This window comes from Paenibacillus sp. ov031, assembly GCF_900143165.1.
Taxonomy (GTDB): Bacteria; Bacillota; Bacilli; order Paenibacillales; family Paenibacillaceae; genus Paenibacillus; species Paenibacillus marchantiae.
This window is the reverse complement of sequence record NZ_FRDO01000006.1, coordinates 57672-115342: the sequence shown is the minus strand read 5'-3', so window position 1 is coordinate 115342 and position 57671 is coordinate 57672. Positions and strand designations below refer to the sequence as shown.

At 44.6% G+C, this 57671-nt stretch carries 46 protein-coding genes (2 of these 46 cut by a window edge); 17 read left to right on the top strand and 29 right to left on the bottom strand.

Translation table 11 applies throughout. The features are described from left to right. The 4 genes in view from BUA17_RS22680 to BUA17_RS22665 are tightly spaced (at most 3 nt apart) and all read left to right on the top strand, a layout consistent with a single transcriptional unit that may run on beyond the window. A protein-coding gene (locus BUA17_RS22680; protein WP_072735095.1) for a type I restriction-modification system subunit M crosses the window boundary here: on the top strand, positions 1-78 show its 3' end. 1950 nt of this gene lie to the left of the window's left edge; only the last 78 of its 2028 coding nucleotides appear in the window; its start codon lies beyond the left edge, outside the window; its stop codon occupies positions 76-78. Continuing rightward, positions 75-1400 carry a restriction endonuclease subunit S gene (locus BUA17_RS22675; RefSeq protein WP_072735094.1) on the top strand — a complete coding sequence of 442 codons (1326 nt, stop codon included), beginning with the start codon at positions 75-77 and terminating at the stop codon, positions 1398-1400. The genes BUA17_RS22680 and BUA17_RS22675 overlap by 4 nt, the downstream gene beginning before the upstream one ends. 3 nt (positions 1401-1403) lie before the next feature. After that, entirely contained in the window at positions 1404-4646 is a 3243-nt protein-coding gene (locus BUA17_RS22670; RefSeq protein WP_072735093.1) for a type I restriction endonuclease subunit R, read from the top strand. Between the two features lie 3 nt (positions 4647-4649). Beyond that, positions 4650-5912 (top strand): ISL3 family transposase, encoded by a 1263-nt coding sequence (locus tag BUA17_RS22665; protein ID WP_072735092.1) that lies wholly within the window; start codon positions 4650-4652, stop codon positions 5910-5912. Between the two features lie 393 nt (positions 5913-6305). On the opposite strand, the gene BUA17_RS31325 is transcribed toward BUA17_RS22665, so the two are convergent. Together BUA17_RS31325 and BUA17_RS22660 are read right to left on the bottom strand one after the other, a co-directional pair. After that, complete coding sequence (locus BUA17_RS31325) at positions 6306-6449, bottom strand: hypothetical protein (RefSeq protein WP_170867915.1); 144 nt, start codon at positions 6447-6449, stop codon at positions 6306-6308. A gap of 78 nt (positions 6450-6527) precedes the next feature. Then, a complete protein-coding gene (locus tag BUA17_RS22660) occupies positions 6528-7028 on the bottom strand; it encodes a hypothetical protein (RefSeq protein ID WP_083584825.1) in 501 nt (166 codons plus the stop codon). Between the two features lie 143 nt (positions 7029-7171). On the opposite strand from BUA17_RS22660, the gene BUA17_RS22655 reads away from it, so the two are divergent. Next, complete coding sequence (locus BUA17_RS22655; protein ID WP_072735091.1) at positions 7172-7525, top strand: helix-turn-helix domain-containing protein; 354 nt, start codon at positions 7172-7174, stop codon at positions 7523-7525. Positions 7526-7588: 63 nt separating this feature from the next. Here BUA17_RS22655 and BUA17_RS22650 read toward each other — a convergent pair whose 3' ends face one another. The 11 genes from BUA17_RS22650 to BUA17_RS30675 all read right to left on the bottom strand — a co-directional run bounded on the left by BUA17_RS22650 (position 7589) and on the right by BUA17_RS30675 (position 19615). Then, entirely contained in the window at positions 7589-8323 is a 735-nt protein-coding gene (locus BUA17_RS22650) for a restriction endonuclease (protein ID WP_072735090.1), read from the bottom strand. A gap of 11 nt (positions 8324-8334) precedes the next feature. Beyond that, positions 8335-8805, bottom strand: a complete 471-nt coding sequence (locus BUA17_RS22645) for a hypothetical protein (RefSeq protein WP_072735089.1) — start codon at positions 8803-8805, stop codon at positions 8335-8337. Positions 8806-8825: 20 nt separating this feature from the next. Further along, complete coding sequence (locus BUA17_RS22640) at positions 8826-11393, bottom strand: hypothetical protein (protein ID WP_072735088.1); 2568 nt, start codon at positions 11391-11393, stop codon at positions 8826-8828. 160 nt (positions 11394-11553) lie between these two features. Next, positions 11554-14691, bottom strand: coding sequence for a DUF3427 domain-containing protein (locus BUA17_RS22635; RefSeq protein WP_072735087.1), 3138 nt, complete (start codon positions 14689-14691; stop codon positions 11554-11556). A gap of 181 nt (positions 14692-14872) precedes the next feature. After that, positions 14873-15535 (bottom strand): hypothetical protein, encoded by a 663-nt coding sequence (locus BUA17_RS22630; protein ID WP_072735086.1) that lies wholly within the window; start codon positions 15533-15535, stop codon positions 14873-14875. Between the two features lie 105 nt (positions 15536-15640). Further along, positions 15641-16114, bottom strand: coding sequence for a hypothetical protein (locus BUA17_RS22625; protein ID WP_072735085.1), 474 nt, complete (start codon positions 16112-16114; stop codon positions 15641-15643). Between the two features lie 61 nt (positions 16115-16175). After that, entirely contained in the window at positions 16176-16643 is a 468-nt protein-coding gene (locus BUA17_RS22620) for a SitI3 family protein (protein WP_072735084.1), read from the bottom strand. A gap of 87 nt (positions 16644-16730) precedes the next feature. Then, positions 16731-17219 carry a hypothetical protein gene (locus tag BUA17_RS22615; protein ID WP_072735083.1) on the bottom strand — a complete coding sequence of 163 codons (489 nt, stop codon included), beginning with the start codon at positions 17217-17219 and terminating at the stop codon, positions 16731-16733. A gap of 313 nt (positions 17220-17532) precedes the next feature. After that, on the bottom strand, positions 17533-17964 hold the full coding sequence (locus BUA17_RS22610) for a hypothetical protein (protein ID WP_072735082.1): 432 nt from the start codon (positions 17962-17964) through the stop codon (positions 17533-17535). A 24-nt stretch (positions 17965-17988) separates the two neighbouring features. Then, positions 17989-18429 carry a hypothetical protein gene (locus tag BUA17_RS22605; protein ID WP_072735215.1) on the bottom strand — a complete coding sequence of 147 codons (441 nt, stop codon included), beginning with the start codon at positions 18427-18429 and terminating at the stop codon, positions 17989-17991. Positions 18430-18478: 49 nt separating this feature from the next. After that, complete coding sequence (locus tag BUA17_RS30675; protein WP_211754054.1) at positions 18479-19615, bottom strand: EndoU domain-containing protein; 1137 nt, start codon at positions 19613-19615, stop codon at positions 18479-18481. Positions 19616-19840: 225 nt separating this feature from the next. Here BUA17_RS30675 and BUA17_RS31905 point away from each other — a divergent pair, with 225 nt between their 5' ends. After that, entirely contained in the window at positions 19841-19975 is a 135-nt protein-coding gene (locus BUA17_RS31905; RefSeq protein ID WP_256716861.1) for a hypothetical protein, read from the top strand. Between the two features lie 59 nt (positions 19976-20034). Then, positions 20035-20421, top strand: a complete 387-nt coding sequence (locus BUA17_RS22590; RefSeq protein WP_072735081.1) for a VOC family protein — start codon at positions 20035-20037, stop codon at positions 20419-20421. 128 nt (positions 20422-20549) lie between these two features. Here BUA17_RS22590 and BUA17_RS22585 read toward each other — a convergent pair whose 3' ends face one another. After that, a complete protein-coding gene (locus BUA17_RS22585; protein WP_072735080.1) occupies positions 20550-21020 on the bottom strand; it encodes a DUF4362 domain-containing protein in 471 nt (156 codons plus the stop codon). A 198-nt stretch (positions 21021-21218) separates the two neighbouring features. On the opposite strand from BUA17_RS22585, the gene BUA17_RS22580 reads away from it, so the two are divergent. After that, positions 21219-22781 carry a stalk domain-containing protein gene (locus tag BUA17_RS22580; RefSeq protein ID WP_072735079.1) on the top strand — a complete coding sequence of 521 codons (1563 nt, stop codon included), beginning with the start codon at positions 21219-21221 and terminating at the stop codon, positions 22779-22781. Between the two features lie 131 nt (positions 22782-22912). Here BUA17_RS22580 and BUA17_RS22575 read toward each other — a convergent pair whose 3' ends face one another. Together BUA17_RS22575 and BUA17_RS22570 are read right to left on the bottom strand one after the other, a co-directional pair. Next, the gene (locus tag BUA17_RS22575) at positions 22913-26392 is read right to left on the bottom strand and encodes a glycoside hydrolase family 2 TIM barrel-domain containing protein (protein WP_072735078.1); all 3480 of its coding nucleotides are present in this window, start codon (positions 26390-26392) and stop codon (positions 22913-22915) included. 267 nt (positions 26393-26659) lie between these two features. Then, a complete protein-coding gene (locus tag BUA17_RS22570) occupies positions 26660-28744 on the bottom strand; it encodes a pectate lyase family protein (RefSeq protein WP_072735077.1) in 2085 nt (694 codons plus the stop codon). Between the two features lie 386 nt (positions 28745-29130). Between BUA17_RS22570 and BUA17_RS22565 the strand changes: the two genes are divergently transcribed. After that, the gene (locus BUA17_RS22565) at positions 29131-29709 is read left to right on the top strand and encodes a hypothetical protein (RefSeq protein WP_072735076.1); all 579 of its coding nucleotides are present in this window, start codon (positions 29131-29133) and stop codon (positions 29707-29709) included. Positions 29710-29964: 255 nt separating this feature from the next. Beyond that, on the top strand, positions 29965-31734 hold the full coding sequence (locus BUA17_RS22560; protein ID WP_072735075.1) for an alpha-glycosidase: 1770 nt from the start codon (positions 29965-29967) through the stop codon (positions 31732-31734). 194 nt (positions 31735-31928) lie between these two features. On the opposite strand, the gene BUA17_RS22555 is transcribed toward BUA17_RS22560, so the two are convergent. From BUA17_RS22555 to BUA17_RS22545, 3 genes are read right to left on the bottom strand one after another with little or no spacing between them, the layout of a single operon-like run. Further along, a complete protein-coding gene (locus tag BUA17_RS22555; RefSeq protein WP_072735074.1) occupies positions 31929-33341 on the bottom strand; it encodes an ANL family adenylate-forming protein in 1413 nt (470 codons plus the stop codon). After that, entirely contained in the window at positions 33338-34759 is a 1422-nt protein-coding gene (locus BUA17_RS22550; RefSeq protein ID WP_072735073.1) for a cysteine peptidase family C39 domain-containing protein, read from the bottom strand. The genes BUA17_RS22555 and BUA17_RS22550 overlap by 4 nt, the downstream gene beginning before the upstream one ends. Positions 34760-34761: 2 nt before the next feature. Next, complete coding sequence (locus tag BUA17_RS22545) at positions 34762-36135, bottom strand: alpha/beta hydrolase (protein ID WP_072735072.1); 1374 nt, start codon at positions 36133-36135, stop codon at positions 34762-34764. A 713-nt stretch (positions 36136-36848) separates the two neighbouring features. Between BUA17_RS22545 and BUA17_RS22540 the strand changes: the two genes are divergently transcribed. Continuing rightward, positions 36849-39008: an alpha-amylase family glycosyl hydrolase gene (locus BUA17_RS22540; RefSeq protein WP_072735071.1), complete on the top strand. Its 2160-nt coding sequence runs from the start codon at positions 36849-36851 to the stop codon at positions 39006-39008. Between the two features lie 99 nt (positions 39009-39107). Here the strand turns inward: BUA17_RS22540 and BUA17_RS22535 are convergent, their stop codons facing one another. From BUA17_RS22535 to BUA17_RS22520, 4 genes are all read right to left on the bottom strand, one after another. Beyond that, complete coding sequence (locus tag BUA17_RS22535) at positions 39108-40394, bottom strand: MFS transporter (protein ID WP_072735070.1); 1287 nt, start codon at positions 40392-40394, stop codon at positions 39108-39110. Positions 40395-40553: 159 nt separating this feature from the next. Continuing rightward, the gene (locus BUA17_RS22530; protein ID WP_024628944.1) at positions 40554-41390 is read right to left on the bottom strand and encodes a sugar ABC transporter permease; all 837 of its coding nucleotides are present in this window, start codon (positions 41388-41390) and stop codon (positions 40554-40556) included. Next, positions 41387-42742, bottom strand: a complete 1356-nt coding sequence (locus tag BUA17_RS22525) for a carbohydrate ABC transporter permease (protein WP_063566014.1) — start codon at positions 42740-42742, stop codon at positions 41387-41389. Before BUA17_RS22525 ends, BUA17_RS22530 begins: the two co-directional genes overlap by 4 nt. A 94-nt stretch (positions 42743-42836) precedes the next feature. Further along, the gene (locus BUA17_RS22520; protein WP_063566015.1) at positions 42837-44123 is read right to left on the bottom strand and encodes a sugar ABC transporter substrate-binding protein; all 1287 of its coding nucleotides are present in this window, start codon (positions 44121-44123) and stop codon (positions 42837-42839) included. Positions 44124-44580: 457 nt separating this feature from the next. On the opposite strand from BUA17_RS22520, the gene BUA17_RS22515 reads away from it, so the two are divergent. Continuing rightward, positions 44581-45609, top strand: coding sequence for a LacI family DNA-binding transcriptional regulator (locus tag BUA17_RS22515; RefSeq protein ID WP_072735069.1), 1029 nt, complete (start codon positions 44581-44583; stop codon positions 45607-45609). 125 nt (positions 45610-45734) lie between these two features. Here BUA17_RS22515 and BUA17_RS22510 read toward each other — a convergent pair whose 3' ends face one another. Further along, positions 45735-46493 carry an SDR family oxidoreductase gene (locus tag BUA17_RS22510; RefSeq protein ID WP_064640518.1) on the bottom strand — a complete coding sequence of 253 codons (759 nt, stop codon included), beginning with the start codon at positions 46491-46493 and terminating at the stop codon, positions 45735-45737. Positions 46494-46683: 190 nt separating this feature from the next. Here BUA17_RS22510 and BUA17_RS22505 point away from each other — a divergent pair, with 190 nt between their 5' ends. From BUA17_RS22505 to BUA17_RS22495, 3 genes are all read left to right on the top strand, one after another. Continuing rightward, positions 46684-47292 carry a TetR/AcrR family transcriptional regulator gene (locus tag BUA17_RS22505; RefSeq protein WP_072735068.1) on the top strand — a complete coding sequence of 203 codons (609 nt, stop codon included), beginning with the start codon at positions 46684-46686 and terminating at the stop codon, positions 47290-47292. Positions 47293-47456: 164 nt separating this feature from the next. After that, positions 47457-48500: a cupin domain-containing protein gene (locus BUA17_RS22500; protein ID WP_244552212.1), complete on the top strand. Its 1044-nt coding sequence runs from the start codon at positions 47457-47459 to the stop codon at positions 48498-48500. 102 nt (positions 48501-48602) lie between these two features. Next, entirely contained in the window at positions 48603-49310 is a 708-nt protein-coding gene (locus BUA17_RS22495; protein WP_170867913.1) for a YoaK family protein, read from the top strand. Positions 49311-49417: 107 nt separating this feature from the next. Here the strand turns inward: BUA17_RS22495 and BUA17_RS22490 are convergent, their stop codons facing one another. The 5 genes from BUA17_RS22490 to BUA17_RS22470 all read right to left on the bottom strand — a co-directional run bounded on the left by BUA17_RS22490 (position 49418) and on the right by BUA17_RS22470 (position 56402). Next, on the bottom strand, positions 49418-50557 hold the full coding sequence (locus BUA17_RS22490) for a toxic anion resistance protein (RefSeq protein ID WP_072735066.1): 1140 nt from the start codon (positions 50555-50557) through the stop codon (positions 49418-49420). A gap of 81 nt (positions 50558-50638) precedes the next feature. Next, entirely contained in the window at positions 50639-52327 is a 1689-nt protein-coding gene (locus tag BUA17_RS22485; RefSeq protein WP_072735065.1) for a vWA domain-containing protein, read from the bottom strand. Between the two features lie 12 nt (positions 52328-52339). Continuing rightward, on the bottom strand, positions 52340-53071 hold the full coding sequence (locus tag BUA17_RS22480; RefSeq protein ID WP_063566066.1) for a hypothetical protein: 732 nt from the start codon (positions 53069-53071) through the stop codon (positions 52340-52342). Positions 53072-53431: 360 nt separating this feature from the next. Beyond that, positions 53432-53998 carry a Uma2 family endonuclease gene (locus BUA17_RS22475; protein ID WP_072735064.1) on the bottom strand — a complete coding sequence of 189 codons (567 nt, stop codon included), beginning with the start codon at positions 53996-53998 and terminating at the stop codon, positions 53432-53434. Positions 53999-54080: 82 nt separating this feature from the next. After that, positions 54081-56402, bottom strand: coding sequence for a beta-L-arabinofuranosidase domain-containing protein (locus BUA17_RS22470; protein WP_072735063.1), 2322 nt, complete (start codon positions 56400-56402; stop codon positions 54081-54083). 194 nt (positions 56403-56596) lie between these two features. Here BUA17_RS22470 and BUA17_RS22465 point away from each other — a divergent pair, with 194 nt between their 5' ends. Further along, entirely contained in the window at positions 56597-57364 is a 768-nt protein-coding gene (locus BUA17_RS22465) for a helix-turn-helix transcriptional regulator (protein WP_139295719.1), read from the top strand. A 167-nt stretch (positions 57365-57531) separates the two neighbouring features. Continuing rightward, a protein-coding gene (locus tag BUA17_RS22460) for a GNAT family N-acetyltransferase (protein WP_072735062.1) crosses the window boundary here: on the top strand, positions 57532-57671 show its 5' portion. Its footprint extends 370 nt past the window's final position; only the first 140 of its 510 coding nucleotides appear in the window; it begins with the start codon at positions 57532-57534; the stop codon falls past the right edge of the window.

Genomic DNA, 57671 nt, shown 5'->3' with positions numbered 1-57671 from the left:
CTGAATAACATTGATTTTGAATTGAAAGAGGTTGAAGGTGAGATCGCCGCACTATTGGCAGAGGTGGAAATGAAATGAATCAATATAAACCTTATCCAAAATATAAAGATTCGGGTATCGTATGGATTGAGAGTGTACCAGAGCATTGGAAAGTATCGAGACTCAAATTTCTTATTTCTCAATGCCAAAATGGTGTTTGGGGAGATGACCCACTAGAAGATGGCACAGACACTCTTTGTATTAGAGTTGCAGACTTTGACAGGGAAAATCTTAAAGTTATTGATAGACCATCAACATATCGTCAAATCAACTCTGAACATCGAGAAAGTAGATTAGTTTCTAAAGGCGATATTTTGCTTGAAAAATCAGGTGGCGGTGAAAAAACGCTGGTTGGTGCCAATGTTCAATATCTTGGTAATGAAAACGCAGTCTGCTCAAACTTTGTCGCAGTAATTAAACCATCGGAAAAAGTGAATGCTTCATGGTTGAATTATCTTATGTCTGCAATGTATTCCCGAAAAATTAACTTAAAATCAATAAAGCAGGCTACTGGGATTCAGAATCTAGACTCAGAGCAATACTTAGATGAAGCGATTGCATATCCACCTAAAGAAGAGCAAAACAAAATTTCAGATGCAATAAGTCGCGAAATCTCTCGTATAGACACATTAATAACCAAGAAAACCCATTTTATTGACTTGCTCAAAGAAAAGCGACAGGCACTAATTACTCATGCTGTCACCAAAGGGCTAAACTCTAAGGTGAAAATGAAAGATTCTGGTGTTGAGTGGATTGGGGAAGTACCGGAACACTGGGAAATCATTTCTGGGAATCGGTTATTTAGCGAAAGCAAGCAACTCGCTTTTGAAAATGATCAACATCTTTCAGCTACACAAAAGTATGGAGTAATTCCTCTTGAAGAGTTCCAAGAGCTTGAGGGCAGAAGGGTAACTCAGGCAGTGAAAAATCTGGAAAAGAGAAAACATGCAAGGATTAACGATTTTGTTATTAGCATGAGAAGCTTTCAAGGGGGAATTGAACGAGTCAAAGCGAACGGTTGTGTTCGTTCGTCATATGTTGTCTTAAAACCAACCCCTGCTTCACATGTTGGTTATTTCACTTATTTATTCAAATCAATAACCTACATTCAAGGCCTACAGGCAACTTCTATGTTTATTAGAGACGGGCAAGACCTAAGCTATAACAACTTTCGTCAAGTAAAAGTACCATGTCCGAGTGTGTCAGAACAAACGCAGATTGCGGATTTTTTGGACAAAGCCATTAAATCTATTGATATGCTCATTACAAAAACACAAAAAAGCATAGATTTGCTCAAAGAACGCCGTTCAGCATTTATCACAGCGGCTGTGACAGGACAAATAGACTTGCGAGGAGAATAAAGGATGAATTCATCTGCGCATCAGGAAAAGCACTTCCAAACTTACATCATTGACCGGTTGATAGAGCAAGGTTGGAAGCTGGGTGACCCCAAACGTTACGATACTGAACGTGCGCTGTTCTCAGAGGACCTTGAAAGTTGGATTAAGAACAGTGGACAGAAGGATAAATGGGATAGGTTGGAACGATTAAATGGCTCAAAAACTCTTGAAGTTGTTATGGAGCGGTTGACAAAAGTGCTGGAGCAGCAAGGCACAGTACAAGTATTGCGTCAGGGCTTCTCGATTGCCGGTTGCGGTCTGATTGAAATGACAGAAACCGAACCTGAAGATAAGCGTAACGAATCAGTGATTGAGCGCTACAAAGCGAATATTTTGCGTGTTGTCCCCGAGTTGAAGTATCACCCTGCTCGTGACTTTGCAATTGACCTAGTGTTCTTTATCAATGGTTTACCTGTGGCTACTGTTGAGCTAAAGACAGATTTCACACAATCAGCAGAGGCAGCGATGGAGCAATACCGCCAAGATCGTTTGCCATTTGATCCAAAAACCAAACGTAAAGAGCCTCTATTGACCTTCAAGCGTGGTGCAGTCGTTCATTTTGCCATGTCCGATTCTGAAATCATGATGTCAACCAAACTGGATGGCATGAGTACCTTCTTCTTGCCGTTCAATAAGGGGAATGATGGGCGCGCCGGCAATCCACCGGGTGAGAAAAAAACCGATGGCAACATTGAATACCCTGTGGCCTACTTCTGGGAGGATGTGTGTCAACCGGATGCGTGGCTACGCATATTCCACAGCTTCGTTTATGTTGAGAAAAAGAATGTCGTTGATATTCAAGGTAATTGGTCGAAGAAAGAGACACTGATATTTCCACGTTTCCATCAATGGACAGCAGTCAATGCCTTGCTTACTGATGCTCGCAATAATGGCGCAGGAATGACCTACCTGGCTGACCATAGTGCGGGTTCCGGCAAAACCAGCACCATTTCCTGGACTGCTCATAATTTGGTGAAACTTCGTAAAGAAAATGGTAAATCCGTTTTTAACAGCGTCATCATTGTGACTGACCGCAATGTACTTGATGGACAGCTTCAAGACGCAGTTAAACAAATTGACCATCAATTTGGTGTTATTGCCGCGATTGAACGCCATAAGTCTTCTAAGTCCAAAAGCAAGCAGTTGGCTGAAGCGCTGTTGGCTGGAACCCCTATTATTGTTGTGACTATCCAGACGTTTCCTTATGCAATGGAGGCGATTATTACTGATAATAACCTCAAGGGGAGAAACTTTGCAGTTATTATTGATGAAGCACACAACTCTCAGACAGGTTCTACGGCGGCCAAATTACAAACCGCATTAGGTATCAGTGGTCAGGATACAATGTCCACTATGACGGTAGATGAGCTATTAGAACAACTGCAAAAGTCTCGAGTTCGCCCTGACAACATCAGCTATTTTGCATTCACGGGTACGCCTAAACATTCAACTTTGATGTTGTTTGGCCGCCCTGACGATATGACAAAGCCACCATCCAAAGAGAACCCACCGAGAGCCTTCCATAGATACACTATGCGCCAGGCCATCGAAGAAGGCTTTATTCTAGACGTACTTAAAGGCTATGTGCCTTATCAAACCGCTTTTAATCTTTCCAAACAGCTTGAAGACAGTAAACGAGTGAGTGGAAAAGCAGCAAAACGCGCTTTAGCCCAGTGGATGGCACTGCATCCTACAAATGTGACTCAAAAGGTGGAATTCATTATTGAACACTTCTCGAGAAACGTAGCTCATCGTCTAGATAGCAAAGCAAAGGCTATGGTTGTCACCAGTTCTCGTGCTGCTGCAATTCGTTATAAAAAAGCTTTTGACCGTTATATAGAGCAACATAGTGAATACAGCTTTATTCATTCACTGGTCGCTTTCTCAGGTAAGATGATTGGAAAGCAGGTCATGCACAATGATGATGAGGCATTCAAAAATGATGTGTTTATTGTCGACGAAAATGAGGAGTTTACAGAACAAAGCATGAACCCTGAGTTGCAAGATCAGGATTTACGTTTTGCTTTTGACCGTCCAGAATACCGCGTGATGCTGGTTGCGGACAAGTTCCAAACGGGATTTGACCAACCGAAACTGGTCGCCATGTATGTGGACAAAAAAATAGCAAACCACGTTGAAATTGTGCAAACCTTTTCGCGCTTGAATCGTATGACCCTAGGTAAGGATGAAGTGTTCATCATCGACTTTGTGAATGACCCTGCTAACGTTCGTTACGCTTTTTCACTATATGACGATGGAGCACATATCGACGATGTGCAAGACTTGAATGTGGTTTATGAAATTAAAGAACGCTTAGATGAGCATGGGCTTTATACCGAAAAAGATTTAGCCACCTTTAAAGATGCACGGTTCAAAACTATTCGCGATATTGCTCACGCGCAAGCACCACAACACAAAGAACTGTATGCAGCGACGGAAGGCGCTACCCGTCTTTACAACGAGAAGATGAAGATGCATCGTGATGCAATGGCAACTTGGGAATTGGCATTTGAAAAGGCTTATGCAAAAGGTGATGAGGCAGGTATGAAGTCTGCCGATCATCATCAAAATGAATACGCAGAGCAAATTAAGTCGTTGCTAGGCTTTAAATCAGACTTGGTCCGTTTTTGCAGCACCTACGCTTATGTTGCTCAACTCATTGATTTTGCTGATCCAGAGCTTGAGAACTTCGCCGCCTTTGCCAAGCTATTGCAAAAGCGCCTTCACAATGAACCGCCAGAAACTGTAGATCTGCAAGGGTTAGTGCTCACAGGCTTTGATATTAAAAGTCGTACTGAAGAGTTGTCAGAAGAGGATGGAACCCCCGTCTTACAACCTACAGGCTCAGGCAGTGGCGGTGGCGCAGGTGATAAGCCGAAGTTCGTAAAAGAAATCATTGAAAAGCTTAATAGCCTGTTTGGTGAAGCAACACCGATTCAGGATCAGGTTGCCTTTGTTAATCAGATCAAATCGATTGCCGGAGAAAGTGATGTGGTCATGGCGCAAATCGAGAGCAACACCCGCGAACAAGCAATGAAAGGAAACCTGCCTAGTGCTGTGCAAAATGCCGTTGTGCGGGCGCTCTCAAGCCATCAAAAGCTTGCCACGCAGATTCTTAAATCCGATCGTCAGGGTATGTCAGCGCTGGTTAATGTAATTTATGAAATGCTTCGCGATGGCAAGACTATAGACCTGGATTTGGACTAGCCCATGTTTGATTTATTGAATTTGCCGGGCATCAAACTCGTTGATATGTATAAAGAAAGCGGGGCTCTCATCTTTGTTGCGGTGGCGGGTAATTCTGAGAAGTTCATTTGTCCTAATTGCAAAATCCCAATGCACAGGCATGGGACTCGGAAGAACAAGTTTTCTGATATTCCGCTGTACATAGAACCCGTTCGTCTTGAAGTGCAAAGGCCGCGTTTCCGCTGTGAAATATGCAAAAAAATAACAATTCCTGAGCTAAGCTTCTTAGACCATAAGCGCCGAGCAACTAAGCGCTTGGTTGATGTCATTCGACAGAAATGCCTTACCACTACATTGCGCTCCTTGGCAGACCAAACAGGCGTTTCCGTTAATACAGTGAAAAATATCACCCATGACTTGATACAAGATCTTAAGCAAACCGTTCGTTATGAAACGCCAATCATCATGGGAATTGATGAAGTAAGTTTAGCCGGTGGTTATCGTTGCGTCATTACTAATCTAGCTACCAACAACTTGTTTGAAGTTCTGGAGGAGTGCACGCAAAACCATCTGAAGCCATACTTTAAGGAACTGCCCGACCGTGAAAAAGTTGAGTGGGTTTGTACCGGCATATCGCCGCCTATAAAACGCTGCTTTGCTGAGTTTTTTCCTAATGCAAAGATGGTTATTGATAAGTTTCATGTTGTCAAAATAGCATCGGAAGCACTGAAAGAAGAACAGATGAAATATCAGGTACAACTTAGCAAAGACTATCAAATTAACGTCAAAAAATCCATTCGATGGATGACGCTTAAACGACCTGAAAACCTGACACCTGCCGAGCATAAAGCCATCGTTCGTCAACAAATCCCAGAATTGGCCTTCGCTTATGAGTGTAAGGAAAGCTTCTTTGCAATTTATAACGAACCAGACAAGCAGCATGCTCAGATTGCTTTTGAAGCATGGAAAAAGAGTTTACCAGATGAAGGCATGGAACCGTTCAAAAGGTTGGTCAAAACGGTTAACAATCACTATGACGACATCTTTGCATATTGGGATGCCCCATTCCCAATTACCAATACCCAAACGGAAGGTTTGAATGTATTGATCAAAATATTAAATCGTTTAGGGCGCGGGTACAGCTATGAAATTGTTCGCGCAAAAACGTTATATTCAGCAGAGGCACGTAAGGTTGGTAGTGGTATTCGGTCAGGGAATCGAAAGGTTGAGTATGGACCGCATATTCCAACGCTACTGAAGCAAGCTGAGATTAGAAACTTGAATTAAGGATCAAAAATCTAATAAGTTTCTAGGAAAATAGCAGGAATTTAATTAATGAGATATTTTTTTAGGTATACGATCTAAGGTTAGAAATGGATATTTCCATCCAAAAATACAAATACCGTTTAAAAATTATTAAAGCTGCCAGGGAATCATGTCATATGAGTTCACTGGCAGTTGTTTTGTTTGTACTATTTTCTGTCCTCTGCTCAAAATGTACTTTTAATCATACATACAATTCTCCTTCGTCCAACGGTATAATAGTGGCCGTTCCTTTGCATCCTGTATCTATACAGCCCATCCTCAAAACTCGTATACTAACTTCGCCTTACTTCACTTAGAAAAGGGCAAATCAATAATCAATTTATATACTCTAGCTAATGTCTTCTCGTTCCACGCTCAGAGCGCAAGCTTGTCTTCATCCGAAAAGTGTTTCTTTTTCCAGTACTCCTTCTCAGTTGAATACGTTTGGTGAATCTTATGTTTTCCATCGATGGGGACCAGGTCCATATACAGCTCCAACAGTCCTTCCGGCAAGTTCATTCATATTGTTTCCAGTTACAGCCTGCCCTGCTCTTACATACGCATTGAATCACTAGATTATTTTATCTCCGATGTTTCTTACTCCAACCGGTTCTCTAACTCCTTCAATATTTCTTCTGTTCGTTGAAGCAGATTCTTGATGTTGTTTGGCTTTATAGTCCTATCCTGGTTAATCCCCTCTATGGTGGACATATGTTGAATCATACCGATGAACAAAGCCCTGTCCAATCCAGGTACAGTATCCGTATGCACTAAAGGCAAAATCTCATTCATGGTAAGCTCCTTCGGTGGATGTACTGCATGATACTTTTGGATATATAATGCTTTGATCATGGAAGCTAGTGCCCAGTCGCAGAGTATGAGGCAAGCTTGAAACTGATTGTGATTATGCATGATGGTGGCAAGTTTGATGTGATATTTCGAATGCTGGTGATAGCCCATAATTGTATTACGCAGTGCATATTCATCTGGAGTATGGCTACAAACGGGTTGTATGGAATTATAACTTTCTTGAAAACGTGGAATAAAATCTACTTGGTGATTATAATGCTCTTCGGTAATGGACCAATTTCTTGCCATTGTCATCCCTCCAATGAGTTATTACCAGTATTATATAATAAATAAATACTCAAAGATATAATTTATTTAAATTATACTATTCAAATACTCATGTTTAGCACCCAACATCTTGTCTACACTTTTACATATAGGGGGTGCATAGTGTGGAAGATAGAAAAATTTTAAAATTAGTCGGTGCACGAATTAAAGTTTTAAGGAAAGATAAGGGACTATCACAGGAGGCACTTGGAGAAAAAGGTGGATTCCATTTTACATACATTGGACAAGTTGAACGTGGAGAGAAAAACGTTTCTTTAATTAATCTTGGTAAAATTGCAGAAGCGTTGGATGTAAATGTTTCTCAACTTTTTGCTTATGTGAATGATGAATTTGAATTAACCGAGACGGATATTATGATTCAAGAAATAGTGGACATGCTGAGAGATGCATCTTTAGATAATATTCAATTATCTAGGAACATTCTAAAAGAGATACTAAAGAGTTACAGAACAAATTAGAAATAAGGCAAAGCAACTGTTTAACTGGTCGCTTTGCCTTTGTTTTCCGTCAGTTTGACTTACTCAGATAGCTTTCGTTTTTCTACAAGTAGGGTAGCTGCTACATCCCCAAAATTCCGCCCCATTTTTATTCTTACGTTTAACCATTGCAGCACCACAACTGCATTTGATATTAGATACGGTTTTAGATAAAGATTGCTCTTTCTTGGTCGTAGTAGTTTTTACTTTTCTATTGGAAGGCGTCCATTTCCCCCAACTGCGCAGCTTGCTGTCTACTAAACCACCGTGCCAATAATCCACTTTGAATTGATCGGCTTCTTTTCTTGCTGGACCCGTAAGATCAGATGTAGTCACGATTAGAGACAAAATACAGTCATGATTCCTTTTCGCACCTACCAGCTCACGAACAGTCATTACTTGCACCTTATTATGATCGGCATAACATTTGGCTTGGACTGCTGTTTTTTCACCACGCTTATCCGTAATAACCAGATCTACTCCTCCATCTTTACCCCCAACGCCTACTTCTTTTACAGTGTAACCAATGTCTTTAAAATAGAGGGTAAGTAAACGTTCGAACTCTGCTCCGGTCATTTTATCTAGTGGTAAAGTTAGAATCACTTCGTCTGCTCTGCACGTAGAGGAGGCACGGTTGAATCCAGTATTCGCAGATTTCTTAATAGCTGGATTCTTAGTTGTTTTAGATCTTCTAGTTTTTTTCTTTTTAGAAGGTTGTAATAACCCTGCAATAACTGCTAGACAGAATATTCCTACAATAAATAATATTATTGAATTCATGTATATTGTTTCTACTCCTTCTGGAATAACTGTAGTGTATCACCTATTACAAATTCTATTCCATAATCTAACCATAACGCTGTGCAGGTTTTTTCGTTTTGCTGTATCCTTTGGTACATCAAATTGTCTTTAATTTCATTTCTAAATCTCTCATGTCCAAGTTTTTTTAAACGCTCCAGCCTAACTGGCAAATTTTTTAATTCCTTGAAGTTTTCAAATAAAATTATAGGTATGAAATCATTATAATCAGTAATGCTAATATTTGTAATATTACCGCTATTGTTCTCTAAAATAATTATATTTGCATCATGAAATACATAACTATAATAAGTATCATATTTAAAGATTTCAAACTCAGGGTTATACAAACTTAAAATATTTCTCTTCAGATCATTCATAAAAATATCAACATAAGAGCTGACTGCACTATTTTCAACTGTATTTAATGATTCGGAAGATTCGGAGTAACTCCTATTAAACATAAGCTCCTCCCTCACAATCCTTAGATATCTAGAATTTCCTCTTTAACTAAATCCGTTGATAAAACATCAATTTCAGCTTGTTCTGGTCTTACTATCTTCTTAAAACTTTTGTTTATATCATTTATCGTTATAAGACAATTATCAGAAGTAAATAGTTTAAACAGATTTGCTTTAAAAACATTAGGAGAATTACGTATTACTTCAAAGTTTTCTAAATACAGTTTATATATGTGTACAAAAGTTTCTGAATCTAAAAAGATAGGTCTTGTATCATAGTCATCTCCAAGCATTTTATAAAAATGCTCTTGCATCGTATTAAAGTTATTTGCGTCAAATCTATTCGAAATAAAAATATGAGATGATAACTGATTCTTTCTACTAAAACGATTAACAAACATATTTCTATTTAAATCTACAACATAATCTAGAGCTTTTCTTTGCTCATCCTTCCCTAAATCGTAGCCCTTCTCTTTTTTAGTTAGTTTACAATCGTAGGAGAAAACATAACTTTCAACATCAGTATTATTACCATTCTTTTTCGTCCAGGACATTGCAAAAATCCCTTCCGGAACCGCCTTTCCACTCATCTCTTTTCCCCATTTTTCACAGTTTGAGAACATATCTTTAAGGATAGCAAATACATCATCTTCAAACTCTTTATCCTTATACTTTTTGTCGATATCAACTGTTCCTGCTGTCTTCACAATAGATTCAAGGGCTTTATTTGCAGCATCAGATAGAAAAGTCTTTGTTCTACGATCTAACGAGATATGAATTTCATTAACTAAAAAAGAGAACTCATGTTCCTGTTTTATATATATATTACCAAATGTTACTGGATAAATGCAATTAGTATTATAATTTTCGATATTTTTTTCTTGTTCCCCTATAAAAATAATCATAGTAGGAGTAAGCATTTTTTCGATTCTACGAATGACCCGACTAGGTACACTATTTTCTGCAACAATCACTTGGAGCTTCTTATCACTCGTTTGATTAGAAAGGTTTATAAACTTATATTTTTCGTCATAAAGACTGAGTTCACTATCTTGAAGTACACTCCAATCAGTTAAAGATTTCAAAGTCCTCTTTATATAACTGTAGACCTCTTTCTTATTGACATAATAGTTCTCTAACATTTTTTCTCTCAAGGCAGTGCCACAATCATCAGGACATTCTGTTGGGATACTGCTCGATTGTTCAAAAACCTCTTTATACCCACAAGTCCCACATGAAATCTCTCTTATGTTGACTGAATTTAAAATGTTTTCTTCTATGAGCAGCCTGTATAACTGTTTTGTTTCATCGGTATAAAAATCATCTGTACTAATCTTACTCATGATTAAATCAACTTTATCTACTTTCCCATCGTCAAACTTCTCATTAGAGATTATCGTATTAAGTGGAAAGCCAAATCTATTCTTAAATTCTGAATCAATTGACAATTTTGTATGCTTAGCAATTCCGCTATCATCCATTAGAAAAATGATATTTCCATCATCTTTCATTACGGTTCTAATCGTTCTATTAACATCACCATACGTTAGATGCAGAGAAGAAATGTCTTTCAAGCTCTCCATCTCAATTATTCCTTTTTCATAAGCATGCTGTACAGAAGGCCATATTTCGATATTTTTTAAACCTAACGTCAAATTCGGAGAATTTTTTAATTGACTCCCTCTAAAACTTATTTTATGAATCTTTATGATAGAATCTGCATCAGAAACAGAAGTACCGTGAATTATTGCTTCCTTAATCTTCTCAGGGCTATACTCAGTGAATATCTCACTGGAAACTAATGTAAGTTTACAATTAAAAGCATCTGACACAAACTCTTTTATTGCTTCCTTTTCCAACCTAGTACTTGATTTAACCTGAATAGTCCCATCTGAAATATTAATTGTAAACAGAACTGGTGCCACTTCTTTGTTCCGAATAGCTTCCTCAAAATCTGGTCTTGGTGCATCATTTATTTGCCTATACAGAACTACTAACAAATTTTCATTTCGTAGCGTTGCGTAAGAATGTACCTTGTAATTATTTTTCCGACCAGTTTTCTTATACAGTGAATCAACTAATTTATCATTCCCCTCTCTAGGTACCTTGAGAGCTTGCTCCATTGTTATCTTTTCACTCATTGTAAATTGTTCATCTGATCCTTTGTTGTCCCATAAATGCCATGCTAAAACTTCAATAAGATTAGTCTGACTCTCATTAAAAAGATGAATAACTTGAGAAATTGTATGAATGAATTTAGTTTCTGACTTATGAAACCTATCATCATAAAAGTTTCTTAATGTTTTCTTTTTTCTCAACTGAAAATCTCGGCATAATAATATTTGCAACTTCTGTTCTTTAGTAAGAGATTTAAAAGAATCTTGAATTTCACCCTTTCCATTTAATTCTTTATCTATTTTGAAAAGCGTACCAAGCTCAATTAAAGCCTCTAAACTTAACGTGCTCAGAATCACTAATAATTCGTTATCTAATCTAGCATCAGTCAGCTCATTAAAAGCATCAAATTTGACTCCAATCTCACGCCAAAATTTTGAATCTGTCTTATCTATATACTCCCTATTTAACGTCATAAGGTCACTCCTTCTAAAATAAGTAGTTCAAATTGATTATTTTACATTATAAAAATAGGCTTATAGAAGCATTATCCAATAAAAAACCACTTAATTCCACAATTAAATACATAATTAAACAAAAAAACCTGCTTTACATAGTAGGTCCAATGATTTCAATCTAAACAATACACTTATTCGCCACCGCCACCATCTTCGCAGGCACCTCTTCCCGCAGTCGCCATACAAAGCTCATCGGTTTGTTCCCCTCATGACTCACATAATCCGCTTCGCCTAAGAAGACAAATGGAGATGTATAGCCCTGCTCTTCCTTATACTCCCGCACGAATAGCGCGATCCGATTGCCTGTCTCTCGATGATGAATATAACGCTGCGAGGTAGCCGTATGCTCTGACACCCGGCTCTGTGTCTGCCAGTGGAATAAACGCTCGTTGATCGTATAGTCCTCATAAAGCGTAGATGGAGAGAAATCTTTGTCCGATTTGTTCAGTGTAATGAAGAAAATATCCGTCTGCTCATTGGCAAAATACTTCACGCCTTCACGGAAGGCGGGTGATTGCTCAGCATTCCAGTAACCAAAGGCGGCAAGCACTTGGTCGATCGAGTACATACAGTGGATATCCAGTGGACAAGTGTACGGGAACGAATTACTTTTATCCACAAATCGCAGATGAGCCAGATTATATTTGAAAATATCCACAAGTTCTTCTCGAAAAGCCTCACAAGACAGCACGCGCTGCACACCCTCTTCAATGCTGCTCAGTCCTAGTTTCTCGGGCGCAGCCCGGTGGAAGGTGTAATAGAACATGATCAACATGCGCCGTTCATCGGCGGTGGTTGCTTCTTTGCCTTTTTCAATAAAGTCGATCAGGAACGTCAGCCAGCTTCGGGAGTTGATCGTCAGCACAGATGGCAGTCTGCGGATATACTCATCCTGCTCACTCTCGATTGGCTCTGTCAGTCCAGCTTCGGCTAACATACCGCGGAAATACCTTCTCCCCGTACGTCCACCATAGAATTCATAGAGTGTCATCCCGTGATGCTCTACAAAATGAGCCAAGGTCAGCGGCAGTCCGGTGTCTTGCTGGAACGTTTGCAGCTTCTGGATCAACGCTCTGCGATTACGACTCATCTGCTTGAGGTTGCGCATGACGTATTCCTTCGCTTGTTTTTCCAATTGAATGAACGTGCCGCGAGGTAGATTTGAAAAGCCGTTCTCGACGTAGTGCGAGATAGAATGTTTGGTAGCGCCGATCAGGGCTCGGAATTTATCCTGGAACCTGTATTCCTGATGAGCTTGTCCGATGAAGTCGAGCACGGTCAGACACTCTTTGCCCTCCGCCATCCGTAGTCCACGTCCCAACTGTTGCAGGAACACGGTCAGACTCTCGGTAGGACGCAGGAACAGGATGGTGTTCACCTCAGGGATATCCACGCCCTCATTATACAGATCCACGACAAAGATCATGCGCAGTTCCCCGTTTACCAGTTGTCCTTTCGCAGCATGACGTTCTTGTTCGCTCGCCCCGCCATGCAGGGCCATGGATGGAATGCCGGCTTCGTTAAATATTTTTGCCATATACATCGCATGATCCACCCCTACGCAGAACCCAAGCCCCTTCACATCGTCCAGATCGGTTACATATTTGTTCAGACTTTGGATGATTTGGTTGGCACGGATTTTGTTATGAGTGTAGAGCTTCTCCAGTTCGTTCAGATCGTAGCCTTTACGAGACCACTTCACCTGAGATAGATCGACAGTATCGGTGACGCCAAAATATTGAAACGGGCTCAGCAACTTCCGGTCAATCGCTTCGGTCAGACGGATCTCAGCAGCAATGGTGTGATCGAAGTAGGCGGTAATGTCTTTGCCATCCATCCGTTCAGGCGTGGCAGTAAGTCCTAGCAAAATCTTAGGTTCGTAGTGGGACAACAGCTTCTGGTACGAAGGCGCAGCGGCGTGATGGAATTCATCCACAATGATGTACTCGTAATAATCTGGGCTGGTGATCTCCGTCAGCTTCATAGCGTTAAGGCTCTGAATGCTAACAAACAGGTGATCCAGCGCCTCCGCTCGGTGATTCCCGACATGCAGCTCACCAAAGTTCATATCCTTCAGGATATACCGGAAAGTGTCCCGACTTTGCTTCAAGATTTCTTCCCGATGAGCGACAAAAAGCAGCTTTGCTCCCGCATGGCTTGCCCTGAAGCGCTTGTAGTCAAAGGCAGAGATGACCGTTTTGCCAACGCCTGTGGCGGCGACGATCAGATTGCGGTTTCGTCCGTACAGCGTACGCTCAGCGTGAAGCTGTTCCAGCACTTCCTTTTGATAATCGTAAGGCTGAATGTCGAGGTGAAAGTGGTTGGACTGATCTTTTTTACGATTCAGAGCCGCCTTCAACTGTGCCTCATGCACTTCATCCTCAGCTACATATCGCGTAAATTCACGGTCATTCCAGTAACTCTCAAAGGTCGCTTCAATCTTGCGCAGCACGTCGAGTGAGTCCTTCTCCGTCACCTTGAGGTTCCACTCCATCCCACTGGTCAGCGCCGGGTTGGATAGGTTAGAGGAGCCGACATAAGCTGTGGTGAATCCAGTATCACGGTGGAAAATGTACGTTTTGGCGTGCAGCCGAGTCACTTTGGTATCATACGAAATCTGGATCTCTGTGTTAGGTAATTTGCTGAGTTCAGTAATGGCCTTGAGGTCGGTTGCTTCCATATAAGTGGTCGTGATGATCCGCAGTTTCCCGCCGCCTGCTGTAAATTGCTGAAGCTGTTCCAGAAGCAGGCGAAGCCCGCTGAATTTGATAAATGACACCAACCAGTCGATCCGATCGGCGGTCACGATCTCCTTTTGCAGCTCCAGTAACATACTCGGTTCGGACTTCGCGCCTGTGAATAATGAACTTTGGGAGATTGGCGTATCAGGACGAACGATTTTGCTATCCCGGACCGCTCGAATGCTGTTCAGCTTGGAATACACATGGGTCAGTACTTCCCCCTGCTCATCCAGTTGCAATTCATTGCACTCTTCTTCCCCAAGGGTGCCTTTCAGGGTAGCAATAATCTCATTACACGTTCGGATCTGTGCCAACACTGCTGTCTTATCTTCTGTCTGTTCCCGTACAATCTTGAGCGCTCGCCGGGTCACGGCCGCCAAATATGTAGACAGCAGCTTACGTGCTTCCTCTGCATCCAGCTTCTCGGTCCCAATGTTATACACATCCGGGTCCAGCGCCGAAATCTCCTGTCTGGTAATTGTGTTGATAAGCTGTTCATATATACCTTGTTTCATGAATGTACCTCGTGAGAGTTAGGATGGTTGTGGATATGTAAGTGATATCATTAGATGCTTGTTATTAGTAAATATGGTCTCTACTCTATTATCGTCCAGCATGGGAGAAAATTCATTAGTTGTTTGTATATAAAAAAGAGCACTCTCTATTGCCTATGAACGGCAGGAGCACTCTTGTTCATCATTTATACCTTGGATTCAAAGCATCTCTCCAAACGTCATCATCCACGAAATCAAGCTTTTTTTCACGGAAATAAGCTTGGGTCTCTTGCTCCAGATCATTCAAGATTTGGGGCCAATCCTTCTCGTTAGTTTCCTTGGATTCAAAATCCCCAACAATGTTTAGCCATCGCTGATTTAACTGCTGATACTCCTCGATCCTGGTTTTAAGTTCAAGTGTTACAGGATAACTGGTTATGTCCAGTCTCTCGAACGTCATTCGCATGCGGTAAAGTGTAGGTGGCATTACATCATCTTGACCTAGATCGTTTGTAAATATAGCTGCGGGTTTTACCAGCCAGTTAGCTTCTTCACTGAAACTTAGATTCATCAAGTTATACTTATCTATAATCTGCGTCATATTTGTAAAGTTGTAATAGAGCTGGCTGGCTTGTTCTCCATCCTCAACCATCTCGTTTGTTATTTTCTCATTCTTAAGTATGCGGTCAAACAAAATATCATTATTTATAATTGCACTTTTCATATCAACCATATCTTGTCGTACATTCATCGTTAGATACTGTTCATACATTCTTTTTTCTTTATAAAAGCTATAGGTTAGAACAAGTAAAAATACAAAACCAATGCAGCATCCAATCATTACAAATCGTTTCTTTAAAATCATAGCAATTTGTTCTCCTAGGTATTTAATAGTAAGAAGCACCTCTACGTTTGTCTGGTAGAAGTGCTTTTGAGTAGTATCATTATTTCATTTACCTGCTGCTTTTTTTTAACTTGATAACTCCTTTTCAATATAAGGACGGTCAATTAAAAGAAGAAGGCTTGGAGTTAGGTATCTAGTTTGATATTCATCCAACTGATTATTAACCGCCAACAGACCATTCTCCATTCTAAGTAGTTGAGTAGAACCATCTTCTAGGAATAAAAGATTTCCACTAGTATTTCCTATAAGGTTTCCTATGATTTTAAATAAATGCTCAAGTCCTTCATAAAATGTATTATCAAATAACTGAACCCTAATGCACACATTAACATCTAAGTTGTAATGATTTCTAACAAAAGCTATGTCAGAAATATCTTCAATTTCAAGAGTCAAAGAGAAAAAATTAGATCCAATTACTATTTCTTCATCGTTACTATTAAATGAAACTGATCCGTTAACAAATTCAATGGTATATCTTTCTAACAGCTTCCCTAAAGAATTAAGATCTAAATTAGATCGTAGAAATAATTCGTAATCCATGTACTGATCCTCCTCTATTCGATGAGTAGAATCCTGTTGAATTGATCTCACTAAAAATCTTCTACATATCTTTATATTCTCTGGTTTCAATAAACCTTCTGTACTCTACTCGATCCCAAAAACTGTCTTCGTTATTAATTCTTAGAATCCCATCAATTCTATAAACACATTCATTATCATTAAGAAGAAACAAAAGGTTACTTTCCGTCGAATCGATTATTTCAAAGACAAGTACAAGAATGCGGATAATTTCCTCTATACTATCCCAGTCATTATCTATTCGGAAATTTAAACTCTGATTATATTTAAAATCATTGGCAAGAAACTCTGAATCGTAACCAAATGGACTAGCTGAAGTATCAATTAAAGCAATTGAAAATCCAACTTTATTTACTGTTTCCTCAATTTTTAATCCTTTGTCTAATTGTATTACTTCATCACAAATAATATTGATCTTAGTTAATTTCTCAATCAGAGTTTCTTTTGTCAACACAACTTCTTCACATTTCAAGGAGCAGTCAGTTGCCATTTAATCTCCTCCTACTCTTACATACAAACCTCTACTATAATTTGGTAGGAGTACTGTTTGTATGAATACAATTACATTAAATATGATCTACAGATTATTAATATCAATCGGATCTTTCTCCACAAATTTTTCATACCAATTGTTTAGTGGGAAATGTGAGACTTGTATAATTTCTAGAGAGAGTGGTTTGATGGTAAAAGAGCCGCCCCTTTCAAAAAGTTTAATTAACGGTTCATAAATGTCTAGATATTGACTAATGCCCGTGTTATTCTCTGCGTACTTCGCCAACTGTAAATAGTATTCAAATATTCTTTTCACATATGAGTTTTGATTCAAATAAGCAACAGCCTCTGAACTACAATAAGCTGAAATATCTAATTCCTCTTCTTGATCTCCTAACAGTTTCGCCACATTTGTAAATGCAGGTGGCATAGGCTTCAGCTGCTCCGCTTTAAAAAACTGAGCCATTCTTCTGAGAAATTCATAGCCGAGGTTAGTATCCTCCTCAGAGATAACAGTACCTACTGAGCCCCAATTTATACTATTTAGTTTGGATACTGCATTTTCCAATAACATTCTGTTTCACCTCAACATTTAGTAATCAATCTCATAATCGTAGTACTTGCTAGTATCCTTACTAAGCCCAAAACCTGAAAAGGGTGGCGCCCTCTCTATTGCATCTGAACGGCAGGGCTACCAAATTTCTCCATATGTATATTTCTGTAGGAACTGTAATTGGACTTAATATCCACAGACATTAACTGTAAGCTCCATACAAAGTATCATCCAGAAAACACCATCCATTATTAAATTCCATAAAAATGCACCTCTACTTTTTGTCTGGTAGAAGTGCCTGTAAGCATTATCAATTAATGGACATGTTGGTTTTTTACATGTTCTTGCGATCAATATAGCACCAATTATTATTGTAGGATGCCTTTATCTTTTTCATATTTTTCAAATTGTAAAACCAATCTTTCTCAATCCATACTCTTGCATCGGGGAATTCGCTCAGAAAAGCAAAAAGGAATTTAAATAATAAATCCTCATTATCATCAAAATCATCAGATACTACTGCTTTAAAATATTCATTTTGCGTATCATCCCAGTCATAAGTAACGGTTTGAAATTCATAAGGTTCATCATATACACTAAAGCTAAGCGTCCTTGAGTAATTCTCCTTGAATGGCGTGTCACTTATATATAGTCGAGTATATTTTAATGCACCTTCGCTATTGTAAGTTTCTTCATCCTTATCAAAGAAAAGTTTCTCTTTTCTACATATGTTCCGAGCAGCACTCGATAAAAGATAAGTCGGCATGATCAGGGATGAGCTTTATATCAGCTATTGTATAGATTCATTTTCTATACTCTCAACTTCTAACATCTTTTGTTCAACCCATTTCATAACCATTTCTGCCTCCTTTAAAGCAATCACTCCCTTTTTACTTTTAAATTTGTAAGTTTCGTAAGCCCATAGTAATATTATTTTTACGAATTCAACTGTCTCTAACTTACAAATCGGTTCAATTTCATCTTCTTCCTCATCATAAAATGGATCTTCAATTATTGTGTAATCTTTATGTGATATGACGCTGGATGCATTTCCTCCATGTCTATATTCGGGGATTCCTCCCCTTAATAAATCAAAATAATTCTCAATATCTTTTCTCAAATCTTCAAATCTCCAAGGTATATCAGATCCTAAAGGATCACTTATCATAGTGGCGAACTCAAGTGATTTTTCCTCGTCAAAATCCATTACAACCATATTAAATTCATCCATGTATTTCAATTTATAATTATATTTTATCTTCACTAATGTACCCTCCAATTCAGTATATTGGGTATGCTGAGATTATCTTATCATTTCTCAAAATAAGCTCTATTTCCATACCTGTGCTTGTTTTCCCTATATATTTATTGTTTTTTATATTTACTTTACTATTAAAAGCTTCATTTACTGAATCAATTACCTGTTGTGGTGTCCATTCCTTTGGAAAAAATGTGGATTTGGGTCCTTTTGGTACTCCATTAATTTCAACATTGGCTTGATAGACACCAAACTCATTAGGTGTATCAACTTTCCCAACAATTTTGCCGTTACTATTTGGCATCCCTTCATAATGAAAACCATTGGCATTCCCATTTTTGAGTATTTCACCACCAAAAATATGGCTTAATCCGTTTTCTTTAGTTCCTGTTTTAAAGTTTTCTGTATTTTGTAGACTCCCGAGCCACCTCTCTTTATCTACAACAGGTTTACCATCTTGTCCAGGCCCTTCTTTACCCTTATCCGATTCTTTCTTACCTCCCCCTAATCCCCCGCCCATATCCTCTTTCGAACGAAGTGCCCTGCCAACAAAGGCGTAGGCCAATACCTGACCCATCACAGAACCACTATAATATCCTGCCCCACTCTCATCCATCTGTTTCTTCTGCTCATCTACAAACTGCTCAATGTCAGACCTGGCTGTTCCTGTGCCCCAAGCGGCATCCCATGCGAATCCGATTCCTCGTCCAACATCGACCACTCTGCCCAAAGTCAGCCCATAGGCCACACTAGCGACCGTGCCGAATGGATCATAAAAGAGCGCCTCCGCCGTCTGTCCCATTCCGGTTACTGTTTCTCCCACCGACTTGTCCAGCAGTCCAACACCGAAATTTCGTTTCAGTTCTTCAGGTATATATAGAGCAACCTCACCCGAACCATCGGCTGTTCTGAAATTCTTAGCTATAAATATAAATTCATTTTGAATTTTATCCAATAGCCCAATTGTGGCTGGGAAAACTTCTTTCACCTGCATAAAATCCCAGAAGAACCGCTCTCCTGTGACACCAGACCATTCGGACTGCAACAGGTAAATTGATTTTTCAAGTTCCCGTACCATTCGCTCCAGTTCCAGCTTCTTTTGCTGAACTAATCGGGCTTTTTCCTCTAATACATCGGGATGTACCTGAATACGCTGCATTCTATCTTCACCGCCAACCTGACCGTAGTATATGTACCTAAATTTTAACAAGTTAGAAGGAGGATTGGAATCAAACGGAGGATTCATTTTCACATAGTCTAACTGGAAGTTGGTAAAGATCCTTAGGCAGATATATTGCGCATTCGTGCATGTTCGATCAATTGGTTAATATATAGGTTATATACCCATTGTGCTAGAATATATTTTTCCGAAAGGAGCTATAAATTGAACAAAAAGAGTATCATCGTCGCCGTGATCATCGGTCTAATCTTGCTCGCTCTCCCCTTCATATTCTACTTTTCCACTAAAATATCCGAAGGCTCGGCGTTGCCTAAACCGATTACCCACACCAATCTCTAAGGTATAATACTAATATCGTCTCACAGGAGCTAATAATCCATTTTAAAGGAGGCTTATCCATGAAAATAGAACGACTTGATCATCTCGTGTTAACCGTGGAAAATCTGGAAGCAACGATTGCATTTTATACGAATGTATTAGGCATGCAAGCGGTCGAATTCGGCCAGGGCCGAAAAGCATTACAATTTGGACAGCAAAAAATCAATTTGCATGAACGGGGCAAAGAGTTTGAACCCAAAGCTCATATCCCCACACCGGGTTCAGCAGATCTTTGTTTTCTGGTCAGCACACCGCTGGAGGAAGTCATTGCGCATTTAACACGACAGAACACGAAGATCGAAGAAGGACCAGTCAAGAGAACAGGTGCACTGGGGCCAATCTGTTCGGTGTATATACGTGATCCTGACGGTAATCTAATCGAACTATCCAATGCTTTGTATGCATAAACCATCAGCTCTCACTCTCCATATGGCAGCAAAAAGATCCTGAAAAGCCTCGGCTTCGCAGGATTTTTTTTGATTTACAACATGAATAATTACATAACTCAATTATTTACGGTTAGATACCGCTCTCATCACTTGGGAATAGAAAAGGTACTGCCTGCCTTCTCACAACCGGTTAACACGTTAAAAACACGTCCTTGCTCACTCTTCATCGTACCGATCCCTTCGCAGGTATTGGTCGTGATCCCCTGTTTGGAGCCATAGGCATCCCTTGAGTTATCATAAGTCGATTGAATGGCTGAGCCATCGTAAATCAATTCATGGATAATAGCCCCACCCTCAATGGTATACATCGTCACACGAACCTGATCCTGCTGTTTGTTCTTCACATTCTTCACAAATGTGTTCCACTTATCCTGATTCCGCATGCCTTCGAGAAGCACAACGACATCCCCACTTTGCTCCGCTTGCTCAGGGTTATGTGGCTCAATAATTTCCGGAAATGAATTCAAAACCACTGGAGAATCCACTGTCGGATCATTTGCCTCACAGGATGTTAACATCATTAACGCTAACAAAAGCGTGAGCAGTACTCTTTTCATCCAATCACCTCATGAATTAAGACGCTAAAATCTCGTACATGTTACCTATGTGCTGTTAGAAATAACTTAAACACACTCAGTAGGGATCTTCAATATAAAGGAATTTTTATCATTTGTATGTAACTTCACCCCACCATAAAGTGTTTATATAGCAATGCATCATTTACGTCCATCTCATCTGAAAAAGAGGCGATACCCATGCGTTCGGTTAACCCATCCGATGACATAGCAAAAGATAAACGACGCCCCACTTCACGTTTGAATCATAGACCCAATAGTAAAAGTAAATCGTCCCGACGATTCGCCATTGCAGTGGCTGCCGCATTAGTTGCATCAAGCTTGTTGATGGAGCTGACAGCTGAGCCAACTACTCATGCAGCCCCTAACGTACATCATTCCGCCAGTAACACTTCTGTTCAATCGAATGCAGTAAATACAGAGAAGAAACTCCACTATACCGCTGTAGAGGGAGCTTATTATTACACAGTCGCCTTGAGAAGTGATGGTTCGGTCTGGACCTGGGGCCGCAATCTGTTGGGAGAGCTGGGTGTGAGCGAGAACATTCGATATCGTCATACATTTAGTCCCATCCGCGTACCGGAACTATCTAATGTAATAGCTATTTCAGCCGCCGGTGGTGGAATCAACGCAGCAGTTCAGGCAGATGGAACGGTCTGGGAGTGGGGTGCTGGCAAACTACCAAGCAAAGTCGAAAGCATCAACTCTGCGAAGGATGTAGTGACTGGTTCTTTCACTGTCGCCCTTCTCCAGAACGGGACAGTCTGGTCATGGCAGCGCCCTAACGCTCAAGGAATCAATTCAGATGATCTCGTACGTAAACCGCATGCAATTAGCGGACTGAAAGATGTCATCCAGGTTGGTTCCGCAGGTCTGCACGGTTATGCTCTGAAGAAAGATGGCTCCGTATGGACGTGGAACGAGCCAGACGAATCCGGGAAAGTCCTGTCCAAACCTACCAAGATAAAAGGTCTGACCAACATATCTTCGATCACAAGAACAGATACGTCCCTGCTTGCACTGGATAAGAACGGGAAAGTCTGGGGTGTGGACGAGACAGGGAAAGCATTTGCCTTTCATTACGACTTCAAGGTGAAGAAGATGGATGGAAATACGCAATATATGTTATTACTCACGACATCCGGTGAGGTGTACAGCTACGGAAGAAGCGTGAACGGCAAAGAAGGAAAAGTAAACCATTTATCTGGTATTACCGATATTTCAGCAGGATATTACCACAGTCTTGCCCTATCCTCGGATGGAACCGTCTGGGGCTGGGGAAGTGATAAATACGAGGAAGCGGGTGCACCTGCAACGTCATCTGGAGGAATGGTCTACAAACCCGTTCAAGCCAAAATTGGCACAGATGTATATCTGAACGGCGAGCTGTTCCAGTCGATGTATGCCGCTGTTGAAACGCCTAAGACCATGCAAATTCCAATAAAATCAATCGCCACAGCACTCGGAGCAAAGTTTGAGATTCTTAAGGGAGAAGGTAGCCTGGACTACTATACGTTGAAATATGACAATCGGACAATCACAATCCGACCTAACGAGACACAGTATGTTATAACTTCCGCAGATGCGTCTGAGGAGCAAGTCATGCAGCTACCTGAACCCATAAATAACTACTCGGGAGCAACTACAGTGCCTTTTGAGGTATTGCGTGGTTTGGGATTGAACGTGTCCTGGGATTCAGAGAAAGCTATGCTGACCATTGACGATGCTGATAAGAAAGATTAAGGAAGCTAAACGAATCGCATAGCATACAAAAAAATCCCCTTCAGGTAAACGTCTTGTTCGTAATAAATACCGTTTACTTGAAGAGGATTGATATAAATCATCTCTATCCCTGAACTACTATATCTGGCGTCCTACTTCTCGAACCGGAACCAGCCAAAGTCAAACTGACTGCCAGGCAAGAAAATAAAGGTTACCTTCTGCACACCTTTAACCTGCTCAAGCTCAAACACTCGCTCCTCATATCCATCGGACTGTGTGAATTCGACCAGATGATTACTCTGTCCGTCCTCACCTGCAAAGCGGATATGAATCGTGTTTTTATCAATCGGTGAACGTCCATAGATCACAAGCTTGGACGTGCCTTCTGCCGTGAAGTCCATATTTTCAAACTCCAGCGACACATTGTTCCCGATCCCCTCAACATGATTACCCTCGATCTTGAACGTATCCCCGTAAAGATGATCGCATGATGCAGCCGTATTCTGTTCAAATGCGCGGCTTTGGCGCTCGAATGAGAAACCTTTGATATGAATCTTCTGCTTCAGTACAAAACAGATCGACGTAATTCCGCTTAGCCGCTTGGACAGTTGATACGTCTCTTCCTGATACACATTCCATCTGGATTCTTTGTCATATACCACATCTGCCAGCAGTGTGCTTCCCTCTTCATCCGGCATACCTTCCCAAATCTGAATGAAGTACTCTTCACTGGACAACGCAAAGATTGGAATCGTAATGGTATCGGAGCCGTACGGCCCGAAGTCGATATTGCGAAAGCCCACATGTGTCTCCCCGTCCCGGCTTGTCGCTACCCCACGTTCATTACCGTTACCTACATCCCCTTTGGTGTAATCGTACAGTCCGCCTGTAATAAAGCCGTATGGATCTTTGTAAGCCGTACCCAGACCCGTTGCTTTGAACTCCAGTTGGGAGATCAGTTTCGTTTTATCTGTACCATTACTACTCGTCGCACGAAGACGGAATTCTCCATCGCCCAGAGCGGATACGTTGACTTCCAGACCGTTGGCTTCGACCTTGGCAATGTTGGATTCGATACCCGCATCGTTCACAACTGCCCACTCAATATCCCGGTAGGATGTGTTCTCCGGATACAGCTTGGCGCACACCGTCATCTGCTGTTTCGATGGATCGAATAGCTGTCCATCTTCGCTGATAATCTCGATTTTCCGCAAAGGAATCTCCTGCGCGCAGCCCGTCAACACCGGACGTTCCGTATTACTCATAAGTACGGTTTGCTCCTGTCCTGCTGCGGCACCGGAATCACCTAAGGTACGATCTCCTGCGCCTGCAACAGCTCGCGATTCGAACTCGGCAGCTGCACTTTCCAATCCTTCCGAAGTCACCTCAATCCGCACGGTTCCCGATTCGTTCGTTGCTCCGATGATTGCCATCAGCTTGCCGCTGAACAGTCTTCTGCTGAGACCTTTGTATGGATCATAGTCCGTGCTATCTCCATTATCCAGACCCAATAGACGACCTGCACCTGTCACTTGGACCTGCACACGGTTGTTTGCATTTTGCACGGGATTGCCCGCTTCATCTTCCACTTGGATTTCCACGAAAATAAGATCCGTACCGTCCGCTTGCAGCTGCTCCCGATCGGCTTGCAGACGAATCTTCTTCGCATCTGTATAGGATCTTTGCACATCCGTTGCAATAACGTTGCCGTGTTCATCATAAGCGATGGCTTTGAGCTCGCCTTCTTCATATGGCACTTTCCACCAGCCTGCCAACTGGGTTCCCTTTGCATGGTCGATATCATACGTGCCGATTGTCTTGCCATTCAGCTGCAATTCAATCTTCGGCGCATTACTGCACACGCGTACATCGATCAGCTGACCAGGGCTGAAATCCCAGTAAGGGAACAGGTGAACCATTGGACTTTTCTTGTAATCCGTCCAGGCTGCTTGGTAGATATAGTAGGAATCTTTCGGGAACGTTGCTGTATCCAGCTGTCCAAAATATGAATTCTTTGTATGATACGGTGTTGGTTCTCCAATATAATCGAATCCGGTCCACAGGAACTGCCCCAAGGAATACGGCGTATCTCGTTCTGCCAAAATGCAATATTCTGCCGACTTCGCGCCCCAACTTGTCGTACTGTTCCCAAGTGCCGAACACTGCTCATCATCATCTGCCAGTATGGATTGCTCAAACGGGAAGTGATAGATCCCACGGCTCTGCACTACAGACGACGTTTCACTACCATAGATAATCCAGTCCGGATGTTCTTCGTGATGTTTGTCGTAGTATTTCTCCGCGTAGTTATAACCTGCGAGCTTCACGATGTCTGCACATTTTTGTGCGTTTTCCCATGGCATGTAGTTCGAACCAATCGTCACGCCTGCATTCCCTTTTGGATCAAATTCCAATACATAATCCATCAGCATGCGGGTTACTTCCTGCCCCCGCTCATCCGCATGAGTGTCGTAAATCTCGTTACCGATACTCCACATAATCAGACTTGCATGGTTACGGTCACGCTTCACCCAGCTCTTCACATCAGTATGTGCCCATTCCGGGAAAAATCTCGCATAGTCGAAAGGGGTCTTGGCTCTCTCCCACATATCGAACGCTTCCGAAACGATCAGCATACCCATCTCATCCGCAAGTTCCATGAACTCTTTGGCAGGCATGTTATGAGCGGTCCGGATAGCGTTAACGCCCATTTCCTTCAACAGCACAAATCTTCTGCGCAGCGCAGTTAGATTAAAAGCAGCCCCCAGCGCCCCAAGATCATGGTGTTCACACACGCCGTTCAGCTTCATCTTGACCCCATTCAGGTGGAATCCTTCGTTTGCATCCAACTTGATATCCCTGAAACCAATCTGCTGTGTGACGGTCTCGATCGTCTCATAGCCCTGCTCACCTGTAGCTACTTGTAGTTCCGTTACCAGATCATACAGATTCGGTTCATCCGGGCTCCATAACTTCGGAAGATCGACCGTCAGCTGTCGGCTGTTGGATTGTATCTCTCCATATCCGGTGTCTTTACCCGCTGTAGTTATAACGTCCTCTTTGCTGGATACGATCTGATTACCCTGATACCAAATCGTGTGCACAAGTTGTGCGTTCTGATTGAGACTCAGCTCCGTATCCACCTCAACCTGCCAGCCTTCTGGCTGCTGCTGAATCGATACATAGGTACCGTCTGTGACGATATGATTCCGATCTCTCGTTTTGAGCCACACATTGCGGTAAATTCCGGCCCCGGAATACCATCTGCTGTTGGGACTCTGATGCACAACTTTGACTACAATTTCGTTGTCACCCTTCACCAAAGCACTCGTGATCTCATGCTCAAAAGCCGAATAGCCGTACTTCCATTCCCCGACAAGTTGCCCGTTTACATATACGGAAGAATCCATGTACACCCCGTCAAAGCAAAGCAGAAGCTGCTGCTCATCCTTCGTATATGGAAATGTCTTGCGATACCATCCGATGCTGTCCTCATACAGTTCAAGCGTATTATAGATCAGCCAATCATGAGGAAGCTCAACCGGTTCAAACGTTAACCCCACAGGCTCCGTAACATCCAGCTTACTTTTCGCAAATTGCCATCCATCCGTAAAAAGCTTTTTCTGATTCATCTCAGCTCTCACTTTCTGTGTGTATTAATGATTGCGGTTACAAACAAAAATAGAACATTTCCCGAAAACCTTTTCGAAAATACTTGGTGAGACAATAACACTTCACCCAATTATACCATCTGACCGCCTCTGTACATCACTTCTCAGAGAATTTATATCGAAAAAACTACATTCAAAATAAATATGACAATAGAAAAGAACTGCCTCATCCGTAGAAAGATCTACTTCAAGGCAGCCCATGGTCTGCTACTATTTTAATTGGTGAACTTAATTATAACTCGTCGCCAGCCACTGGGCCGGAGTCCAAGACAGTTGTCCTGCCCCGGCGCCGGATGTAGAATTCAGTCTTGCCTGAAGTCTGGCAGGATCTTCTGCCGTGTAGCTGTATGGCAGCGCGGTTAATCCATTCCAAGAGAACGGCTTCAAGGATGCCGGTACTGGTGAAAGTGGACTTTTGGCATCGTCGCTGTTGCCTCTAAAGATGCTTCCATCCAATGAATAGATCGTATCTATCGCTGCAATCTTCCCCGTGTAATTACTTTTCGACTCATCGGCCTGATTATTACGCAGCGGATATTGCACGCCAAGGATGACCGAATTCTCTAACAGCACCGCACCACTTTCCGTAGAAATTGCACCATTGCTGGTAATCCCAAAATGATACCCTTTGGCCGAGATAGCTTTAGACATACTGGACGTGATGTTTTTCTTCAAATCCCAGGTAGAGGCATTGTCCATGACGATATTGTATGCATGCACATTCCCTCCACGCAGGCGTGGCATACGATCCTGGATATCCTTGTAGTAATTGTGGTGCAAGGTGACTTCCAGATCAGCATTGTCACTTGCGAACTCAGTAGCGCCAATTAGATGTCCCTTCTTCTGGCTCGCCGCCACTGCGATGATCTGTTCCATACTCATGCCAACAGCATTGCTTCTCAGATAGGCATACATCGGGTAGGCCGATTTATTGGCTTCCAGCGCATTGATCTGCTGGGTGACCCAGCTATTAGGACCTTGATCGTCCCCTACAAAGGATGACCAGGAAATAGTGACGCCTGTACTGCCCTTTTTCACATCAACAAGTCCATCGTATGCTTTGTGGAATGTGGCATGATCAATCCAGACGTTGCTGCTATTCTCAACGGTAATGTAGTCCCAATCGTTTTTATCATAATTGCCCTTGGTAGCCTCATCCCACTCCCAAAGTTCATCGAATGCCAGGTTGCGAATAATTACGTTGTTGCTCCGTTTGAACGTGAACGCTGCATGCTTGATTGTTGCTCCATTAGCCGAGAAAATGGTCAGGCCATCGAAGTTATCAATGCTCACTCTGCTAACCCCTGTCTTCATCAGAACAGGATGTGTCAGCGCATTATTATGTGCGCTAAAAGGAGCAGCCTGAGCTGCCGCAGGAAGCTCGTTCCATCCCAGATCCAGATCATTCATGATCTCAATTACTTTGGTTTTGGAGCCTTTCTTCAAGGCCAGAGCCAGATCACTGGCGGTATATACCCGCATATAACGTGAATCAGTATCCGAGATGATACCACCACCGGTCGTATTCGCTGCGGCAAAACCAGTCAAATTATACGCAGCCCATTCTGTTGTCTGATCTGGCTCCGTAGGTTCAGTTCCAGGATCGGTCGGTGGTGTTTCTGTTGACGGATCGCTTGGTGTACCCGTGGATGGTTCCGTTGTTGAATCTGTCGGTGGTGTGACTGGTGTTGGATCTCCGATATTCCAGATATTCACATTATCGTACATGACAAGAGACTTCAAGGTCACCAACCCTGCACTCCCTTTGGTCATGTCGGTATCTGTAGCAGACAGCTCCAATACACCATTCACGTACATGTTAATGGATGAACCGTTCATTTCAAGTTTGACGTTATACCATGTATCCACAGCCAGCTTATAATCGGATTTTGTGGCGAGCGTTGTGGTAGAACCATTCACTTTTTTCCGAATTTCAAGTTTCCCGCCACTGCTGTTGTACAAGGACGCTGCATAATAATTGTTGGCATCCGCATATCGGCCTGCTACATACGTGCGAGTCGATCCGTTGAAATCGACGACTTTCACATCCGCTGCAATGGCATAGTTACTCCACTCCGCATCTCCCGCCGAACTTCTGCCCTCGCTCTTGCCCGATTGATAATATACTGCGTTTCCCTGATCCTGAACGACAGACCAACTGCCACTCGTGGACGTCCATTGGGCATCCCCATTCTCAAAGGAATCCTGCGTCCATCCACCCGCTTGAACGGGATGAATTAGCCCAAGCGAGAGCACAAGACTTATGCTTAACGCCAGGATTATCATTTTGGTAAATCGTTTGTTTCTACTCATGAATTATTCCTCCAATATGTATGAATCAACTCCAATGCTATTTATCGGGCGTACCGTTATAAACGGAAATAGGTTTAAAGTATTAATAAATAAACCCAAAATTCATTATGATTTTTCATATATATCCTTTCTGAAAATATTCTGAAAGAACCAGATGCCTCATTTTTCCCGAACAAATGTACACGTTTAAACATCGAGATATCTCTTTATACCTACTTAATCACCCCCGTCATTACAGCTTTCTATGATGGTGTACCAATATGAAAATGCATGAAACAATATAAAACAACCAATTTACTGTCAATCGATTCCTGTAATTTCTTGTCGCGCTATGTTAGATTATCCATTGGAATAATATCACATATATAGATAGGGGAAATTAGAACGTGAAGAAATCATGGGCACTATCCATCATTATGAGTTTTGTTTTGCTTGGCGGGGTATTTGCACCTGCAGGGTCCTATGCCGCTGCTGCGGATGACTCAACTACTACATATTCGGAAGACGCATACTCCGAAGTTGACACAACAGAAGAAGAGCCGGAACTTACAGCCGACGAAGCAGATTTCTTGAACTACATGGATCAACTGGATAGCGCATCCGTATATGAGGAGAAAGCTTTCGATGCTTTGGGCGGGGGATTTTACATTACATCTTCCAATCGCAAGTCCGTTTTCCTGAAATTGACCAACACAGCGATTCCTAACTACACCAAATATGTATCCAAGCTGAAGCTGATCAAGCCACAAAATGCGGAACTGCAAAAAATCCACGCCAACTTGATCAAAGGTAGCTATACACAGCTGGAAGGATTCCAACTCGCTAAAAAAGCGGTCTCCAAAACAACGGTAAACAGCGCTGTCCTGAAACAAGCCAACGCCAAAATTGATACCGGCAAGAAAAATATCGAGAAGTTCCAAAAAGAATTGTCTGCCTATGCCAATAAACTCGGGTATGAGTTTTAAAAAATAGTACCTAAATCTAAACGGTGAATTCAAGTCACCTTTACCTCATATATGAAGCGAAAAGCACCCTGCGTTTCGAATTCGATATATTGAGATTCCAGGAAAAAAAAGTGTTTTCTTTTTCCAATTTAGTTCGTATAATAGCACTATAATCAAAAGGCTATGCTGCCGAAAGGTACAACCTCGTGAACATTGGGGTTGTGCCTTTTTTGCGTTTATAGCCATATGATCCATCCCAGATAAGGAGTGAATGCTATGTTACTTGAAGCTATTTATCATCGTCCCAAAATGAATTGGTCCTACGTATATGACCGTTCCACCATGCACCTGAGGCTCCGTTCCAAGCGGGGCGACCTGGATGCTGTTATCGCCATCATCGGGGATAAATATGCATGGGATCGTACGGTTCTCCACCTTCCGATGCGAATCTTTGCCCGTGATGCCCTGTTCGATTATTGGGAAGTGGAAGCGCAACCACCTTACCGTAGATTACGCTACGGCTTCCAACTGATCGAGGGAGAAGAATCGGTCTGGATGACGGAACGGGGATTCGAACAGGCTCTGCCTGATCATCCGTTGGAATTTTTCGATTTTCCATTTATGAATCCGGTGGATTTCTTCGAGGCACCTGCTTGGGTTAAGGATGCTGTATTCTATCAGATCTTCCCTGAACGTTTTGCCAATGGTGATCCGTCGATCAGTCCAAAGAATGCTGAACCCTGGGGCGGTGAACCGACGCCTGTCAATTTTTTCGGAGGTGACTTGCAAGGTGTTCTGGACCACCTCGATCATCTGAGCGCACTTGGCATTAACGCCATTTATTTCTGCCCGGTGTTCCAGGCTACAACCAACCATAAGTACAATACCGCAGACTACCTGAGGGTCGATCCGCACTTTGGCACCAATGAGAAATTGAAGGAACTTGTGGATGCATGCCATGCACGTGGGATACGGGTAGTTCTGGACGCGGTGTTTAACCACTCAGGCAGAGAGTTCCTTCCATTCGCAGATGTGCTTGAAAAAGGGGCTGCTTCCCGTTATGCAGATTGGTTCCATGTCAGAGAATGGCCGGCACGTATCGAGGATGGTATTCCCACATATGATACCTTTGCCTTCGAACCCCTTATGCCTAAACTGAACACGGAGCATCCCGAGGTTAAGGAATATTTGCTGGAGGTGGCCCGCTACTGGATTCAGGATATGGGTATCGACGGTTGGAGGCTGGATGTTGCCAATGAGGTAGACCATCAATTCTGGCGTGAATTCCGGCAAACGGTCAAATCACTTAACCCGGATGCCTATCTACTAGGCGAAATCTGGCATGATTCCATCATGTGGCTGCAGGGGGATCAGTTTGATGCAGTCATGAACTACCCTTTCACGAATTCAGTCATGGATTACGCTGTGCTTGGCAAGCTGGACGGCCTCGGATTTGCCAACGAGGTTGGCAAACTGCTTGCTGCGTATTCACAGCCTGTAACCGAAGCAGCTTTCAACCTGCTCGGCAGTCATGACACACCAAGACTGCTCACCCTATGTGAAGGGGATGTACGCAAGATGAAGCTAGCTGTCATTCTGCTGCTTACGTACCCAGGTGCTCCTTGTATTTACTATGGTGACGAGGTAGGGCTGGATGGTGGCTATGATCCAGGTTGTCGCAAATGTATGGAGTGGGACGAACAGAAGCAGAACAAGGATCTGCTCGATTTCTTCACCCAAGCCATTGCCCTGCGTAAACAACACGCTGCATTGCGCAGTGCGGACATCACCATGATTTACGCGGAAGCAGGAGACCCGTGCATTGCCATTGGACGCAAGGATCAGGAGACCGGGGAACAATTTGTACTCGTCCTGAATGCAAGTGAAGAACCACGCAGTATGGAGTTGCCACTACACCAAGGAACTTGGCGTAATGTATTCTCAGCCACAACTCGGGAAACTCAGCAGAACAAGCTGAAGCTGGACTTGGAAGCGTACGGTTTCTCCCTGTTGCAGTTGGATGTCAAATCACACGTTAAGGCATAACAATTACATTAATGAACAGCCCTTCTCGATGCTATCCCAGATCATTCGCAAGAATACTGTGTATGTTTATCTCTCAAAGTGAAAAAAGGGGAACCATCGGTGCGTCATGCATCCGAAGGTTCCCCTCTCCTATTACAACTCATGATGTCCCCTGCTGCATTGGCATTCATGAGTCACTTTATTCATTCGTTCAATCAGTATTGTGTCCCTTCCATATCCTCCTCCAGGCTAGCCGCAACCTCATCCCGAACGGAGGAGATAGGACCGGGAATTCTTATTTTCTTCATTCTTGAACTTGTTAATGTCTCCTGAGTAATCACAATCTTTTGCGGGATTTTGTACTGGGGTAGCTTGTCTCGGCAAAAATCCCAGATTTGTCTGCGTAGTTCCGTAAGAGTCTGTTCACCTGTAAGTCTGACCGTGGCCTTTACCATCTGTCCCATGATCCCACTTGACTCGCCACTCACGACTGCTGTTTCAATGAATTCCATTTGTTCCAGAATACTCTCCACTTCCGCAGGATAAACCTTACGTCCGCCTACATTAATGATCTCGGAGCGGCGACCCAAAATGCGAATGTAGCCATCCTCCATCTCCGCTTCATCCCCGGTCTGGAGCCAACCATCTTCCGTGAACGGAGACGGAGCGTTCAGATACCCAATCATGGCCGTTTTTGTTTGGATCTCAAGCAACCCGTCCACAATCCGATAACGGACTTCTCCGTCACGAACCGTAAATAGCAATGAACCGGAATTTTTGGAGCGTGTCGGCAGAATGCCAAGCTCCGACATACCATAAGCCTGCACCGTACGTACATTCGGAAACTGTCTATTCCATGCGGTAAGCAGCGCCTCTGGCATAACCTCTGAACCATAGGAGACCACTTCGAGACTGGATAGATCGAACTCCTGATAGACTCCACTAAGGAGCAGCAAATTCATGAACGTTGGTGAGACTGGCAAGGCCTGAACACGGTACTTTTCAATGGTTTTGCATACTTCCAGGGGGGAGCGATCCGGTATGACGCATAAACAGCCGCCGCTGGACAGGGATTGCAGCATCGTGTTTAAGCCGCCAATGTGGTCAAACATCATAAACGGAATGGTAAAGAGCGGCCGGACTTGCCGCCTGAACCCGTGCAACAGACGATCCGCGCTGTGAACAGCAGCTTTGCTTTGCCCTGTCGATCCGGATGAGAAGATTACCAGACCTGCGTTCTTTTCCTGACTCAGCCTATCCAAAATCGGGGACCGAGAGCCTTGCACGGAGCAACGTCTGGCTATAGCTTCCCCTTCCCCAACACTCATGCGCCATTCTGCCTGAGCGAGCGCTGTATACTCATTCCTTTTAGCCTCGACCAAGTGTCGATCCATCGGAACCACAATACAATTCCGCTCCAGTAGAGCGATCAATGCCGCTGCCGCATAAGGAGAATAATCCTCTTCAAGCGCAACGGTTGTCCCTTCAATCCCTTCTCTGGAAATCCACTGGCTAAAGGTGTGAACCTGATCCAATAACCAGTTATAACTATACTGCTCGTCCTTCCATATCAACGCAGGACGATGGTCATACGCGGCGAACCGTTCCAGAAGAAAAGTGATATTCATCCCTCATCATCCTTTGGGCAAGGTTTCAATTGCGCCTCCAGATATTCAACCAGTGATTCCACCGTTCGATAAGGACTTTCTGGCATGGAAGCTGCCGCCATTTCCGCGAGGGTTATCCCTACACCGAACGTATCTTCAACACTTTGCTCGACAACGGCAAGTAAAGTTACAAGTTCAAGGGAGTCCAGTCTTCCCCGACTTCCATATAGGGGCGCCTGCAAGCCATGCTCTAGAGGAATGGGCGCGTTATGGTACCGATTAAGCTCATCGCAGCTGTCCAGCACAATCCGCTCAATGACTTCCCGATGTGAAGGCGTAGGCGCGGGATTTCCCACAGTCGATGGGATCTGTCTGAAGCGATCAGCATGCTGATGTGTCGTCATTAGCGCTTCGTACCAGCGTAATTCGTCCGCCGCCAATTGTTCGATAATATCTGTTAACTGCTCCCGCCATTCAGGGCTTCGTTTCATTCTGGCGATCTGCAGCAGCTTATGCGCCTGTTCCCATCGGGCAATCATTGCACCGAATTCTGCAACATATTGATCATGAGGAGAATCGAGCCATTGGGCGGCCTCTTCCAGCAAATCGCGGAAAAAGTAGCGGCTCCAGCGCATGTCGAACAGGAACGCGGAGATAGCTTTCTCCTGTTCCCGATCCACCTCGGCATCCGGGTGCAATCTTTGTAACAATTGTGATGTGACAGCCTGTCCAAAATAATAGCTTCGATTGCCCTCCCAGATCGTTCTGCCCGCGATGAATTCATGGGCCTGTGTCGCCAGCGCAGAGCGCAGCATGTTCCGATAGCCTGCGGAGTCGAGTGTTTCCACTGCACGGATCTCCATCGTGCCATATGTTCGTAATGTTTCTTTGCGCCGGGCTATTTCGAGCTCGGAGATATTTTTGTTTCCTTTCCAGAACTCTTGGAAATCAGGTGATGACACAGCTCCCATGTATTTGGAGGGAACGGGGTCATAGACATAGAACTGCTCCTCATCCATTCCGTACACAGCCAGCCAATGATCGACCAGATGCAGGCGTGAGTCTTGTTTAACGAGTTTATGAATATACTCGGGATTTCGATAATCATCCCCATAAGGCAAGCAGTAACTTGTGCCTGTAACGACCAAAGGCCCCTCATTTTCAAGCCGTTCCCGAATATATGCCTTTCCTTGTTCGAAGCTGTCAAACTCCCGTTCTCCAAACACTTCCCACATCGGCTCCTCATAATCCAGCTTATGAAAGTAAGGCTTAATTAGGCCACGATCTGAACAGGAAGTCAGACTATATAAGCGGCTGGAAGCTAACAGACCGAGACTGCTTATCGAGCCCTGACGCTGAAGGATTTCGTGAATCAAAGGAAAATTACAGGGATAATAATACGGAATATCCATCGTTGGTTGGAACGGTTGACTAATCATGGCTACCTCCTATTCCCGGCTTTGGCAGCCGTGCTGCCCCAAGACTGGATTTTGTAATGAAGAGACAGATTAGCATGGGCACGAAACACCCGATTGGGCAGTGCCTTGCCATCTGCATCGGTTTCAAACTGCCGGAAGCCTCGCGTGAACCTGAACCGAAATCCGCTGTCACGTGGAACCTCGAAACAGCCTTCATAATGACCACCTCCGGTGTGCAGAAGCTTCATGCCCATGCCTCCGTAGATCGAGTCATCATACATGTCCTGAAAGGGTACCTCGGCACTCATGCAGACAGTCACGTGACCCGATAATTCTTCCACAACCGTGTACATGCGTGATGCCGACAACTCTCCCACCGTCAGGGTAACCACTGCATGACCTATCTTGACAGGAAACAGTTCCCCATTGGGTCGAACCTCAAGAACATCAGGGTGATCGGACCTATAATCCCCTTCAAGCACACTCATGGTGAACCCGCTATCGTAATGAAGCAGCGCATTGATGTACCCGCTCATGCCGCCCTTCAATCCAATAACGTCCCTTCCCATCAGCTCCAGAGAGACTGGATTCCCGATTCGGCCAAACATGTACAGAAGCGGAAGGTGAACCCGCTCTCCCCAATCCGCTTCCTGATGACCTGCATCCTGCTGTTCCAGAAATGCGATATCCTTGCCAGGCTTATATCCCAGTTCGAGCATCTGATGGACGACATTCCTTACCTGGGAAGGCAGAAACAATCCTTCTGCGTCCCCAATATCCATCCACATTTGAATGGGAGCACTGCCCTCAGGCATGAGGTACATATCCTCTTCCTGTAACCTGCTCTCCGACGTTTCATCCAGCTGCACGTCCACGAAAAAGGGAGAGAGCATGATCAGTTTGCCAAAAATTTCAGGATGACGTGTTCCTATATGGAAGGTGCTGAGTGCCGCTGCGGAAGAACCAAGCAGTCCCGTATTGTCCTTGTCTGGAAGTGTGCGGTAATGCTCGTCAATGAATGGTTTCAGTTCATGAATGATAAAGTGTTCATAATCCAGGCCTGAGCAGCCCACACTCACCGCTTCTCTTGCAGGCGCAATGAAATGATAGAATTCATTGTGTGTAACTGGACGAACATGGGCAATTCCGACAATGATCAGTCCATCCATCAAGCCTTGATCAATCAGTTGGTCTGCCGCCTGATCTACGTGCCACGTTTCATTTCCCGCAGTCGAAGAGCCGAAGGCCCTCTGACCCGCATGCATGTATAACACCGGATAGCGTTGATCCACATGCTCCTTATAGCCTGGTGGCAAATAGACAAAAATCTTTCTTGTGTTGTCCAGCCTGGATGCCTTGAAACCTTCCACACATTCGATGACAGAATGAGTGTTCACTGATCCATCAACCGCCTCTCCTATAGATTTCCCTTTTAAACTACCGGGATTTACTTGTTAGTCCTGCTTCGTTCTTCCCTTGGCTACATCGACAAACAACCCCGTCTCTGAAGAGACGGGGTTGTTTTAAAACACCGAAATGTTCTAAAATGCATAGCCCTTATATTGGTGGGTCTGCGAATAGTTTAAATCTGTTGAGCCTGATTTGTAAATATAGAAATAGAAAAAAAATGCTCAAGAAAAAGTTATTGACAACCAAACCATTATTTAATTATCATAACGTTGTGATTATAACTAGAGGGCCATGCTTTTAAACCCAATCGGTTTAGGACAACCCCGGTAACTCCAGCAGGAGGTGCCGGGGTTGTTGGCGTTCATAAAGGGGGGATATCGTTAAGAATAACCTACCAACGTCCAATGTTGAAAGCGCTTTTCCAATCAAAAAAGAGATCACAAATCTATATAAATTGAACTACACATTTGCACGAGAACGGAGAGGACAGAAATAACCTGAAGAAGTGAAGCTAAAAGCTTTCTGAAGGAAAGCTCCATCGGAAGCATACGCTTCGCCTTTATCCCCGGATTTCCCCCTTTGAAAAGGGCATCAAAAAAATCTGGGGATAACAGCGATCGGAAGGTTGTTCTGTCATCGGAGTGGTAAGTGTAAATATTCTTTAGTTCAATTTATATAATAAACGAAGGGTGGATTACCAATGTTCAAATGGACCAAGCGAATCATCCTCAGTACCACGTTGAGCTTCAGCTTGCTGGCCGGAAGTGCACTGCCATTATTCCCGGCGGCCTCCGTATTTGCAGATGCTGATACGGCTGTAAGCAACAAGCAGAACTTCAGCACCGATGTTATTTATCAGGTATTTACCGACCGCTTTCTGGACGGCAATCCCTCCAACAACCCTACCGGGGGAGCCTATGACGCCTCCTGTTCTAACCTGAAGCTCTATTGCGGGGGCGACTGGCAAGGACTGATCAACAAGATCAACGACAACTATTTTTCCGATCTAGGTATTACGGCACTCTGGATTTCCCAGCCTGTGGAGAACATTTACTCGCTGATTAACTATTCCGGTGTCAACAATACGGCTTATCACGGCTATTGGGCACGTGACTTCAAGAAGACCAATCCTGCTTTCGGTACGATGACCGATTTTCAGAACCTGATCAATACGGCACATGCCAAAGGCATTAAAGTCATCATTGATTTTGCTCCTAACCATACCTCTCCTGCCATGGAAACCGACACCTCGTTCGCAGAGAATGGAAAGTTATACAATAACGGCACTCTGCTTGGTGGCTACACCAATGATACGAACAAATTATTCCACCACAATGGCGGCTCCGACTTCTCCACACTGGAGAACGGTATCTACAAAAATCTCTATGATCTCGCTGACCTGAACCACAATAACAGCACCATTGACACCTACTTCAAGGATGCGATTAAGCTCTGGCTGGATATGGGTATTGACGGAATCCGGGTGGATGCGGTGAAGCATATGCCGATGGGATGGCAAAAAAACTGGATGTCCTCCATCTATGGCTACAAACCGGTATTCACGTTTGGTGAATGGTTCCTGGGTTCATCTGCATCCGATGCGGACAATACCAACTTCGCCAACCAATCCGGTATGAGTCTGCTCGACTTCCGTTTCAACAATGAAGTACGTAATGTGTTCCGTGATAACACATCCACGATGGTTGCCCTGGATTCCATGATCACCAGCACAGCCGCTGATTATGCCCAGGTGAATGACCAAGTGACCTTCATTGATAACCATGACATGGATCGCTTCAAAACAAGTGCTGTCAATAACCGTCGCTTGGAACAAGCTCTTGCATTTACACTTACCTCGCGGGGCGTGCCAGCCATCTATTATGGCACTGAGCAGTATTTGACAGGTAACGGCGACCCTAACAACCGTGCCAAAATGCCTTCGTTCTCCAAAACAACAACTGCTTTTAACGTCATCAGCAAGCTGGCTCCATTGCGCAAAACCAATCCAGCCATCGCCTATGGAACAACCCAGCAGCGCTGGATTAACAACGATGTGTATGTGTATGAACGTAAATTCGGCAACAACGTGGCTGTCGTAGCGGTTAACCGTAATCTTTCGACGTCCACATCCATCAGTGGTCTGACCACTTCACTCCCTTCGGGTACATACAACGATGTTCTTGCAGGTGCATTAAGCGGTAATAACATTACCTCTACAGGAGGTAACGTCGCTAACTTCACTTTGGCAGCAGGAGCTACAGCGGTCTGGCAGTATACAGCCAATACCACTACACCAACTATCGGGCATGTGGGCCCTGTAATGGGTAAAGCGGGTAATACTGTTACCATTGATGGTCGTGGATTTGGTACTACCAAAGGCACTGTCTATTTCGGTACAACCGCTGTTACCGGTTCAGCCATCACATCATGGGAAGATACTCAGATCAAAGTGACCATCCCTGCTGTTGCTGCCGGCAACTATGCAGTTAAAGTCGCAGCGAGCGGAGTCAACAGCAACACTTATAACAATTTCACGATTCTTAGTGGCAACCAGGTTTCCGTCCGTTTTGTCATCAACAATGCATCTACTACACTCGGTCAGAATCTCTATCTGACAGGCAATGTTGCGGAGCTAGGGAACTGGTCTACAGGCCCTCTCGCCATTGGTCCGGTCTTCAATCAGGTCATCTATTCTTATCCAACCTGGTATTATGACGTCAGCGTGCCTGCCGGAACGAATCTGGAATTCAAGTTTTTCAAAAAGAACGGCTCAACGATTACGTGGGAAAATGGCAATAATCATACCTTCACCACACCAACCAGTGGAACCGCAACCGTTACAGTGGACTGGCAGCCTTAATTCCTTCACCGTCCTATCATTCAACCCGGAGTCAGACGCGACAAGCGCCTGCTTCCGGGTTCTTTGATTAGGCTCGTCCTTATCTATGGCATGCATTTACTATCGATAGTTCCGAATGGATTTTAATCCTGCTGCCGCAATAATTCCTACCACCAACAGCAATGCTCCCAGGCTCTCCAGCACGGTTTGGGCACCCCACTGATCAGCCAAAACGGAAACCACCGTTAATCCCAGGATTGGGGCTGTACTTGTTATGGTTCCGAGCACCCCGTAGATTCTCCCCTGCAGCTCATCGGGAACCTCGGCACGCATCATGATCTGGGTTAACATCGTACAGCACGCAAACATGGCTCCCCCGGCAATGATCAGCGGCAAGGCCACCAAAGGAGAAGATACATTGGCTAACAGCATATACAGTGGGCCGAGAACCAGCAGACCGATGAACACCCATCGCCCCCTTCGTTTCAGCCGATTGCCTGAGGCAATCAGAATCCCGGAACCCAGCATGTACCCCAGTGGAATACATGTCTCGATCAGTCCGAACTGGACAGGATTCGCCTGCCATACTTTGACGGCCATGACCTGAACAAGCATGATGGCTGACATGAAGAAGAGAATCAGCAGCGGATTAAGAATAACGATTGAACGAATCAGGGGATGAGAGAAGATGTAGGAAAATGAACCGCCCCACTCCTTTACGAACGATCCTCTATGCATGGAAGAGCGTTGTACATCCGGAAAACGCCCAGCCAACATCACACATAACGCAGACAGCAGAAAGGTCACACCCGTAATCATAATAGCCGTAAATCCTCCAAATGCAGAAACTGCAATGCCCGCTGCGGCCAGTCCGCTGATCCGGGCAATATTATCAACCAGATGGATGGTTCCTGTAGCTTGTTGCAGATGCTCCCTCCCCACCAGACTGGTTACCGAAGCATGAAATGCTGGCGCCTGAAACAGACTGGAAAACATCGAAAGGGAAAGCATGAGCAGTACGATTGGAAAAGGAGCGTGCAGCACAAACAGACTCACCGCGATGATAAACGCCATAGCCCCACGAAACAAATCCGACGACAGCATCAATGTTCTGCGATCCAGTCTGTCGGCAAACGTACCTGCGAATGATCCGAACAGAAAACTGACGACCATGTTACATACTTGTACAGCTGCCATGCTCTTCGCACTTCCTGTGGTCTGCAACACCCACAGACTGATGGCAATGCCGTTGAAACAATCACCAAATACGGAGATGCCATAGCCACACAAAATTCTGCGATAAGCAACATTACGCCAAAGCGCCCTATTGGCCATTTTCTGACTCTCCGCAGCAGCAAGAGCCCCGTTCGGTCCCAATTCCGGTTCTGGGGACTGTAGCGTTCCCATCGATCTTTTCCTCCTCTTGTCATTCGGATCTCAAACAGCAGGCAGGCGCTTCCGGAGCAGTTCCAGCGATGAATGGAACCTCTCAGAAGCGCCTGATTGGTGGCCTGGGTATGTTCTACAGGCTGTCTATGCGATTTGGGTGTTTATCCTCTTATCCTTTTATCCTTTGGAGGCGCCAGAGGTCAGCCCCTGCACCAGGAAGCGTTGCAAGAATACAAACAACAACGTAATCGGAATAGCGATCAGTACCGCCCCGGCAGCAAACATCGTAAAGTTACTGTCCTGATAGCGGCTAACCAGATCCCACATTCCAACCGCAAGTGTCCAGTTCTCTTTTGTCCGAAGTACCAGCCGGGCAAAGATAAAGTCCATCCATGCACCAGTAAAGCTGGTTAAGGCTACATAGGTCAGCATCGGCCGGGACAACGGCAGAATGATGCTGGTGAACACACGCAGATGACTGGCACCATCAATTCGTGCTGCTTCATCCAAACTGCGCGGGATGGTATCAAAGAACCCTTTGACAATAAATCCACCCAGCACGGCCCCAGACGAATAGACCAGAATCAACGCGGCATGAGTGTCCAGCAATTTGATCTGAAGCAAAATAATATAAATGGCAATCATGCTCATGAAGCTCGGGAACATCCCGAGAATCAGCATGGTGGATAGTATGGTCTTGCGACCGCGAAACCGGAACCGGGATAAGGCATACATGCCTAAAGTGACCATGAGCGTTGAGAAAATCATGGTGAAAAAGGCGATCTTCAACGTGTTCAGATACCATGTTCCATACATGAACGACGGGTTATTAAACAGTTCCCCATAATGTGCCAGCGTGAACGCTTCAGGCCACAGACGTTCACTGAACAGGGCCGCACCTGGACGCAGTGACGAGAGAAATATCCACAAGACGGGATACACCGATACGATGGCAATGATAACCAGCAGCACATAGCTGATCGTCAGACGCATGGGATTGTTGCGCTTTTTCATTGAATCATGTCCTCCTCCTTGAACGATTTGGAACGACGGAAATTCCAGATGGAGAACGACGCAATAATCAGGAAAATAATGATACCGACCGCCGAAGCCATATTGAACTTGTTGTTATCCAACGTCAGTTTGTACAACCAGGTCACGAGAAGATCGGTTGATCCCGCATACTGATAATCCCCACGCAGCGGATTACCGTTCGTCAACAGGAAGATGACATTGAAGTTGTTGAAATTCCCGGCAAATTGCATAATGAGCACCGGTGTCGTAGCGAACATGATAAAAGGAAGCGTAATGATGCGGAACTTCTGAAAGCCAGACGCACCGTCTACCTCAGCCGCTTCATACAAATCCCGTGGAATCGCCGTTAGCACGCCCAGTATGAGCACCATGCTGACCGGGATTCCGATCCACATGTTTACAATGACGACTGTAACTTTTGCCCAGAATGGATCGGTTAACCATGGCAACCCCTCAAGGCCAAAAGCCTTCATATACGTATTAATGGGACCAAACTGTCCGTTGAACAGGTTACGCATCAGAAGCAGTGAGATAATCTGCGGAATGGCATACGGAAGAATGAAGATCGTCCGCCACAGCTTTTTGAAACGAATACCCTTCTGCTCGATGAGAAGTGCAACCAGCACCCCACCAAAATACGTAGTCACCGTTGCCAGAATGGCCCAGATCACGGTCCATGTTAATACTCCAAAGAAGGTATGGCTCCACGATTTAAGCTGAATTAGATCCGTAAAAGTCTTGAAACCGACCCAGTCCACCAGCTTGGCGGGCGGAATATGATCCGGTGCCGAGTAATTGGTGAAGGCCAGGGTAATCGTAAATAAAATCGGCATAATGGTGAAAAACAGGATTCCGAGCGCAGGGATGGATAGGAAAAGATACGGAAATTGTTTATCAAGCAGATATCTCAGGGAAGCAGAAGCTCCAGTGGCCTGCTTGCCTTCCTCTCTTAATTTTCCCGTGATGTACGCATCCCGAATATTGAAAATATATAGAAGAAGAAAAACGAAAAATACCAAAAGTACTATGATTCCGTTGAGCAGCAAAAAGATGGAGTGGTCGCCCTGTTGCAGCACCGTTGATCCATTGACCTTGACGAAACGCTGCGTTTGCTCGCCCAGCGTCCATACTCCCCATACAGCCTGATTCAAACGGGGAATCAGATAAGCGAGTCCTACTCCCTCTAGGATCAGAAAACAAATTCCCTTAATCCATTGACGGTTATACAACTGTCCAAGTCCTTGCAGGACAAGGGACAACACAGCCGCTGTCATGCGATGCTGTCTTTCTCGATTCGGTTTAACAGTGACTGGAACATGCTGTTGTTTCATTCATTCCTACTCCTTCCCGGCAAGCGAAGTTACCGATCAGTTATAGCAGAGTGCAGAGGACATGTTGACTTCCTCTGCACCTGCTCTTTCTTTTTTATTGGACAGTTGCAAGGCTCTCCTTGACTTGTTTGACTGCGTTATCCAGAGAGGTTTTCACATCCTTGCCTCCATCCCATATGTCGGTAATTGCTGCACTGATGGGACCCCATACGCTATCCATGGCAGGAAGCGAAGGCATTGGGGTAGAGTTGTTGAATTGCTCAAGGAATGCCTTCGTGATTTCATCCCCTTGAATCTTCGGATCTGCCGCCACGTCTTTATTGGCTGGGAGAGTGCCGTTCATCTCAAAGTTGACCATCTGGGATTCGGCACTGGAGAGATAAGCTGCAAACAACTTGGCAGCATTCGGATAGGTTGTAAATGCATTGACGTAATAGGCCTTGACTCCAGAGAAGGAGGTCATCGGTTTGCCTTCAATCGCCGGAAGTGGCGCAACACCGAAGTCAATGCCAGCATTGCGATAATCGGCGATGGACCAAGGTCCGTTAATATCCATGGCCAGTTTCCCGCTTGAGAAGAGACCTTTCTTGATGTCATAGTTCACATCGCCCATCTTCACAGGCAGTACTTCCGATTTCAGCGTTTGCAAGAACTGACCGCCCTTGATGGCTCCCTCATTGTTGAGGCCAATATCCTCGCTGTTCATGCCTTCATCACCAAAGATATATCCGCCCTGGGAAGCCAGATAAGCAAAGTTATAATAGAACTGCTGGAGCTCCCACATCAGAGTGTACTTATTATTTTTGGTGTCATTAAAGGTTTTGGCAAAGCTGATAATGTCATCAAATGATTTCGGTGCTTCGGGATAAAGCTTTTTGTTGTAGAACAACGCATAGGTTTCTACGCTGTAGGGATAGCCGTATAAGATGTCTTTGAAGGTTACGGCTTTAACCGCATTGTCACTAGTGGATTGTGTAGTCTGTTGCTCAAAAATATCGTTCGGCAAAATCAGTCCAGCTTCTGAAGCGCTGCCAATCTTGTCATGTGGGAAAACGACCACATCCGCAGCCAATCCCGCGGGTCCGTCCGTAGTGAGCTTGGTCACTTGATCCGTCGGCGGCAATTCCTCGATTTTTACAGAAACGCCGTATTTCTCTTCAAATTTCTTCGCCCGTTCTTCAATAAAGCTGCGCTGATTTTTATCCTCCCATATGACAAGGCTTGCGCCCTCTTCTGGCTGAATATTTTCCGCGGTTACTGTGGTTTCTCCAGTCTCACCGCTGTCTGTTGTGGTTGGCGCAGCGCCTCCACCTCCGCTTGAACACGCGGTAAGTGTGAGTGCCATGAATCCTGCAAGTGCTGCTTGCTGCCATTTTCTCATTGAATTTCCCCCTTTTCGTAGTCATGATCGATGCTGTACTCGCGCTTTTCACCCGTTTTTCTGTGTACTGTTCCTGTATTCCGAAGTTCAGCTTATATCCGTTTGAACGTAATACAAACGTTTGCTCATATTAACCTCAGATGGGTACAATCCTTATGTAATCGGGATGAATTTTCTAGGAAGTATGTTGATTCAAGTCATGTAAGCGCTATAATAACAATCACATCATACAATAGCGAACTTTATTTGCACAAACGTTTGCACAAGTCATTTTCGTCCATTTTCCTTCACTTTTATGGCTTATGTTCCTGTAATTTCCGATTTGCTTGATCTCCCGCCGTCTTCCTTTGTTTTGCTTTCCCCTCTTCACCATGATGCAGTTAGCAATTGATTTATCGAAGTCTTTGAATTAACATAGGAGACATGTTGAAATGCTTGTACAGAAGGGATTTTTCACATGATTACAATCAAAGATATTGCCAAATTGGCGGGTGTATCCCCTTCTACGGTCTCACGGGTTATTTCCAACCATCCCAGAATCAGTTCGGAAACGTCACTCAAAGTGAAGCAAATCATGAAAGAAATGAATTATCATCCAAATATGATGGCCAAAAGCCTTGTTTCCAAAACGACTCAAACCCTGGGTATCATGCTGCCCCGACCTGCTGAAGAGCTGTTTCAGAACTACTTTTTCGGAGAATTGCTTCGGGGAATCATTACGCATGCCACCCGCATGAATTATGAACTTCTTCTCTCCACCGAAACGTCTTCCAGCGATGAGTTGAATGCTATATCCCGCCTGGTACATGGGCGACGCGTGGATGGTATTTTGCTGCTTGGCTCCAAAAGGGAAGATCCGATTATTTCGTTTTTGGAGGCGGAAAAGTTTCCTTTTGTGCTGATTGGCCGTAGCGAAACACATCCCGATGCACCGATGGTGGACAATAACAATGTACAGACAGCATTCGATGCAACCACACATCTGATTGCCCAAGGGCATAAACGAGTGGGATTTGTTAGCGGACCACCAGATTTGACGTTGTCTCATGATCGCATGCTCGGATACAAAAATGCGCTTGAAGAAGCCGGTCTTGATGCTAACAATGACTGGATCGTGGAAGGAGAATTCCTGCAGGAAAGCGGCTTCCGGGCGATGTCCCTGTTCATGTCGCTACCCGACAGACCAACCGCCCTCGTTGTCATCGACGACAATGTTGCCTTTGGCGTGCTTCGTGCTCTGGCCGAGCTGGGATATAACGTTCCTGAAGATATAAGTGTTGTGAGCTTTAACAATATTGCTTTATCAGAACTTGCTTCGCCGCCGCTTAGTTCCATTGATATCGGAACTTATCAGCTGGGCTATACTGCTGTTCAGGTATTGTTAAAAATTCTAAACGGTGAACACCTGCCTCAGAATCCAGTTATTATTCCGCACCGCTTGATTGTTCGGGATTCGTCCCTATTTACGTTATCCGGGAACACGTAGACATGTTTGTGCAAACGTTTGTCCTATTGGCCTAATGTTCAACATTCTCGCCTGTTACGGACATGCAAAAAGAAGCCCATACACTGGTATGAGCTTCTTTGCATATTTCAGTTATGGACGACGGATTAGTATGAACTCCATCCTGCATCTGCCGTTACGACTGTTCCGTTCACGAAGCTGGATTCGTCCGAACCAAGGAACAGGGCCACCTGTGCAATTTCTTCACTTTTACCTGCACGCGGATTGATCGCCATTCCCAGCTGTTGTCTGCTGGCACCGAAGTGATTAATGTTTGTCATTGTGGAAGCAATATTGGTTTCAACCCCACCCGGAGCAATTGCATTACAGCGAATACCTTGTTGAGCATACATGAAGCCTGTATTTTTGGTGAATCCCACAACTGCATGTTTGGAAGCCGTGTAAGCCGCGCCTGCACGTGCACCATGCAATCCGCCGGCTGAAGCGATGTTGACGATAACGCCTTTTTGTTTTTCCAGGAAGATTGGCAGCACTTTGCGGGTAGCACGCATGACACTTGTTGTGTTGATTGCAAAGATACGCTCCCACTTGTCATCCACAATGTCACCAGCTGGTTCCATACTGTCCATAATGCCTGCATTATTGACCAGAATGTCCACTGTTCCATATGTGTTAACTGTCGTATCGATCAGGTTCTGAATATCTTCTTCCTTCGCCACATTCGCAACCACAAACGTCGCTTCTCCACCATTTGCCTTGATATCCTCAGCCACCGCCTGCGCTGAGGCTTCATTGATATCCGATACAACCACCTTAGCACCTTCTTGCGCGTACAGTGTTGCAATTGCTTTGCCCATGCCAGAACCCGCACCTGTTACTACAGCCACTTTATCTTGAAGTCTCATGTTGTATCATCCTCCATGTATTCGTTTACAATAAGTTAACAAACAAATGTTCATTAACTCTTATCCTTAGTATAATAAGTCATAGCATTCCTGTTCAATCAGTAAAAGTTTGCCCAATTGTACGTTAATCAACACTTCTAATTCCGAATGTACTTTATCTTAAAATACCTATTTACGAGGAGTACTGCATATGACCGAAATTCCGAGTTCCATGGATCGAAGAATCAAGAAATCCAAAGCGGCGCTGAAGGATGCCCTCATTCAATTAATGCAAAAGCAGTCATTCAAAGAAATATCCATTACCGATATTGTGCAGCTGGCAGATCTGAATCGGGGCACCTTTTACAGACACTATCAATACAAAGAAGACCTGTTCAATGAGATCATCGATGACATTATTAAGGATCTGGTCTTATCCTATCGTGAACCTTATCTGGATAAAGAAATATTTGAAGTAAGTCATATGCCTTCTTCTGCAATCAAAATTTTCGAACATGTGCATCAGCATGCGCAATTCTACACCCTTGTCGTGAAATCGGAGGCATCGTCCAATTTTCAGCAAATGATCTGCGATGTTCTGCGTGACCTTGCTCTTCAGGACCTCAACGAAATATTTCCGTCCCACATCAATCGCGAGCTGCTGGCAAGTTATCAATCCCATGCGATCTTTGGCATGATTATCGAATGGATTCGGCAGGAATTCAAGCATAGTCCCACTTATATGGCAGATGAGTTATTTAAAATCATTAATTACAAACCTGGCAATGTAGCGTATCACACCTCGTATAAGGCACCCTAAGTACAATATGTACACACAAATCAGCATAAAGTTTGAATGAAAGTCTCTCTTTTGCCTCATATTAATCAGGAATCAATTGAATAGTTTCGCAAAATATGGGTAAAAGATATGAACGCCATATTTAACTATTTACATGTGTACCTAATATAATATGAGGAGGAATCATGATGACATCTTTCAAATATCGGCTTGAACAAAAAGAACCCCGTACGGGCCCAGGCGGTATTACCCGCGGTGCTTCCGTTCGGGATTTTCCTGCGTCCATTGGAATAGCGGGCGTATCCATGCGCCTCGAACCGGGAGGCATGCGTGAATTGCACTGGCATGCCAATGCGGCAGAATGGGCTTATGTGATCAGCGGCTCCTGTCGCACCACTGTCATTCACCCGGACGGACATGCGTACACTGATACATTTGAGCCAGGAGATGTATGGTATTTTCCGCGTGGTTACGGACACTCCATTCAGGGATTGGGACCGGACGAATGCCATTTTATTCTGATATTTGATAATGGTGATTTCTCGGAAGATCATACGTTCAGCATTACCGATTTCCTGTCTCATACACCAAACAACATTGTTGCCCAGAATCTTGGAATTACCCCAGAGCGTGCAGCGAAATTGCCTCAGGGAGAAGCCTATTTCGTCAAAGGGCCTGTCCCTAATGACAGCTCCTCTTCCGGAACTTATCGCCGCAATTCGGAGCTGACGACTCCCCACCGATACCCGCTGCATGCCAAGCAGCCCAGACGTGCACCAGGCGGCGGAACCCAACGCACGGTTACTGTCGAAGATTTCCCCATCTCCACCACGATGGCCGGATCATTGATCGAGCTGCAACCAGGCGCATTACGAGAGATGCATTGGCATCCCAACGCCGACGAATGGCAGTATTACATTAGCGGCACTGCCGAAATGACGGTATTTCTGGCAGAAGGTCATGCGGTGACAGAGCAATTCGAAGCAGGCGATGTGGGCTATACACCGATGGGTGCAGGTCACTATATCAAAAATACGGGAGATGAGGTCTGCCGTGTGTTAATTGGGTTCAACAGCGGACACTATGAAGCTATTGATCTGAGCGAGTGGCTCGCAGGCAACCCGGATGATGTGCTGTCCACTAATCTGGAAATGTCCAAAGAGGAAGCCGCACAACTTCCGGATGATACTCTTTTTATCGCTCCTGACCCGAATAAATCGAAGTCATAGTCCAACCACTACCGGTACCTATTGAATATAGGTTTGGAATAATGATCCTTCTGTCATATATCACGAAACCACTCCAGTATCATGGAAAAGGGGTTGGACATCATGGCTTCTGCTTCCGATTCGACCAGTGATCGCAAACGTGTGGGACATACCGTAGAACGACTGGAGCCGGGTCTTTCCCGGCTTCTACTGTCATGTGCACTTGTGCTGATCTCCGGTTTCATTGATGCCGTCGGCTATCTGCAGCTGGGGAAAATCTATCTTTCTTTCATGAGTGGTAACAGTACCAAGCTTGGCATCGCGCTATTTGAAGGAGACTCCGCTGTATTAACGAATATAGGCCTGGTCATTTTTTTATTCGTTGTAGGCGCCTTTATCGGTACGTTGATCACAGATCGATTAGGAAAATGGCGACTGGCGGGCATCTTGGGCTTTGAATCCCTGCTGTTTGCCGGCGCCATTGTATTCTTGCTGTTCCTCCATACACAGAGTGTGCTTTTCCCGATTGCCATCGCCATGGGCATGCAAAATACCATGCACCAGATGGTTGCTCATGCTGATGTGGGCAAAGGATTTGTGACAGGCACATTATTCGGTATTGGACAGGCACTGGCCAAAGCCGTTCGGGGTAAGGCTCCTGCTTCCGAATGGGCAGTACTCGCTCTGTCCTGGGTTATTTTTGTGATCGGTGCAGCTCTGGGAGCATTGCTATTAACCCAAGGAAGCCTGCTGCTTGCCCTGATAGCTTCACTGGCTCTGCTTCTTCTGCTGATCCCCTACGTCCTCCATGTTCAACGTGATTTGACCTAAGCAGCAGAAAGGCAAAAAAAAACGGTCGAACCAGATCTTATCTGAGTTCAACCGTTTTTTGAGGTCATGCATGGAACCTCCTTGTGTTCTTCTAACTGCCTTTCAAACTACAGCCCCAGCTTCTGCCCTTTCTCCAACCGCTGAATCTGCTGCTCCCCGGTATCCGCCAGTTCACGGAATTGATTAATAGTTTCCCGCATCCGTGGCAAAGCCTCCTGCTTATAGAGACTGATGGAGTCGAGCGCGGAAAGCACATCTGTGAAGGCCTGCTTCATCGTATCCACGGAAATGCTGGCCTCATAAGCTTGCTTCTGGATGGCAATGCCCTGATCTTTCAGCATTTTGGACGTACCTGCGATCAGATCGTTGGTCGTCCGGTTAAGCAGTTCAATTTTCTGCAATACAATCTTCTGATTGTACAGTGCACTCGCAACGGTGACGGCAATTTTCAATGCCGAGATCGTTACATTTTTGGCCCGATCCACACCGCGGATCAATTCCTTGTTATTGCGGATGACAACTTCAATCGCCATGATGCCCTGCTGGTTCACCACCAGCATTTGCTGTAAATCCATGACCCGCTGACGTAGCGGGAACAGCACTTCTTCCGTAATGAAGCGAACTTTCTCCGGGTCCTCGTTACGCACTTTGGCGGCTTCGATCTGTGCGTCAATCGACTCATCCATCAGCACCCCAAGCTGAATTTCCTTTTGCAATCTTTTGGTGAGCTCCCGCAGATTTTGCTGTTCAATCTCCAGTGTTGTATTGTCGTTTCTCAAGGTCGCTCTGCCTTTATCCAGTGAGGTCACAATATCAGCGATGACCGCATCGGCCTTCTGGTATTTCAGGAAATAGGCCCGCAGCGGATTAAACAATTTGCCGAGAAATCCGGTCTTGGCGAAATCGACCACGCTGGGGTCTAGATCCTTCAGTTGCATATGCAGCTCGGTCAAGCCTTTGGCGACCTGACCGCCCTCGTCTCCCGTCTTGGACAGATGTCCAACGGAGACTTGAAGCAACGCGTTTTTCTCGGAAGAGGATCTCATCGTATTCATGCCAAAGCCATCAATGGATTGCAGAATCTCCTTACGTTTCTCCAACGATTCGAGATCCAGTGTCATGATCATCTCCACGTTGGCATTTGCGACTTGCTGCAGCTCCTCCACCTCGGCAGGTACGGGCTTTATTTCCTCCTCAATCACCTTCTGAATTTCCTTCTGGCTAGGTATCTCCATCGAAAACGACATCCAAGTTCCCCCTTCAATTACGTGCTATATAAAATGGAATAATGTACCTTACATTAGGTCAATTTGAGTGCAATCCCCGTGCTACATCTGCACGTTGAACAGGTTACCGATTTTGTATACAACATCGTCTGTATCCGCGTTAATGCTCGCCGCTTCGTTAATGCTGGAGATGCTCTCCAAAGCTTTAATGTCCGCGTTATAACCAATCGTGTAGATCGGCACTTTGTACGTTTCGACCAGATCACGAATATCCTTCAGTGTATGACCTTCATTGGTTTCTCCATCACTTAGGACAAAGATCAGTGGCTTCACATTTGGATCAGTAGCCATATAATCTTCCAGCATCTTCATCGCCACGACGATCCCATCAAAGGTTGCCGTACCGCCACCCGCTTGCAGGCTATCCACCGTACCAACAAACATCGACTGCTGATTCGTATCATACTTGGCAATTGGCAGATTCACCGTTACTCCACTAGAGTAGGAGACGAGGCCGATGCTGTTATCTGTGCCAAGGAACTTCTGGCCTTTGCGCAATGATTCCTTGAGTCGGTTCAGCGGTTCGCCGTCCATACTCCCGGATACGTCGGTTACAAATACGGCGGCAATCGGTTTACTGCCGTTCTTTTTCTCTTTCCATACTTTCTGAGCGGACAACAAGGTGCCACCATCCACTGTGTTCAATTCAGACTTGTAGTCTTGCAAGCCGTTGAAGCCGAATTCCTCAGCCGATTGCTGATACTTCGCTTGGGTTACGAATTCCGCATACTTCTTAATGATCTCTTGCTTGTTCTGCGGCAGTTGCCCCAGTGCATACAGCGGGCTGTCATGTCTTACGCCAAAAGGGGTAAAGACATATCCACTTTTCAGATCTGCGGTGTTTACGTAAGTCTGGTACTCCAGTACAAATGCGTCCAGTCGCCCTGACTTGGCTGCCTCACGCATCTGAATGGTTGTGGACGCCGTAAACGGTACGTTCGCTTGGAACTTCTCAAAACCCTCAATCGCTTTCTCACCAAGCGGATTGGAGCTGTCGTATGTGTTGAGTGCCGTCACGAGAAAGTTTAGGCCCGTGGAACTGGCGAACGGATCGGTGTACCCCATCGCGAGCTCATTGTTGGCAATCGCTTCGGTCACGGTTTTTACATTAACCGATCCGTACGTGTCGACCAGTGCATCATATTTGGCTTTGGAGATCACGATACCGGGAACGTTCCCCACCAGTCTTTTGGATACGAGATCTGTCTTTACACCGCTCGCGGCCACCATCTCGCCCCATAACTCATTCGAAGGGGTAAACGCATCAGGCACATATTTACCAGACTTAATATAATCAGCAGCCGTACCGGATGCGATATTACGTAATTTCACTGAAACCTGTTTGCCGCCAACGGTAATGTTAGCCTTGTTGAACTCTTCGGTTACTTCGGTTAACCAGCCATCCGCTCCGGTTCCCGCCTTCTCGATGGAAGAAAAGATCTCTACATAATCATTCGTTGTATTCTCGACCGTGATCGGAAATTTGGAGATGTCCGGCAGTGATTCAGCCACATCCACTGGGTCGAGATCAATCTGTCCCTTCACGGGTTCAGCCGTTGCCGGCGCAATGTCCGCATACAGCTTGCCTAACTCTTTGCCTGCATTCTCTGTCGTTACCTGTGTGCTGGATTTACCAACGTTCGACGTCAGCGTAATCCCTGCATATACGAGGCCAAACACGAGTACCAGCATCACGATCGATATGAAAAAAAACTTTCCCTTCTTAGCCATACGTACAACCCCTCACTGTCTGTATAATTTGGTGTGCTTAATTAGTTGGTCAATTTCTTGCATACATGGCATTTGTTCAATATCTCCTGCTTCAAAGCTGTCCAAGCGGGAGATTTCCAGCATCAATTGGTCAAGCTTCAAAAGAATTTCCTCATTGGTATGAAGCGAGTTTTTCACATAGCTCAGATAGTCGTTATATACTTTGGTCTTTTCCTGAAAGAGCTTTTGGGGAAGTGTAGCGGATTTGGACTTCATCAGGCTGGCGTACTCCGCTTCATCGAACACATTGAGTCGGTTAAGTACACTTCGGATGTTGAGGTATAACAGCTTCTCCACCTCGAGGGTGACCGAAGCAAATTTCTTGTAACTCAGTTCCCCTGGATCAAATCGCTGATTCAACACGTTCAGGAGGGTTTCTTTCTTTTTCTTCATGCGGCTTAGTTGAGATAATCCCAATGTGATATCTTCCTCAAGTACTTTAATGCGTCGATAAAAGGATAACGCTTCCACATAATCTTCATGTGTTTCGATATTCTTCACAGGCAAGACTACCGGCTGTCTGAACAATAAAGTGTAGCTTCCATAGAAGAGAGCCATCACGCTACCGAACAGAAATGTCACCGAGAGCGCTGTTGTAAATGCTCCCCCGCCAAACTCCAGTCCGATGAATCCTGGTGAGAACAATAGAACATTCATGACCACAACGCCGAAGATCAGCCCCAGCAGTTTTATGTACTTTATCATGTAAATCATCAGACCTCCTTTCGCGCTATGTGTTGAAGCTTTATGTCGATATTTACCATTGGAACTTTATTTCATTGTACATGATGTTGCCGCATTCGGGTGGATTAATATGGATATTCATAATATACGTGGCTTGGGCTTATCCCATTTCATCTTTAGAGGGACAACGTGGATAAGATTTTGTAACCTTTGTGAACCGAACTTGATGCCCTTGGACAATCGGTGGCGGAAAAAGAAATGTTATCAGGTAATACGTGGAAATTTGCAGTGCGTGTCATTTTTTATATAGGGCTTGTTCGATACGATAAAAAGAAAAAACACCCCGACGCCTGCGCCGGAGTGATGATGTTGTTGTCTAATCTAATTCAGCTTGAATAAATTCCGAAGCGGAATTTCCAGTTCCGGATATAACACCGATTGAATCATTTCTTGCTCCGTGTACAGATGACGGTTCTGGTAACTGCCTTCTTCCAATGTGTACACATGAACGGTCTGATTGCCAGGGTCTACAATCCAATATTCATTCACACCATATTTCTGATACAGATTAAACTTCTCGTTAAAATCCTTCAACGCAGTTGATGGAGACAATACTTCTATGATTAGAGACGGTGCACCTTGACAGCCGTTTTTGGTTATTTGGTCTTTGGAACAAACCACAGATAAATCCGGTTGGACAACATGATCAGGTACGTCATACTGTTCATTCTCGCTGAAATACACGTCAAAGGGAGCAACAAAGACGATACATTTCCGATTCTGAAAAAAAGTACGCAAGGAGAAGTGCAGCTCACCCAAAATAAACTGGTGTAATGAGGTGGGGGCTGGAGACATATTGAAAGCTTTGCCGTTAATTAACTCCCAAGTCCCCTCCCAAGTTAACCAATCCTGAAAACTATAGATGCCTTTATTATCCGGTTTTGCCACACTTCCATCCTCCTCTTTTACCTAATCAGCATTTTACTATTATTATACCATTGTGTTTGCCCAATTTCATACAATGCCTCTTTTACGAAAAGATAGATTCCGGTTTGCTGCGCGTTGTACGTACCTCCACCACTTTTCCGGCACATCCGTTGTCGTCCAACGCTTGGAATGCAACTCGCACACTGTCTTTACCTGACGTAACCGTCTGAGGGATGTCATAGGTAACGAAGAACACTTCACCGATCTTGTTCATATGAATCCGCTGTTCACCGACCACATTTCCATCGACGGCGATACTAAATATTCTTTCATGCCGTGTTCCTTCCCGTTCAAAAGGAGAATGATCCCCGCCCCAGTATGCCACGCATACATAGTTCGGTGCAGAACCATCCACCGCCAGCTGGTAGCTGAAGTAAGCCCCGCTGACACCATATGCTTCTCGCCACATATGCAGCTTGTTGCGGCTGTCTGTATATGAACCGTTATGCTGTTCTGCACGGCAATTGCTATCCAGATGATGTCCAATCTCATCCTGCTGACCGTCAGGTTGCACCCTGTCGATGGTGATATCATTCAATTCCTTCTCCAGCGCATCCCCTTCATCGTTGAACGGCCAATAGACCGTATAGAACTCATGATGTACATCATAGAACGGGATCAGCCTAACTGGGTTGCCGTCCGATGTAACATCCTTGCTGATCTCAAACGTTAACGTACTTGCGTCTACAACCTTGATCCATTCACGCACATCCTCCTTCTCTGTCCAAATTACAGGTACAGGTACGGTTTTGGGATTCAGTGCCGTTTCGTCCACGATGGTATCCTCGGGCAGCCCTTCGCTTCCCAAAGCCCCTGCCAGCACAATTGGGCCGTACTGGAATGCCACCTTGTGTGCATCGTCCCTGGACGTGTATTGGTGGAGCGACATCGGCAGCGTGATGGTGATGACATCGCCAGCGGTCCATGTACGCTCGATGTCGAGGTATCCGGGTTCCATCCGGGTATGCGGATGGGCCGTATCCCCGTTGACCGCTGCCGTCATTGGCTCCTGTAGCCATGAGGGCACACGTAGTCTAAGATTGGCCGAGGCGCTGCCTTCGGTGATCGTAAGGGTTACCTTTTCCGAATAAGGAAAGTCAGTTTCGAGCTTCAGCGACATGCCTTGGGATCTCCAGTCCAACTGGGAAGCAATATACAGGTTAACGTACAGATCCTGCTCATCCTCGAAATAGATCGCCTCGGCGTATTTGCCCGGGTTCTCCATGCCAGATCCTGTACAGCACCACCAGGCGGTATCGTGAGTACCGTAGATTTTGTAGTGACCTTGCAGTGTTGATGCAAAATACGTTTTGTTGCCTGTGTCCGGGTCCTGTGTGCCCAGGATATGGTTGTAGATCGCATTTTCATAATAGTCCATGTATGCGCTGTCGGGATTCCAGGTGTAGAGCTGCTTCGTCAGATGCATCATGTTGTGGGTACAGCAACTCTCTCCGGTTTTAATGCCCAGACTCTCCATGCCTTTCGCTTCATAATGCTCCGAAATGCTCGTTGCACCAAATACATAAGACCGATGATGGATCGTGGTATCCCAGAAAAACTCCGCCGCTGTCCGGTAGCTCTCGTGATTATGATCCTGATTGTATATTTCGGCTGCACCGATGACTTTCGGAATCTGCGTATTCGCATGTTTGCCCTGAAGATCGTCCTGCTTGTGCTCCAACGGTTCGAGGATTAATTGATGTGTGAATTTGTTGGCTATCTCAAGGTATACAGACTTCCCGGTGATTCCATACAAATGTGCAAACACTTCGTTCATACCGCCGTGTTCACATAGAAGCATGACCTGCATCTGTTCTTCTGTCATCGGGCTTAGACCTTCTACCGCCCAATCCGCAAACCGTGTTACCACCTCAAGAGCCTGTTGATTGCCCGTTAATTTGTAAGCGTCAATCAGACCACGATAGATTTTGTGCACACTGTACCAAGGCACCCAGTATTCGCCGATGTTAAAACCACCAATATGCTCTGCCCGAAATGCAATACGGAAAGCTTCTTCGGACAAGCCGCCGACATACCCGCTGCCCGTTGTCAGCTGAATGGATGCAAGCTCGTTGACGGCATAATCCAGCGTTTGCTTTAACGTTTCATTACCTGTCGCCTGATAGGTCACTGCCAAGGCAGACAGATAGTGTCCAAGGGAATGCCCGCTAATCGAGCGCGCCTCCCAACCCGCGTATCGTTCCTTTTTCTTCGGTAACCCATGGGCCTCAAAACATGGTGCCAGAAAACGATCAATGTCCAGTGATAACAAATACTTTTCTCCAACTTCCTGTGACGTTTGAAAAACGCCATTTAACAGATCTACATGCTCAGGTCCCAGAAATCCCTTTTTGGTTTCAATCATTCTACTAGCTCCTCCTCGGTATGTAGTGGATATTTAGAAGTACATTTATAGATGTGAAAAGGATAAAATCCGTGTTGCAATTCATATATTCCTTGCGTACACTTCCAATACAGGCCTTGAATATCCTCATATTATCAAATAAAATACAACTACATCAGACTCATAATCCAAGAAAAGGTGGAGAAATCCGTCCTATGCAAAAGCCATTGGAACATTACCTGTGCGGCAAGTTCATAACCGAAGGTAATTGGAGCCACATGAAGCGCAGCATGCCTGTTCACGAGGTCATTTTGATGTTGGAAGGCGAGATGTACATTGCGGAGGAGGACGAGCAGTTCGTGGTTCGTGCAAATGATCTGCTGTTTCTGAGAGCTGGACGCACCCATTACGGCTATCAGGTTAGCGATGCTCCCGTCAGCTTTTACTGGGTTCATTATGATTCGATTGTGAAAGAGTTCGACCAGTATCCCACCCATGCGACTATTCAGGTTCCGTCCACCGCCAATCAGCTGTTCAAGCAATTGCTGCATAGTTCATCGTTCTCACCAGAAGAAGCAGACGCGGCATTGCTGCTGCTGCTCAAAGAACTGGAACGCAACACACAGGCGGGTTATCGGCCGCACAATGCGATCGTTGACCACATCTGCAAGTGGGTGGATATTCATCTGCATACCGACATTACGGTTGGTAAGATTGCCGAGACTTTTAATTTTAACAAGGACTATATCTCCAAAATGGTGAAACGTGAGAAAGGCATTGGGCTCAAAACCTATATCCTCACGGAACGGATTCGCCGGGCCAAGCAGATGCTGCTCAATACCAATGCCAGTGTGAAAGAAATCGCGGGGCAATGCGGTTTTTCGGATTACAAACTCTTCCTGCGCATGTTCAAACAATACGAAGGCAATACCCCCACCGAATATCGCAATAATTTGTATTCCACACAGCTCAATCGCCTATAATGAACCTTATACGTGCGAACCTTGGATGTGCTTGTGCGGATTATACCAACTCATAGAATTTCATGAGTCATATATAGAAAATTTGAATGAATCCAGTACCATTGGGTGTGATACAATTCAAGTCAACTATATCTCTTATCAAACCAAGATCAGAAGGAGAACTTGAGATGACAACGGCAGTAAAGATTCATCCCGCTACAGAAGCTGACCATGAAGAAATTGTACATATTCTCATTGAAAGTTACTCCGAGTACCGGGACACGTTCCAAACACAGGAACAATGGGAACATTATTTGAAGGACATTCG

What these genes read in the sequence shown, in the direction of transcription:
- BUA17_RS22675 (WP_072735094.1), top strand. Translation starts at nt 75, where the DNA reads ATGAATCAATATAAACCTTATCCAAAATATAAAGATTCGGGTATCGTA.
- BUA17_RS22670 (WP_072735093.1), top strand. Translation starts at nt 1,404, where the DNA reads ATGAATTCATCTGCGCATCAGGAAAAGCACTTCCAAACTTACATCATT.
- BUA17_RS22665 (WP_072735092.1), top strand. Translation starts at nt 4,650, where the DNA reads ATGTTTGATTTATTGAATTTGCCGGGCATCAAACTCGTTGATATGTAT.
- BUA17_RS31325 (WP_170867915.1), bottom strand. Translation starts at nt 6,449, where the DNA reads ATGAACTTGCCGGAAGGACTGTTGGAGCTGTATATGGACCTGGTCCCC.
- BUA17_RS22660 (WP_083584825.1), bottom strand. Translation starts at nt 7,028, where the DNA reads ATGGCAAGAAATTGGTCCATTACCGAAGAGCATTATAATCACCAAGTA.
- BUA17_RS22650 (WP_072735090.1), bottom strand. Translation starts at nt 8,323, where the DNA reads ATGAATTCAATAATATTATTTATTGTAGGAATATTCTGTCTAGCAGTT.
- BUA17_RS22645 (WP_072735089.1), bottom strand. Translation starts at nt 8,805, where the DNA reads ATGTTTAATAGGAGTTACTCCGAATCTTCCGAATCATTAAATACAGTT.
- BUA17_RS22640 (WP_072735088.1), bottom strand. Translation starts at nt 11,393, where the DNA reads ATGACGTTAAATAGGGAGTATATAGATAAGACAGATTCAAAATTTTGG.
- BUA17_RS22635 (WP_072735087.1), bottom strand. Translation starts at nt 14,691, where the DNA reads ATGAAACAAGGTATATATGAACAGCTTATCAACACAATTACCAGACAG.
- BUA17_RS22630 (WP_072735086.1), bottom strand. Translation starts at nt 15,535, where the DNA reads ATGATTTTAAAGAAACGATTTGTAATGATTGGATGCTGCATTGGTTTT.
- BUA17_RS22625 (WP_072735085.1), bottom strand. Translation starts at nt 16,114, where the DNA reads ATGGATTACGAATTATTTCTACGATCTAATTTAGATCTTAATTCTTTA.
- BUA17_RS22620 (WP_072735084.1), bottom strand. Translation starts at nt 16,643, where the DNA reads ATGGCAACTGACTGCTCCTTGAAATGTGAAGAAGTTGTGTTGACAAAA.
- BUA17_RS22615 (WP_072735083.1), bottom strand. Translation starts at nt 17,219, where the DNA reads ATGTTATTGGAAAATGCAGTATCCAAACTAAATAGTATAAATTGGGGC.
- BUA17_RS22610 (WP_072735082.1), bottom strand. Translation starts at nt 17,964, where the DNA reads ATGCCGACTTATCTTTTATCGAGTGCTGCTCGGAACATATGTAGAAAA.
- BUA17_RS22605 (WP_072735215.1), bottom strand. Translation starts at nt 18,429, where the DNA reads ATGGATGAATTTAATATGGTTGTAATGGATTTTGACGAGGAAAAATCA.
- BUA17_RS30675 (WP_211754054.1), bottom strand. Translation starts at nt 19,615, where the DNA reads ATGCAGCGTATTCAGGTACATCCCGATGTATTAGAGGAAAAAGCCCGA.
- BUA17_RS22590 (WP_072735081.1), top strand. Translation starts at nt 20,035, where the DNA reads ATGAAAATAGAACGACTTGATCATCTCGTGTTAACCGTGGAAAATCTG.
- BUA17_RS22585 (WP_072735080.1), bottom strand. Translation starts at nt 21,020, where the DNA reads ATGAAAAGAGTACTGCTCACGCTTTTGTTAGCGTTAATGATGTTAACA.
- BUA17_RS22580 (WP_072735079.1), top strand. Translation starts at nt 21,219, where the DNA reads ATGCGTTCGGTTAACCCATCCGATGACATAGCAAAAGATAAACGACGC.
- BUA17_RS22575 (WP_072735078.1), bottom strand. Translation starts at nt 26,392, where the DNA reads ATGAATCAGAAAAAGCTTTTTACGGATGGATGGCAATTTGCGAAAAGT.
- BUA17_RS22570 (WP_072735077.1), bottom strand. Translation starts at nt 28,744, where the DNA reads ATGAGTAGAAACAAACGATTTACCAAAATGATAATCCTGGCGTTAAGC.
- BUA17_RS22560 (WP_072735075.1), top strand. Translation starts at nt 29,965, where the DNA reads ATGTTACTTGAAGCTATTTATCATCGTCCCAAAATGAATTGGTCCTAC.
- BUA17_RS22555 (WP_072735074.1), bottom strand. Translation starts at nt 33,341, where the DNA reads ATGAATATCACTTTTCTTCTGGAACGGTTCGCCGCGTATGACCATCGT.
- BUA17_RS22550 (WP_072735073.1), bottom strand. Translation starts at nt 34,759, where the DNA reads ATGATTAGTCAACCGTTCCAACCAACGATGGATATTCCGTATTATTAT.
- BUA17_RS22540 (WP_072735071.1), top strand. Translation starts at nt 36,849, where the DNA reads ATGTTCAAATGGACCAAGCGAATCATCCTCAGTACCACGTTGAGCTTC.
- BUA17_RS22535 (WP_072735070.1), bottom strand. Translation starts at nt 40,394, where the DNA reads ATGGGAACGCTACAGTCCCCAGAACCGGAATTGGGACCGAACGGGGCT.
- BUA17_RS22530 (WP_024628944.1), bottom strand. Translation starts at nt 41,390, where the DNA reads ATGAAAAAGCGCAACAATCCCATGCGTCTGACGATCAGCTATGTGCTG.
- BUA17_RS22525 (WP_063566014.1), bottom strand. Translation starts at nt 42,742, where the DNA reads ATGAAACAACAGCATGTTCCAGTCACTGTTAAACCGAATCGAGAAAGA.
- BUA17_RS22520 (WP_063566015.1), bottom strand. Translation starts at nt 44,123, where the DNA reads ATGAGAAAATGGCAGCAAGCAGCACTTGCAGGATTCATGGCACTCACA.
- BUA17_RS22515 (WP_072735069.1), top strand. Translation starts at nt 44,581, where the DNA reads ATGATTACAATCAAAGATATTGCCAAATTGGCGGGTGTATCCCCTTCT.
- BUA17_RS22510 (WP_064640518.1), bottom strand. Translation starts at nt 46,493, where the DNA reads ATGAGACTTCAAGATAAAGTGGCTGTAGTAACAGGTGCGGGTTCTGGC.
- BUA17_RS22505 (WP_072735068.1), top strand. Translation starts at nt 46,684, where the DNA reads ATGACCGAAATTCCGAGTTCCATGGATCGAAGAATCAAGAAATCCAAA.
- BUA17_RS22500 (WP_244552212.1), top strand. Translation starts at nt 47,457, where the DNA reads ATGATGACATCTTTCAAATATCGGCTTGAACAAAAAGAACCCCGTACG.
- BUA17_RS22495 (WP_170867913.1), top strand. Translation starts at nt 48,603, where the DNA reads ATGGCTTCTGCTTCCGATTCGACCAGTGATCGCAAACGTGTGGGACAT.
- BUA17_RS22490 (WP_072735066.1), bottom strand. Translation starts at nt 50,557, where the DNA reads ATGTCGTTTTCGATGGAGATACCTAGCCAGAAGGAAATTCAGAAGGTG.
- BUA17_RS22485 (WP_072735065.1), bottom strand. Translation starts at nt 52,327, where the DNA reads ATGGCTAAGAAGGGAAAGTTTTTTTTCATATCGATCGTGATGCTGGTA.
- BUA17_RS22480 (WP_063566066.1), bottom strand. Translation starts at nt 53,071, where the DNA reads ATGATAAAGTACATAAAACTGCTGGGGCTGATCTTCGGCGTTGTGGTC.
- BUA17_RS22470 (WP_072735063.1), bottom strand. Translation starts at nt 56,402, where the DNA reads ATGATTGAAACCAAAAAGGGATTTCTGGGACCTGAGCATGTAGATCTG.
- BUA17_RS22465 (WP_139295719.1), top strand. Translation starts at nt 56,597, where the DNA reads ATGCAAAAGCCATTGGAACATTACCTGTGCGGCAAGTTCATAACCGAA.